Consider the following 57,671-nt stretch of genomic DNA (forward strand, 5'->3'; position numbering starts at 1 on the left):
CACTGGATAACTTTCTTCAAAGCAATTAAAGTATCAAATGTATCAGTAGCATTGGTAACAATGAGTACAGGAGCTTTTTTTGCTTCGTTAATAGAGCCTTTCTTTTTTAAGAGAAAAATAAAGCTTATAGAAATCGTTTTGGGCTTACTCGTAATTGCTGGTCTGTATATTATATTCAATTTTGAAAGTCAATATACTTTGGGAATCGTTTATGCTTTGATATCGGCTTTTTTATCTGCATTATTTTCGGTATTAAATGGATTATTTATCCAAAAACATGATGCAAATACGATTTCCTTTTATCAGTTATTATTTGGTGTTTTAGGAGTAACCTTATACATGTTATTTACACAACAATTTTCAATAGAATTTTTCCAAATTAAAACAACAGATTGGATATATTTATTTGTGTTAAGTAGTGTTTGTACAGCGTATGCTTTTATAGCTTCGGTAAAAGTAATGAAGTATTTAACTCCTTATACAGTAATGCTTACCATTAATTTAGAACCCATATATGCTATTGTTTTAGCACTCATAATTTTTGGTGAAAAAGAACAAATGAATCCAGAGTTTTACTATGGTGCTTTCATTGTTTTGTTTGTGGTGTTGCTTAACGGAGTTTTAAAAAATGCCTCTTCGATAAAAAAGAAAATGATTAAAAAATAGTATTTTAAGAAAAACGATCAAGGTAAACTGTACAATTTTTTAGTATGTTTGCCTTTACAAACGACTAACTAGAAAATTAGAAAATCAAATTATATACAATAATGGAATATTTAGATTTTGAAATGCCAATTAAAGAACTACAAGATCAGTTGGCAAAATGTCAGATTATTGGAGAAGAAAGTGAAGTAGATGTAACGGAAACATGTAAAAAAATCGAAAAAAAATTAGCAAAAGCAAAGAAAGATATATATAAAAATTTAACTGCATGGCAACGTGTACAGTTATCTCGTCATCCAAATCGTCCGTATACACTAGATTATATAAAGGCGCTTTGTGGTGATACTTTTATGGAGTTACATGGAGACCGAAGTGTAAAAGATGATAAAGCTATGATAGGCGGCTTAGGAAAAATAGGAGATCAGTCTTTTATGTTTATCGGCCAGCAAAAAGGGTACAACACAAAAACACGTCAATACCGTAACTTTGGTATGGCAAACCCAGAAGGATACCGTAAAGCATTACGTTTAATGCGTATGGCTGAAAAATTCGGAATTCCGGTTGTAACTTTTGTAGATACTCCAGGGGCTTACCCAGGGTTAGAAGCAGAAGAACGTGGGCAAGGAGAAGCTATTGCTCGCAATATTTTCGAAATGACTTGCTTAAAAACCCCTATTATTACTATAATTATTGGTGAAGGAGCTTCAGGTGGAGCTTTAGGGATTGGAGTAGGAGACAGAGTATATATGTTAGAAAATTCATGGTATTCAGTTATTTCCCCTGAAAACTGTTCAACAATTTTATGGAGAAGCTGGGAGCAAAAAGAAAAAGCTGCAGAAGCATTAAAGTTAACAGCTAAAGATGGAATGAAATTGAATATAGTTGATGATATCATTAAAGAACCGTTAGGAGGAGCTCATTCTGATAGACCAGCTACTTTCGAAGCAGTTAAAGAACAAATTTTAAAAGCCTACAATGAGTTAAATGAGTTAAAAGAAGCTGATTTAATAGCTCAACGTATGGAAAAATATGAAAATATAGGAGTATTTAAAGAATAGTATTTAACATGCTTCTTATACAATTTAAAACTCGCCTATGGTGGGTTTTTTTTTATTTAATACTTTTCAAGTACCTTCGTACTACTTCATAAAAAGAGATAGTAATATCATAATTCAATGAGTAAAGAAGAGTTAGCTATAAAAACCACCTATTTTAGTATTCTTAGCAATACTAGTTTAGCAATTATAAAGGGATTAGCAGGTGTTTTTGGGAACTCATACGCATTAATAGCAGATGCAATTGAATCTACTACTGATATATTTTCTTCTATTTTGGTGTTATTAGGATTAAAATATGCGAAAAGACCTGCCGATAAGAATCACCCATACGGACACGGAAAAATAGAACCTTTAATTACCTTTGTTGTAGTAGCCTTTTTGGTAACTTCGGCTACAATTATTGCCTATGAAAGTATACAGAACATCCAAACTCCACATAAAACTCCTAAACCATGGACGTTACTCGTTTTAGGAGCAATTATCATTTGGAAAGAAATATCCTTTCAAATTGTAATTAGAAAAAGTAAAGAGACTAACAGTTCTTCCTTAAAAGCAGATGCATGGCACCATAGAAGTGATGCAATCACTTCTGTAATGGCGTTTATAGGAATTTCAATAGCACTTATTTTTAAAGAAGGTTATGAAACAGCTGACGATTGGGCAGCTTTATTAGCCTCTTTCTTTATTTTATACAATAGTTACCTGATTTTTAGACCAGCCTTAGGTGAGATAATGGATGAGCATGTGTATGACGATTTAATAGAAGATATAAGAGAAAAATCGTTGGAAGTAGAAGGTGTTTTAGGAACAGAAAAGTGCTTTGTTCGTAAAGCAGGAATGAGGTATCATGTAGATTTACACGCTATTGTAGATGGCTCCATTACAGTAAAAGAAGGACATTATATTGCCCATAAATTGAAAGATTATTTAAGAAAACAATTTCCAGATTTAGGTCATGTTTTAATTCATGTAGAGCCTAATGCGTAGTAATCATTAAAATTAAGAAGCATGCAAACAGTATTAGGAGTTAATGGACAAATAGCTGGAGAATTAACGAGAGAATTGTATAAAAACTATACAAAGAGTATTAGGTTAGTTAGTAGAAACCCTAAGAAAATACATGAGACTGATGAGCTTTTTTCTGCTAATTTATTAGAGGCTAATACAACTGAAAAAGCAGTAGAAGGAAGTGAAATAGCATACCTTAAAGTTGGACTTCCAATGAATTCTCAAATGTGGGAAGATCAATTTGAGATAATGATGAAAAACGTTATTGAAGCTTGTAAAAAACATCATTGTAAATTGGTCTTTTTTGACAATACCTATATGTATGCAAAAACAAGTGAAGCTCAAACAGAAGAAAGTCAATTTGTACCAATAGGAAGAAAATCAGTTGTAAGAGCAAAAATGGCTGAAATGCTATTTAAATAAATTAACAATAAAACTATTGAAGCCGTTATTTGTAGGGCTCCTGAGTTTTATGGACCTAATAAAACACACAGTATTACCAATACGTTGATTTTTGATAATATTCAGCAAAAGAAAAAATTAAAAGTCCGCCTTAAAAGATACTACTAAAAGAACTTTAATTTGGACACCAGATGCTAGTAGAGCCATAGCTTTGATAGGTAATACACTAGAAATATATAATCAAACTTGCATTTACCTTGTAATGATAGTAGACCTACATATAAAGAATTGATTGAAATAGCATCAGAAGTTTTTAAACAAGACTTTACGTACACAGTGGTAAAATTTATTTAATAAGCAAATAAATAAATTACAAAAACTATTGCCTAGGTACAAATATGATAATATATTTATTTCAGATAAGTTTAAAACAAAGTTTCCAGATTTTAAGATTACGACTTTTAAAGAAGGAATAGAGATAATAAGTAAGAGCAAATAGGTATAAATCTTATGTAAAATAAAAAGCTTTAAACATTATGTTTAAAGCTTTTTATTTTGAGGTATTTTATTACCCGTTAGTTTAACTTAAAAGTAATAGGTATATAGTATTCTACATTTGCTGATTTTCCATCATGTTTAGCAGGAATAAAGGTAGGTAAATTAGCTACCATTTTTTTAGCCTCTTGTTCTAATAACTGTCCATTTTGAGGTCCTTTCATTTTAATATTAGTTACATCACCGTTTTTATCTATAATAAAACGAACCCAAACTCGACCTTCTATATTTTGCTCAGCAGCTCCAGCAGGATAGTTAAAGTTTCTTTGAATATGACTAATCATTCTTTCATTAAAACAGTTTAATTTTTGCATATCAGCCACCTTAGTACAAGCTTTAAATTGAGGTATACTTTGCACTTCAGCAAACTTTACAAAATCTGTAATTTCTTTTTCTTTAACAACTTTAGAAGTGTTGGCTACTGAAGTTCTGTTTACTTTAGAAGTATTAGTATTTGAAGCACCAGGAGCTTTAAAAGTAATAGGAACACCGTATTTTACTTTTACATTCTTTCCGTTGTGTTTACCTGGAATAAATTTAGGAAGGTTATTAATAATTCTACTAGCTTCCTTTTCTAAAGATTCTCCTCCTTCAGGACCACGCATTAATATGCTTTCTACATTTCCTTGCTCATTAATTGTAAACTGAACTAAAACCCTTCCTTGAATGCCAGCATCTAACGCTTCTTTAGGGTAGTTAAAGTTTTTAATAATGTGTTTGGTCATATTAGTTTCAAAACATTTTGCTTGTTTTATTAAAGGCACATTATTACATTTTTCAAATAATGGAATCTCTTCAACTAAGTTAAAAGGGATTTTTTCAATTGTAGAAGAGTTGTCTTCGAGCTCTAATTTTCCAACCAACAAAGTATTCTTTTTAATATCAGCTACTTTTTGAGAAGAATTAATTCCTCCTATAGCGGATACAGCTTCTTTGTTTTTACGTACCACGCGTCTTCTGGTTGATACTTCAATAGATAATTGTTTTCCTGCACCATTATCGGTGTCTTCAATTGCACATTTAGTTATGCTGTTAGGATCAGCTACCGTTTCGTCAGGAGTGGTACATACTTCTTGACCTACAACTGCTAAAGAAAGTAACATAGCAGCTACTACTGAGGGGAGTTTTTTCATCATTGTGCTCTATTTTAAGGGTTTGGTAGGTTAATTTAATATTAACTAACGCTGTAAATTTAACAAAAAAAAAGTAAATACAAAATTATTTTGTATTTACTGGTTAAGAGCAAGATAATTTTAACTAGAAAAGATAAGTTTATCTTTTAGGAACTTTAAAAATTATGGGTAAGGCGTATTTTATATTAACGGCTTTCCCTTTATGAGTTCCTGGAATAAATTTAGGAAGAGTAGAAATTAATCTATTAGCTTCTTCTTCTAATATTTCACTATTTTCAGGTCCTTTTTCTTTAATATCAAATACATTACCTTCTTTATCAATTGTAAATTGTACAAGTACTTTTCCTTCAATTTTTTTCGAAATAGCTTCTTTAGGATAATCAAAATTTCTTACAATATGTTGAACCATTTCTTTTTCAAAACATTTTGATTGTTGCAGGATAGGTTTTCTTTTACAATCTTTAAATAAAGGAATTTGTTCTACAAGATGAAAAGGAACCTTTTCAATTGAAGTAAGAATGTCTTCTTCTAAGTTTAGTTTTTCAACAAGAAGTTTTTTATTTTCAAGTTTATTTATGTCATTAGGATTCGTAGAGATTGTGTTAACTTTTCTTAATTTTCTATGTCTACGTCTAGTAGAAATTTCTTTAATTTCTTCAGATTCTAGAGCTTCTTTTACATCGTTAATAGAGCATTTTGTAATGCTGATGGTATTAAGATCTTGAACTTCATCTTTAGGAGTTTCACACTTCTCTTGAGAGTAAGAAAGAGAAATTAAGAAAAATAAGCAAACATTAAAAAAAAGCTTCATGTTAGGTTTTATAAGGGGTTTGGACTGCAAAAATAAAATTATATAACATTAAATTAACTTGTTGAAATGTTAATTTAATATTAAGTTTATAGGAAATGAATAAGTGACATTTACAGGTATTCCTTTTTCTTTACCAGCTGAAAATTGAGGAAGTTTATTTATAATCCTACTAATCTCATTTGTAATAATTTCACTTGGTTTTGAACTAACTACTTGAATATTTTTAGGGTTGCCATAAATATCAATTGTAAATTGAATTAAAATTCTACCATGTATACCTTCTTGAGAAAAAACTTCAGGATAATAATTTTTTGAAAAATGTTTTTGCATGCTGTCTTTAAAACATTTTTTAGCTTTTTGTTTCGTGCTATTTTCACAACTAGGAAATAAAGGAACTTCCTCTACAACTGAAAATAACACTTCTTTTGTTTGTGATTTTAAGGTGTTCTTTAGAGTTAGGTCACTATTAGTTGTTATAATAGTTACATTAGATTTAGCACTAAGATTAGATTGATTTTCTTGAATTTGTTTTCTAACTTTTTTAATTCTATTTCTAGCTGCCAATGTTCTAGTGTTTTTTTGAGGTAATTTTTGTGATTTATCAGTAATATCACATTTGTCAATGCTAATAATATTTAAATCAATTGTGTTTTCTTCAGGAGTAGTGCAAACTTCTTGAGCAAAAATTGTTAAACTAAATAAGCAAGAGAATAATAGGGATAGTGTAGTTTTCATAAATTTTAAGAGGTTGTTTGGTGTTGTAAAAATCATTTTTTTCTACCTGACACCTCTTAAGGAATTATGATAAATCTATTAAATAAAGCTTTTTTAAATGTTATGAATATTAATTAAATATTAAGTAGAATTGATGTATAAAAAAAGCCTCCACAAACTATGAAGGCTTTATTTAAAATATAATATGTTGTAAATTATTATTTTACATTCATTAACTCAACATCAAAGATTAAAGTTGCGTTTGGAGGAATTACACCACCAGCACCTTGTGCACCATATGCTAAGTCAGATGGAATTACTAAACGAGCTTTGTCGCCCACTTTTAATAACTGAATACCTTCATCCCAACCAGGAATTACCTGACCAACACCAATAGCAAAATCGATAGGTTGTTTACGCTTATATGATGAATCAAATACAGTTCCATCTAATAACTGACCTTTATAGTGTACAGAAACCATAGCTCCTTTAGTAGCTTGTTTTCCGTCTCCGTTTTGTAAGATCTTATAACGTAAACCACTTGGAGTTTCATCGTATCCTGCAGCTACTTGATCTAATAATTCTTTTTGTTTAGCTTTTGCTTCAGCTTCACGTTTTTCACGAGCTCCTTCAAAAGTTCTAAAAGCTTCTACAGCATTAAAAGCTTCAGCATCATTACCAACACGAATAATTTCAACATCCATAGTATCGTCTTGAGCAATTGCATCAACAACGTCTTGTCCTTCAACAACACTACCAAAAACAGTGTGTTTACCGTCTAACCAAGGAGTAGCAACGTGTGTAATAAAGAATTGAGAACCGTTTGTTCCAGGTCCTGCGTTTGCCATAGATAATTTTCCAGGAGCATCGTGCTTTAATTCAGGGTGAATTTCGTCATCAAATTTATAACCAGGGTTTCCTGTTCCTGTTCCTTGAGGACATCCTCCTTGAATCATAAAATCAGCAATTACACGGTGGAATTTTAATCCGTTATAATAAGGAGTTCCTTGTGGTTTCGCTGAGTTTTCTAAATTTCCTTCTGCTAAAGCAACAAAGTTACCTACAGTTCCAGGAGTTTTTTCATATTCCAAGTTTACTAAAATATCACCTTTGGGAGTGGTGAACTTTGCATAAATTCCGTTATCCATTTTTCTCTTGTTTATTTATATATGTATGATTCTAGTGTCCAAAATTTAAGGGAAAAAAGAATCTTTTTATTAAAATAGCTAAATCATTGTTTTTCTTAGCAATGACAAAGTTAATTTTTTACAGATAAAGTTGAAAGGTTAAAGCTTAAACCTATGTTAATATTGTTAGAGTTAACATTTCCAAAAGGAGAGTAATATCTACCTCCAGATGCAATTATAGAAACCTGATTTACGATATCATAACTCAATCCAAGAGTAGGACGAATAATGATTCCTTCGTCAGTATCTACACCAGCACCTCCGCCAGCTCCTGCCATAACTTCTATAAATCCACGCATTTTGTTGTTAAAAAAATACGGACTATATATACCACCACCGACTAATCCATGAGCATATCCACCTGAACGACCGTCATATGCAAAACCAGCTTCTCCAGCAATATATAATGAATGATTTAAATCATAGTTAACTTTAAAGCCAATTAATTGTAAGTCAATTTCAGTAGCGTCGTAAATATCATCTGTTTTAGCAACATCAAAATAACTTTGATTTTGAACTTCAAAACGCAACCCTCTTGTAAGATAAGTACTGCTCTCTTCTGAAGATGTTCCGCCGTTTAATCCGAAGTACTTTAAACCAAATCCGAAAGTATAGGCTTCTAAATCACCAGCAATGGCACGATAATATCCACCATGGCCACTAATGGCAATGTTTTTAAATAGTTTTAAGTCAATTCCTGCAGAAGGGTAGATCATTAACCCACCTTCAGGAGCCACACGACCACCAGCAGCACCGATACCTAATTTTCCGAAGATATTAATGTACTTCGATTGATATGGGTGATATCCTGCACCTACAAATAGATCCATAAAACCAGCACGTAAGCCTCTATAAATAGCATCTGTATGTGCGAATAAGAAGGTGTTTTCGTTCAAATATTTTTGATATTCAAAACCTAATACATAAAGTATTTCATTTAACTCATCACCATTATCTTTTTTTGATTTTCCAATAGGTTTAAAGAAATCAAAACGAATTTGTTGTGCATTTTTAACAACTGGTTTGCTCCAAAAACTATCAGGCGAAAGGTTTTTTGCAACAAATTTTTGATGCGATTTGTCATAATCAGTAAAACGTAAAATACTAGGTATTTCTACAAAGAAAGAAACGGAATTACTTTTAATTTCTCCTGATAAAAAGTTAACATGACTGTATTGTATTCCGAAGGAGTAATCGTTCTTTTTGTACTGTAATCCGATATTCGGATTGATAAAACCGCCATCGTTTACCAAGTAACGATATCCACCGCCGCCGCCAAAATGGAAGTTAGCATCAATATATAAATTTTTGTATAGTTGTTTATTTATTCCTAATTCAGCACCTAAGGTAAATAATCCTCCTTGGTCTCCTGTTACTGCAAAATGAAATCCAGCACCTCCGTATAACCAGTTATTAATAGGGATTTGATAGTGCAAACCAGTCAAACCCATGGTTGGTTTTAAATCAGGAAACTTATCCGAAGGCATTTCAACAGGAATAAAATTCAAACGAACTTTATTGTGTAACTCTTTTCCTTGTAAATTAGATAAATCATCTTGACCGTATGCCAGAAAAGAGACAAAAGAGAATAAAAAAGAAGCGATATAGTTTTTTTTAGAACTCACTAGTGAAATGTAATTTTACCGTAGGATATTTACTTTGTGTCATTTGAATTGTAAACGGAGAATCAGCTAAAAATACTAACTGACCTTGTTTATCTTTAGCTAAATAACGTTGTTTTACACGTTTAAATTCTTTGAATTCTTCATTTTTAGGATCTTCTGGTTCTACCCAACAAGCTTTGTGCACTGCAATATTTTCATACGAACATTTAGCTCCATATTCATGTTCTAAACGATACTGAATAACTTCGTACTGAAGTGCTCCCACAGTTCCTACAATTCTACGTCCATTCATTTCCATTGTAAATAACTGTGCAACTCCTTCATCCATTAACTGATCTAAACCTTTGTAAAGTTGTTTAGCTTTCATTGGGTCGGCATTGTTTACATAGCGGAAATGTTCTGGAGAGAAACTAGGAATTCCTTTAAAATTTAATTGTTCTCCTTCTGTTAATGTATCTCCAATTTTGAAGTTTCCTGTGTCGTGTAAACCAACAATATCACCCGGGAAAGACTCTTCAACAATTTCTTTTTTCTCAGCAAAAAAAGCATTCGGACTAGAGAATTTTACTTTTTTACCGTTACGAACGTGTAAGTAAGGAGTGTTTCTTTTAAAAGTTCCTGATACAATCTTTACGAAAGCTAAACGATCACGGTGTTTAGGATCCATATTTGCATGAATCTTAAACACAAATCCTGTTAACTTTTCCTCTTTAGAGTCTACCAAACGTTCCTCAGCTTTTTTTGGCTGTGGATTTGGAGCAATATCAATAAAGCAATCTAATAACTCTTTTACTCCAAAATTATTTAAAGCAGAACCAAAGAAAACAGGCTGTAAATTTCCATTAACATAAGCTTCTTGGTCAAAGTCTGGATATACTTCACTTACTAACTCCAATTCTTCACGAAGTGTATTTGCAGAATTCTCCCCAACAATTTTATCTAGTTCAGGATTTTCGATGTCGTCAAATTCAACACCTTCAGAAATTGTTTGTTTATTGTCCCCAGAAAAAATGTTTAATTTCTTTTCCCAAATATTATAGATTCCCTTGAAATCGTATCCCATTCCGATAGGGAAGCTTAACGGAGTTACTTTTAAACCTAGTTTTTGCTCAACTTCATCTAATAAATCAAAAGCATCTTTACCTTCACGGTCTAATTTATTGATAAAAACAATCATCGGGATTTTACGCATACGACAAACCTCTACTAACTTTTCGGTTTGTTCCTCAACCCCTTTTGCAACATCAATAACTACAATAACACTATCAACTGCAGTTAACGTTCTAAAGGTATCTTCAGCAAAATCCTTGTGACCAGGGGTATCAAGAATATTGATTTTTTTGTCTTTATAAATGAAAGCTAATACAGAGGTAGCAACAGAGATACCACGTTGGCGCTCAATCTCCATAAAATCAGAAGTAGCTCCTTTTTTTATTTTATTATTTTTTACCGCACCAGCTTCTTGAATTGCTCCACCAAAAAGTAATAATTTTTCAGTTAAGGTGGTTTTACCAGCATCTGGGTGTGATATAATTCCGAATGTACGTCTCTTCTGTATTTCTTCTAAAAAACTCATCTATAAATTTTAAGGTTGCAAAGATACATTTTAAAGCGAACTGTTCAAAAGGTTTTAATTGTTGAACTGGTCTCAATTTCGTAAGTTTGCTTTTCGTAAATTTTCTAGATGAAAGAGCAAGTAATTTTAGTTGATCAGCAAGATAATCCGATAGGATTAATGGAAAAAATTGAAGCACATGAAAAAGCTTTACTACACAGGGCATTTTCGGTATTTGTTTTTAATGATAAAAATGAATTGATGTTACAACAACGTGCTGCTGAAAAATATCACTCCCCTTTGTTATGGACAAATACTTGTTGTTCACACCAAAGAGATGGAGAATCGAACATTGAAGCTGGGAAACGTAGATTAAAAGAAGAAATGGGGTTTTCATGTGAATTAGAAGAACTATTTTCTTTCATTTACAAAGCTCCGTTTGATAATGGGTTAACGGAACATGAATACGATCATGTAATGATTGGTACATTTAACGACGAACCTATTGTAAACCCTGAAGAAGTGGCGTCATATAAATGGATGCCTTTAGAAGAGGTGAAAAATGATATAGAAAATCATCCAGAAGAATATACAGCTTGGTTTAAAATAATTTTTAAAGAATCTTACGATAAAATATCTAAGTATATTTAATTATGCCCAAAGTAACAGTTCATAGAAAAGCACATTTTAATGCTGCCCATAGATTATTTAACCCTAAATGGTCTGATGAGAAAAATTACGAAGTTTTTGGTAAGTGTAGTAATCCTAATTACCATGGTCATAATTATGAATTAATTGTTTCATTAACTGGTGAAATAGACCAAGAAACAGGATATGTATATGATTTAGGTAAGTTAAAAGACTTAATTAAGTTAAAAGTAGAAGACGCTTTAGATCATAGAAACTTAAATATTGAAGTAGAGGAGTTTAAGACTGTTAATCCTACAGTAGAAAATATATCAGTGGTAATTTATAATAAGTTACGTGTAAGTATTCCTGAAAAACTAGACTTAGAAGTTACATTATACGAAACTCCAAGAAACTACGTAACTTATAGAGGTGCATAATCTATGATAAACCAATTACTACGATTTACTCCAATTTTAAAACAAAAAATTTGGGGAGGGAAAAAACTCAACCAACTACTTCATAAAAATTCAGATGGATCCAATATAGGAGAGAGTTGGGAAATTTCTGATGTTGATGGAGATGAATCAATCGTTAGTAATGGTAATCTTAAAGGAAGAACATTAAGAAGTCTTTTAAAAGAGTATAAGCACGACTTAGTCGGAAATTATGTTTATAAAACTTTTGGAGAACAATTTCCTCTACTAATAAAGTTTATAGATGCTAAAGAGGTTTTAAGTATTCAAGTACACCCAGATGATGATTTAGCAGGACTTCAAGAGTCTTTTGGGAAGACAGAGATGTGGTATGTAATGCAAGCTGATAATGAAGCTAACATTATTATAGGATTCAAAGAAAACTCAAATAAAGAAGAATATATACATCACCTCAATAATAAGACTCTCTTAAGTATTTTAAATGTAGATAAAGTATCCAAAGGAGATGTTTATTTTGTGCCACCAGGAAGAGTACACGCTATTGGTGCTGGTTTACTGATTGCTGAAATTCAACAAACTTCAGATATTACTTATCGTATTTATGATTGGGATAGGAAAGATATTGATGGTAATTACAGAGAGTTACATACAGAAAAAGCACTAGAAGCTATTGATTTCTCAGCAAAGAATTCTTACAAAACAACTTATAAGAAACAAAAGAATGTAGCAAATCAAGTAGTTACATGTCCGTATTTTACAACGAATATACTTCCAGTAAAAGGAAAGAAAGAAATTTATTTATCTAAAAAAGATAGCTTTATAATTTACATGTGTGTAGAAGGAGAAGTGACATTTTTTTACGAAAATCAACAAGAAATAGTAGGAAAGGGAGAAACTATTTTGATACCAGCATGCATTGATAAAGTAGAAATTGTATCAGAAAACTCTTCAGAATTACTAGAAACCTATATTCAATAAAAAATAAGCTTAAGGTAGTACTACCCTAAGCTTATAACAAACCAGACTAACTTAATAATGGATTGATTTTAGAATCATCCAAATCATTAAGAAGCTTCTTTCACAGTATAGCTAAATACAGCTTTACAGATAATATCTTGTTTCTTTTCTTCTTTTTTTGATACTGTTATGTTTAAAACAACTTCAGTAGTACTCAATTTTTTTACGTTGTTTTTAATGATAAGTTTATCATTTAAATAAGCATTTTCTAGAAGATCAAAATCAATGCTTTTAAAACTCAAATTAGAAGAGTTTTTGTGTAAACTAAGTGAAGATTGAAGGTTAGACTCAATCTTGTCAAATAAGATAGAAGTCTTTAATACTTTGTTTTTGCTAACTTGTTTTTTGCTAACAACAAACTGATTTTTTATGTCTTGTGTACTATTTAATGATTTCATGATAATTATGGATTAAGTATTAGTAATTCAGGATCTCTGTAAAATGGGTTCTGTACTGAGTACATTACAGTTGAGGCTACGTGTTTTCTAATTGAATTTCGGTACTTAAAAGTGTTCATAATGATTAAAATTTAAAATATTAATAAATAAAAAAAGGTGCTTTTTGTAAAAAGCACCTTTGTAAGTTTATAGTAAAAATTGATTATTTAAAATCGATGTTTAAGCTTATTGTTTTGGGTGCTTTTGGTTACATATACGAATTGTTTACGCATGTGGGCTGTATACGAAATCGAATTGACCGTGTTAAAAATAAACGTATATGTGCGTAAAAGCGCCTTCATGATGTTCCAAAAGTAGTGAAACTTTTTAAAGATTACACAAAACAGCGAATTATTTACTGTTAAAATTTTGTAAATCTACTAGTTGTAAAGGTTCAGATAGCGTAGTTTAAATATGTATCTTTGATGTATAATTTTATTAGTTATGAATAACATTAAAGTAATATCTTTTGATGCTGATGACACACTTTGGGTAAACGAAACCTATTTTCGTGATGCCGAAGATGATTTCGCAAAACTGTTGTCAGATTATGAAACTGAAAACAAAATCCATCAAGAATTATTTAAAAAAGAAATAGAAAACCTTAAAATTTACGGGTATGGTGTAAAAGGTTTTATGCTATCAATGGTTGAGTGTGCTTTAGAAATTTCTAACTATAAAATAGCTCCGAAAACTATGGAAGGAATTCTTGAAATAGGAAAAGAGATGCTAGAAAAGCCTATAGAATTACTAGATGGAGTAGAAGAAGTATTAGAAGAATTACACGGGAAGTATAAGTTAATTGTAGCTACCAAAGGTGATTTGTTAGATCAAGAACGCAAGTTGGCTAAATCAGGAATTTTAAAATATTTTCACCATACAGAAGTAATGAGTGAAAAGAAAAAAGCCGATTATAAAAAATTAGTAAAACGATTAGATATTAATCCGTCAGAGTTTTTAATGATAGGAAATTCATTAAAATCAGACGTATTACCTTTAATAGAAATTGGAGCAACAGCAATCCATGTTCCGTTTCATACAACATGGGCACACGAAGAAGTGAGTGAAGAACAAAAATCAGATGATTACAAAACAGTATCTAGTATTACAGATGTTTTAAAGTTTTTATAGATGAAGTATTTAGATATAGAAAACTGGAACAGAAAAGAGCTTTTTGAACATTTTAGAACTATGGCAGATCCAACTTTTGGATTGGTAGCCGATCTAGAAGTATCTAAAACGTATCAATCAGCTAAAGAAAAAGGAGAATCATTTTTTGTTAGATACTTACATGCCTGTATGAAAGCTATAAATTCAGTTGAGAATTTAAAATATAGGATAGAAGATGGTAAAATTGTTATTTATGATGTAATCAATGCATCAACAACAATTGCAAGAGCAGATACAACATTTGCTTTTTCTTATTTTGATTATTCAGAAGATTTCAAAACTTTTAATCAAAATTATATAGAAGAAAAAGAACGAATACAAAACACAGCAGATTTATTACCTCCAAGATATTCACTAGGTTGTATACATTCTTCGGCAATTCCTTGGGTTAGTTTTACAGGACATAAAGAGCCTTTCTCTGGTAATAAGGATAATAGCGTTCCTCAGTTGGCGTTTGGAAAGATTAAAGAAGAAAATGGTAGAAAGCTACTACCAGTAGCGATTAACGTAAATCATGCTTTAGTAGATGGATACCATGTTGGACAGTTTTTTGAAAAATTTCAGAAAGAATTAGATAAAATCGATTAATTTCGCATCAAAATTTATAATTATGGCAAGCGTAAAAAATTTAAAAAAAGATATTAACTATACATTAGGAGACATTATAAGTATATGTCAAATCGCTACAGAGTTAAACCCTGAAGTTAAAAAAGCTGAAGCTGATGCTGTTGTTGATGAGGTTATTGTAACTTTTGATGATTTAATAGCAAAAGTAAATGCAAAGAATGTTGAAAATAAAAAGGCTCATTACAAATCAGTAAGTGCTGAATTAGAGACTAGAGCAAACGCTTTAATAGAGAAAGTAAACAACTTATAAGAGGTTATTATAAGTGATGAATTTTGAAAGCGAGACAAGGGTCTCGCTTTTTTTTTTGAGAAATTTTAACACCTCTAAAGAATATAATTTCGTAAATTACGTTCAGATATAAATCAACTTTAACCCCAATAATAATATGGCAAGAGCTATGTATGAGTACACGAAAACTGTGCTTCAAAAGGTTAGTTTTAACGCAGATTTGTTTTGTAAAGAGCTAGAAAAAGCTTTAGGGAGATTACTTCCTTATGAAATAGATGAGCTAACCATTTGGCTAAAACAATTTACAGCTAATAAACCTGATTTATACGTTTGTTTAGCTTTAGTAGATAAAAAGTAAAAAGGGAGGCAAAATTGCCTCCCTTTTTATTTTTTTGATTCTTTGTTTTCACCTTTAAGCTTTCTTATAAGTTTGCGGTGGAATTCGTATTCGGCAACTTCAAGACGAAGTATTTTCTTGTAAGGTAGAATTTTAATAAGTTTAGAATAAAACTCATTTTTTGTTTCGTATTGTTCTTTAGAAACCGCGTTGATTCTTTCGATTATTTGTTTAGATTCACTTTCAGATAAATTATCGATACCGCCATCGGCCATAATTCTTTTTTTAATACTGCGTCGTTCTTCTCTGTGCAGTTGCATCATTTCTTTGTCGTACACATTGTATAAAGGCCAAAATTTTTCGGCTTCTTTTTCCGTTAAATCTAACTTTTCAGTAAGAAAAGCTACTTTGAATGCATGAATTTTTTCTGAATCTCCTTTTTTTGTTTGAGCTTGAGTAACCAAGCTGCTTAAGAGTAAAAAAAAGAATAAAAGTATATTTTTTCTCATCTTATTCTATATCGTTTAAGGGTGTTGTAGTATCAAGTATATAATTTTCTAGGCTTTCATCGCTAATAGAAGCAAATAGATCTTCTTCAATATCAGAAGTATTTATAGCTGCAGCTAATTCTTCTGTATAGGTTTCTCCATATCCATTTTCATACCAAGACTCAATATCAGTAATGGTAATATCATCAAAAGTTGTTTTTTGAGTATTGAAATAATTAATTCCAATAAAAAGCAAAATAGAAGCTGCTGCTGCTATTGGTATGTATTGTAAAAATCGTTCTTTAAGCGAAATAATTTTTACTTCTTTATTTTTTTCAGAAGTTAATCTTTCAAAAATAGAATTGTCTAAACTTTGAAAATATTTGGTAGGAGTTGCATATGCTTTTTCTTTTGGTAAACTATCTACAAAGTTGATAGAAGAAAGGTTTTTTTCTACTTCTTGAAAATAATTTTCAGGAGTAGAAAAACCAGTATTCTTACCTACTTTTTGGTTTAAAAAATCTATTGTATGTTTTAACTCTTTGTTCATTACTTTAGTAAGACTATGTTTTAGTTAAAAGGTTTAATTATAGTTTTTTATATATTTCTCAATTTTTTTGACAGCTATATGATATGATGCTTTTAAAGCGCCTACCGAGGTTTCTAAAACATCAGAAATCTCTTCATATTTCATTTCTTCAAAATACTTCATATTAAAGACTAACTGTTGTTTTTGAGGTAACGTTGCGATTGCTTTTTGTAAAATTAGTTGTACTTCGTCACCAGTGAATAACAAATCACTGTCTAGGCTTGAAACTAACTGTTGTTGATAGTTATTAATATCAATGTTTTTTTCTTTCGCCTTTTTATTGATGAAAGTTATAGCTTCATTGGTTGCAATTCGATACATCCAAGAGTATAGTTTACTATCTCTTTTAAAATTATCAATATTTTTAAAAACTTTTATGAAAGTATTTTGTAAAACATCATCAGCATCATCGTGAGAAATCACAATCTTTCGGATATGCCAATACAATCGCTCTTTATATTGCGATAGTAGGTGCTTAAAAGCAGTCTCTTTTGTTTTAGACTGCTGCAATTGATCTATAAGAGTAATTTCGTCAATCAACTAAAGTAGTTTAGCTGTTAGACTTTAAAGATAGTAAAAGGTTTAAAAAGGTAACTAATTCGCTTAATCTTTTCTTTTAGTACAACCAAATAAACGTTTCTCTTTAATGGTTTCAGACACACCTTTAGGAAGCATTTCTTCCCATCCATCTTCTCCGTTTTTAATCATTTGTAGTACTTTTCTAGAAAAAATATGTAAGATTTCAGGGTCAAAATCTTTAATGTCGATAAGTCTACCATTATTTTTAAAGAACTTGTACAGCTCTTTCATTCTCGGATGTACCTTTAAATTTTCACTGGTTATAAACTCTCCTGTTTCCTCATCCTTGTATGGATACATATAGACCTTAAGGTCGCGATAAAATAGTTTACCAAAAGCTTCAAGGATACCACCACTTAAATCACGATAATATTTTTCATCAAAAATTTGAATAAGGTTATATACTCCCATGGCTAACCCCATACGTTCTTTAGTAAATTCACTAAAGTATTCTACTAATTTAAAATATTCTTGATAGTTTGTAATCATTACATTCAAACCTAAAGAACATAGTAACTCGGCCCTGTCTAGGAAATCACGTTCGTTAATTTCTCCTTCAGCACGAAGGTTACTTAGTGTAATTTCAAAAATTATTTTTGTTTTTTTAGGGTCTACTTTTTTCTCTTCGAAGAATAATTGTTTAGAGCGTTCAAACATATCCATGTTAACTTTAGTAACAGGACGGTAACTACCACGTAGAGCTAAAATATTCTTCTTGTAAAGTACTTGAGCAGGTAGCATATTGTTTCCGTCAGGACCAAACATTACTGCATTAGTCATACCGTTTTTAACAAGTTGTAAACTCATTAAACGATTGTCTACGTACATAAATCGAGGTCCAGAGAAATTAATCATGTCAATTTCTAAGCGATCCTTATCAATATTGTCATAAAAAGATTTTAATAAATCTTTTGGATTGTCATTTAAATAGTAAGCCCCGTAAATTAAATTTACACCTAAAACTCCTAATGTTTCCTGTTGTTGACGAGCGTCAGTTTCTTTGAAACGAAGGTGTAAAACAATTTCATTATAATCCTCTAAAGGGTCCAATTGGAAACGAATTCCAACCCAACCATGACCTTTAAACTTTTTGGAGAAGTTAATGGTTGCTACAGTATTGGCATAACTAAAAAAAAGTTTATCAGGATGTTTTTGTCGGGTAAGACGTTCCTCAATTAAGTCCATTTCATGTTTTAACATCTTCTTTAATCGAGGTTCCGTAACATAACGGTTGTCTTTTTCTATACCATAAATGGCATCAGAGAAATCTTTATCATACGCACTCATTGCTTTTGCGATGGTTCCTGAAGCACCACCAGCTCTAAAAAAGTTACGAACAGTTTCTTGACCAGCACCAATTTCAGCGAAAGTTCCATATATATGAGCGTTTAAATTAATTTTTAACGCTTTCATTGTCGTAGTTGGTACCGTATTTATTTTTTGATCTCCTTTTAACGTAATTGCCATTTTTTAGTTTTTAGTTACGTGTTACAAATGTACTGAAATTAGGAAAGAACAGACAATTTTTGTCGTACTTTTGTAGTAGAAATGAAGGAAAAAAAACAATTAAAAATTACTTTTTTAGGAACAGGAACTTCTACGGGAGTTCCGATGATTGCAAGTAAACATCCAGTAGCTTTATCTAGAAATCCGAGAGATAAAAGGTTACGTTCTTCTATCTTAGTATCTTGGGACGAGTTCAATTATGTAATTGACTGCGGTCCTGATTTTCGTCAGCAAATGATAAGAGAAGAAGTAGCATCTATTAACGGAATTTTATTTACTCACGAACATGCAGATCACATTGCGGGGTTGGATGAAATTCGTCCGTATTGTTTCCAAATGGGAGCTGTTCCAATTTATTTATTAGAACGAGTTTTAAATGTTTTAAAAAAGCGTTATGATTATGTTTTTGCGACAGAAAACCGATATCCAAGTGCACCAAGTGTGGCTCCAACTGTTATTTCACATAAAAAAAGTTTTGAGTTAGACGGAGTAAAGGTAACTCCAATTGAAGTAATGCATGGTAACTTACCAATTCTTGGATACCGTTTTAATAACGTAGCATATATAACCGATATTAAAACTATTTCTGAAGAAGAGAAAGAAAAACTAAATGATTTAGATGTTTTAATTGTTACAGGTTTGCGAAGAGAGCCTCATAAGACACATTTTAACTTAGAAGAATCGTTAAGTTTTATAGAAGAGATTAAACCCAAGAAAGCATATCTAACCCATATTAGTGAGCTTTTAGGATTACATGATGAGGTTGAGAAAGAGTTGCCTGAAAATGTGTTCTTGGCTTACGACGGATTAAAAGTTTAGTATTAAAAATATCAATACTACAATTAATATAAATTACTTAAAGTAATTGATGTTTTTAAAATAGCTTCTTATTTTTACTTTAAATTTTACAGCATGAAAATTATTATATCACCAGCAAAATCGTTAGACTTTGAAAGCAAAGCTACTACTGATGTATATACACAACCTAGGTTTTTAGAGCAATCTGAAAAACTGAATAAGAAGTTAAGAACATTGTCAAGAAAAAAATTAAGCGAGTTAATGAAGATTTCTGATGATTTGGCAAGTTTAAATTATGATAGAAATCAAGATTGGCAACCTCCTTTTTCTTTAGATAATGCAAAACAAGCAGTGTTTGCATTTACAGGTGAAGTGTATAGAGGTATTGATGCTAATTCAATTTCAGAAGATAAGATTCCTGTTTTACAAAACAAGTTGAGAATTTTATCAGGGCTGTATGGTTTATTAAAGCCTTTAGATTTAATTCAACCATATCGTTTAGAAATGGGGACTAAGTTAAAAGTAGGAAGAAGAGAAAACTTATATAAGTTTTGGGATACTACATTAGCAGAGTCACTTAATGAAGAGTTAGAAGATGGTGAGTTGTTAATCAACTTGGCAAGTACAGAGTATTTTAAAGCACTTCCTAAGAAAACATTAAAAGTGCCTATGATAACTCCAGTATTTAAAGATTTTAAAAATGGACAGTATAAAACGATTATGACTTTTGCTAAAAAAGCGAGGGGATTAATGGTACGTTACATTATAGACAATAATGTAGAAACTTTAGAAGAGTTAAAAGGTTTTGATATTGAAGGGTATGGTTTTTCTGAAGAAATGTCTACCGAAACTGAATTAGTATTTACAAGATAAATGAAACGAAAAAAAGTTGCTATTCTTTTTCTTTTAAGTTGTTTACTAGTTGTTACTTCTATTTATGTTTCAAACAAAGTAATAATTAAAAACGCAGAAGAAAAACTATTTAATACTACAGAAACAATACCTAAAAATAAAGTAGGATTGTTATTAGGTACGGTAAAGTATTTATCTGATGGTAGGGTGAATTTGTACTATCAATTTAGATTGAATGCTGCTGTGGAGTTATACAAAGCTAAAAAAATTGATTTTATTTTAGTAAGTGGCGATAATGGCTCCGAAGGATATGATGAACCAACCGATTTTAAAAATGATTTGATTAAAGCGGGAATTCCTGAAGATAAAATCTATTTAGATTATGCTGGTTTTAGAACGTTAGATTCGGTAGTAAGAATTAAAGAAATTTTCGGGCAGACTTCAGTTACTATCATATCTCAGCAGTTTCATAATGAAAGAGCTTTATACTTAGCATATCATTTTGAGATTGATGCGATAGCCTTTAATGCTAAAGGAGTTTCAGGAAAAAAAGCAATAAAAGTCCAGCTAAGAGAATACTTAGCTAGAGTAAAAGTTTTTGTTGATATATTTTTTAATATAAAACCTAAATTTTTAGGAGAACCAATAGAGATAAAATAGTAGATATTAACAGTCCGCTAATCGTACAGTTACGGCTAAACCTCCTTCAGAAGTTTCTTTATAATTTCTATTCATATCTTTAGCTGTTTCCCACATGGTATCAACTACTTTGTCTAAAGGAACTTTAGATTCTTTTGGGTTTGTTTCTAAAGCTAATTCAGCAGCGTTAATAGCTTTAATGGCTCCCATAGCATTACGTTCAATACAAGGCACTTGTACTAATCCGCCAATAGGATCGCATGTAAGTCCTAAATGATGTTCCATGGCAATTTCAGCAGCAACTAAGCATTGAGACGGGGTTCCGCCTAACAATTCTGTTAATGCAGCAGCGGCCATTGCAGAGGAAACACCAATTTCAGCCTGACAACCACCCATAGCTGCAGAAATTGTAGCATTCTTCTTAAAGATACTTCCTATTTCCCCAGCAACAAGTAAGAACTTTTTAACATGTTCAAAAGTAGCATTGTGGTTTTCTATTACTAAGTAATACATGATTACAGCAGGAATAACTCCAGCACTTCCATTAGTAGGAGCGGTAACAACTCTACCTAAAGCAGCATTTACTTCGTTAACAGATAATGCTAAACAGCTTACCCATTTTAAAATTTCACGAAACTTAACTTCGGTGCCTCTAATAGCAGTAATCCATTCTTGTTGATTAGTGTATTGAGCATCTTTAATAAGTTTTTGGTGTGTTTCAAATGCACGTCGCTTTACATTTAATCCACCAGGTAAAGTTCCTTGAGTATGGCAACCTATGTACATACACTCTAACATTGTACTCCATACACGATGTAACTCTTTATCTATTTCTTCAGCAGAATTAATTACAAGTTCGTTTTGGTAAACTATGTCAGAAATGTTTAACCTTTCCTTTTCACAATAAGCTTCAAGCTCAGTAGCTCTGTTGATTGGAAATGGAAAGTTTTGTTTATTAATTTCAATATCTTCAGCAAGATTATCATCTTCTTGTACAATAAAACCTCCACCGATAGAATAGTATGTTTCTGTAGAAATTTCTACACCGTTAGCATATCCTCTAAAAGTCATTCCATTGGCATGAAAAGGTAAAAACTCCTTATTGAATGTTACTGAGCCATTGGCAAAAGCAATATTTCTTTCATTGTTAAAAAACAAAAGCTCTTTGGTTTGTATATCACTAATAATAACATCGATTGTTTCAATAGGAATGTATTCCGGATCAGCACCACTTAAACCTAATAAAACAGCTAAATCTGTCGCATGCCCTTTGCCTGTTAATGAAAGAGAGCCATACAAGTCTACTTTTATTTCTTCAATTAAAAGAAACTCATTTGTTTCTTTTAATTTGTGTATCCATTGTTGTGCTGCTCTCCAAGGACCAAGGGTATGGGAGCTTGAAGGTCCCACCCCAATTTTAAGCATATCAAAAACGCTAATAAATTGCGACATAAATATAAGTTGTTTGTTGGTGGCTAAAATAAAAAAATCCTGTATTTAAAACTTAAATACAGGACTTATATTTCTTAAAAGAATGTTATTACATTCCGTAAATAGACTCTTTGTCAAATTTCTTAACTAACATGTAGTACACTACCGCACGGTACTTGTTTCTTTCTGACCTACCGATTCTTTCCATTACTTCATCAATGGCCTTATCTAAAGCAGGACTATCATCTAATCCTAGTTTTTTAATTAAGAAGTTTTTCTTTACAGTTTCTAATTCTTTAGGGTCACTACCAGATACTGTTTCAGCATCGTTTTTATAGATAGAAGGCCCTAAACCTTTAGTTACAGCAGTTAATAAATCGGTGTTTGAACGAATGTCTCTATCGTCCATGAACTTCTTATAAAGTGCTACTTTTTCGTCAAATTTACTCATGATTTTTTGTTTAAAATTAGATGTTAAATTCTCTTGAATTTTTTAATTCTTTCAAATATAGGAAAATAATTGGTTCTTTCAAGCATCTTAGAGTTAATAAGCTTTTAACGTATATTTTGTTAATTAAATTGTTGAAAACAATTAGTTTTTTTGTTAAAAGGGTATTGTTCTTGTTGTAACTTTAAAGTAAATTCAAATCTTTAGCTTATGTCATTATCAAAATTTGAATCTATGTTGAAAACCAATGAAGTATATTTTTTTGATGCAGTCGAGTTTGAAACAATCGTAGAGCATTATTTAAATGTAGGGAAACAATCATTGGCAAAAAAAGCGGTACAACTTGGATTGGAACAGCATCCTTCTTCGATTCAATTAAAATTAATGAAAGTAGAAATTTTAATTTTTGAAGATAAATTGGCAGAAGCAATTAAGATGCTTTCTAACATAGAAGCGGTAGAGCCTCATAACGATGAGGTATTTATCCAAAAAGCAATCATCTTATCTAAAAAGAAGCAACACACAGAAGCTATAGCAATTTTAAAGGAGTCTATACAGTATATTGAAGATCCTGCTGATATCTGGTCTATGATTGGGATGGAGTATCTTTATTTAGATGATTTTGAAAATGCACGTTTAAACTTTGCTAAATGTATTGAGGTAGATTATGAAGATTATTCTTCATTATATAACATTGTATATTGCTTTGATATGGAAGAAAACCACGAAGAAGCAATACGGTTTTTAAATGTATACTTAGATAAAAATCCTTATTGTGAAGTTGCGTGGCATCAATTAGGAAAGCAATATTTTGAACTAGGAATGTTTAAGGAAGCATTAACAGCTTTTGACTATGCAGTACTTATTGATGATAGTTTTATAGGTGGATATTTAGAAAAAGCAAAAACCCTAGAAGAGCTAAAACGTTATGAAGAAGCTATAGAGAATTATTCGGTCACACTAGAACTAGATGATCCTACAGCTTATGCTTATATAAGAATAGGAGAGTGTTACGAAAAGCTTAATAATGTACAGATAGCAATACATTTCTATAAAAAAGCAGTACATGAAGATCCACTGTTAGATCGCGGATGGGTTTTATTAACGAATGCTTGTTATAACCAAGAGAGTTACCAAAAAGCGCTACACTACATTAATAAAGCGATTCAAATAGATGAAGGAAATGTGTTGTATTGGAGACGATATGGAGATATTAATTTAAAGCTAGGTTTTTATGAAGAAGCAGTCAAAGCTTTCAATACTTGTTTGGATCTTGGTGATAGAGAAATAGAAATTTATGTAGCATTAGCAGATATTCTGTTATTTCTAGGTGAGTTTAATGAAGCTTTGAGTACTTTAATAAAAGCTAAAAAGACTTATAAGGAGTTTGCTGAGATAGAATACAGACTGTGCGGTTTGTTTATGATTTTAGGAAAGAAAGAGTATAGTTTAACTCACTTGCAAAATGCTTTAGAAATCGATTTTGAGTATCATACCATTATAAAAGAGTTATACCCTACTGTTTTTGATAATGAAAAAGTGCAAGAAGTTGTTTCTAAATACAATAAAGCAGTACAATAAATAAAAGTTATTTATTAAAAAAGATAAGAGCTAGTTTTTTAACTGGCTCTTTTTTATTTTAGAAGTGAAAGATTATAGCAGGTTCAATTTGTTGAATAAAAGCAACCAAACAAAATGAAACGTTAAATTTCGATTAAAAAGTAAAAATGAAATCATTGTTTTTTGTTTAAAAATGACTAAAATTGAGTAAATTTGATATTCGTTTTATGAGAAAAATTAAAAAAATAGCAGTGATGACTTCTGGAGGGGATGCTCCAGGAATGAATGCCGCGATACGATCTGTTGTGAGGACTTGTGCTTATTATCGTACAGATTGTATGGGAATTTACAGAGGGTATCAAGGATTGATAGAAGGAGATTTAATCCCTTTAACCGCTAGGAGTGTAAATAATATTATTCATAAAGGAGGAACGATATTAAAATCGGCTCGGTCAAAAGATTTTAGAACTAAAGAAGGAAGGCAAAAAGCCTATGAAAGTCTAAAAAAGAACAATGTAGATGCTTTGGTGGTAATTGGTGGAGATGGTTCTTTTACAGGAGGAGTGATTTTTAATAAAGAGTTCAATTTCCCTATAATAGGGATTCCTGGAACCATAGATAATGATATTTCAGGAACAAGTCATACACTTGGTTACGATACAGCTTTGAATACAGCAGTAGAAGCAATTGATAAAATTAGAGATACTGCATCTTCTCATAATAGACTTTTCTTTGTTGAGGTTATGGGGCGTGATGCAGGATTTATAGCATTAAACGCTGGTGTTGGAGCAGGAGCAGAAGAGATTTTAATTCCTGAAGAAGACTTAGGGTTAGAAAGGATGTTGGAATCCTTGAAGAAGAGTAGAAGATCAGGAAAATCGTCAAGTATCGTAGTCGTTTCGGAAGGAGATAAAACTGGTAAAAATGTATTTGAATTAGCTGATTATGTAGAAGAAAACTTACCTGAATATGAAGTAAGGGTTTCTGTGTTAGGACATATGCAGCGAGGAGGTTCTCCATCATGTTTTGATAGAGTTTTAGCAAGTAGATTAGGAGTAAGTGCTGTAGAACTTTTACTTGATGGAAAGACAAACTTGATGGTAGGATTAAAAGACAATAAAGTAATTGCTACCGATTTAGAAAAAGCAATCAAAGGTCAACATAATATTGATACCGAATTATTACGCGTATCAGATATTATGACCACTTAAACAAGAATATAAAATTTTAAATAATGATAAAAATAGGAATTAACGGATTTGGAAGAATTGGTCGATTAGCATTCCGTTCTGCAATGAAAAGAGACAACGTTCAAGTTGTGGCTATTAACGATTTGTTAGATGTAGATTATTTAGCCTATTTGTTGAAGTATGACTCTGTTCATGGACGATTTGAAGGAGATGTTGAAGTGAAAGATGGAAATTTAGTTGTAAATGGACAAACAATAAGAATTACTGCAGAAAGAAACCCTGAGAACCTTAAATGGAATGAAGCAGGAGCAGAGTATGTAATCGAATCTACAGGTTTTTTTACAGATAAAGATAAAGCAGCAATGCATATTACAGGAGGAGCGAAGAAAGTAATTATTTCAGCACCTTCAAAAGATGCTAATATGTATGTAATGGGAGTAAATCATAAAGAGTTAACAGCTGATGAAACTATTTTTTCAAATGCTTCATGTACTACAAACTGTTTAGGACCATTAACAAAAGTTATCCACGATAATTTTGGGTTAAAAGAAGGTTTGATGACTACGGTTCATGCAGCAACATCAACACAAAACACCGTTGACGGACCTAATAAGAAATGGAGAAGAGGACGTTCGGTAGTAAATAATATTATTCCTACGTCAACAGGGGCGGCAAAAGCAGTAACGAAAGTTATTCCAGAGTTAGAAGGTAAATTAACGGGTATGGCAGTTAGAGTTCCTGTGGCAGATGTTTCTTTAGTAGATTTAACGTTTAGAACAGATAAAGCGACTTCGTTAAAAGAAATTTTAGCAACATTAAAAGAGGCTTCAGAAGGAGAGTTTAAAGGGATTATTGGATATACTGAAGATGAGGTGGTGTCACAAGACTTTGTTTCAGAAACAAGAACTTCTGTAATTGATGCTGATGCTTGTTTAGAGTTAAACGAAAACTTTTTTAAAGTAATTTCTTGGTATGATAATGAGTATGGATATGCTACTAAAATTGTAGATTTATTAGAGTATTCGGCTTCTTTATAAAAGCATAAAATATTTTGTAATATTGTATTCCCGCTTTTGGCGGGAATACTTTTTTAAACACTATTTATGGAAATAGCAATTATAGCACATGATGGAATGAAAGCTGAAATGGTTCAGTTTTTAAATGAACACAAAGAAGTTTTACATCAAAAAAGAATTCAACTGATTTCAACAGGAACAACTGGTGAAAAGGCAGAAAAAGCGGGTTTTGAAGTGATGAAGTTTTTATCAGGACCTATAGGAGGCGATGCGCAAATTGCTGGTAGAGTAGCAGAAGGAAAATGTCAAATGGTATTATTTTTTAGAGACCCTTTAGCAAAGCATCCACACGAACCAGATATTTCTATGTTAATGCGTTTGTGTGATGTACATGATGTTCCGTTAGCTACAAATCCATCAACAGCGGAATTATTAATAAAAGCGATTTAAAAGAAAAAAGAGAAACATATAATTGTTTCTCTTTTTATTAGTGATTTATTGAAATGTTTCGCTATCAAGTTTGAGGATATGAGTTCGTTTTAATGACTTATATCCACTGATAGCGAAGTTAGCTTTTTAAAGGTTAAGAATCAACCTAAATTTAAAGCTATTTAACAGCAATCATACTAATTTCTACATTTACAAACTTTGGGAGGTTAGCAACTTCTACTGTTTCACGAGCAGGAGCTGTAGCATCGTCAAAATACTCACCGTAAACAGCATTAATTTTTGAAAAGTTATGCATATCTGAAATAAAAATAGAAGTTTTGATAACGTTTTCAAAAGTCATACCAGCAGCAGCTAATACTTCTTTCATGTTTTGCATTACTTGTTTGGTTTCTGCTTCAATAGAATCTAAAACTAATTCACCAGTTTCAGGGTTAATCGCTATTTGTCCTGAAGTGTATAAAGTATTTCCACTAAGTACAGCTTGGTTATATGGACCAATTGGAGCAGGAGCTTTGTTTGTTGTGATTATTTTTTTCATTTTATGTAAGTTTCAAGGTTTCAAAAAAGTTACTTAAGCTAACAGCCTAAAAAAGTACTCTATCTGGTGGTTTGTTTTTATCCCACTTTAAGTCGCTTAACACAGAAGATTTTACTCCAATAAAGAAATTGTACGAAGAATTGATTCCGAAAGGAGTCCAGTTAAAATTGAATCGCCAACTATCTAAATCTCTAGAAAAGTTTAATCTTGTATAGGTAAAGGCATTGTCTTTAATATCATATCCTGAAGAGAAACCAACTTTCCATTTAGGAGAAAGTTCAACATCACCACTAAACATTAATGTATTGTTACCTATTTTACTTGTTAATCCGTTATTGGTATAACTCATGGAATAAGCCAAGTTAAGAGTCCAAGGTATTTTAGCTCTGTATAACTCAGTTTCTTTTGTTTCACTTTCGTTGTTTTTATTACTGTCGTTAGGAAAACCATTGGTAGGTCCTATGCCTTCACCAAAAACATCAGGGGTGTCTTGGGCCCCATTTCCATTTTTATTACTTGAGTCATCTTTACCATCTTTATTTTTTTCAAAATCTTTACTAGAAATAGAATAGTTTGCTGTTACTCCTACGTTTGTCAGTCTAAGAAGACTACTGTTAAATTTATTTATTCTTTGTCCTTTACTGTTGACTTGATAAGGATCGAAAGTAGCGTTCATGTTTAAGGCAAGTTTATCTTTAAAAAGACGCGTACCAGCATTGGCTCTTACAGGAGCCCAACGTAAACTATCAGCAGCGATATTGTAACTTGTGCTAAAATTCAAGTTGTTAAGAATGGTGATTTTTTTATCTTCTTCATCACTATCGGGGTCTTTTGGGGCTACTTTAGCTTCTAAAACGTTGTTAACAGAAATTCCAATAGAGTTTGAAACTCCGCTTCCAGGAGTTCCATAAATACCTCCTTCAAAAGGAGAATAGGTTAATAGATCACTTGGGTCTGAACTTTGACGAACTGTTAAGTCGTAATCATCAGCAAAATTAGGACGATATCCGTATGAAATAGACGGTCTAATCGTATGACGAATGGCTTTTAAACGTCCTTTTTTAAAGTTAAATGTACCATAGATGTTTGTAGATAATGAAACTCCAAAATTGTATTCGTTATAACGAGTAAATCCGCTAATGGTATCATTAACAGCAGCTCCTATATTACCATCTTTGTTGATAGCGGTAGGGTCATAACGTTTCTTAATTTGATCAAAATACCAAATATCTTTATAACTCACACTTGGTGATAAAGTAAAGTATTTAAAAGCTTTTAAACTGGTATTCGTACTTAAGTTGTGCTGTATTCCTTTTTTAGCAGTTTGAAACATTTTAGCAGTAAAAAACTCATCATCAGTAGTGTTGATTTGATACTGTCCTTGCATGCTATAATTCAACCCCATTTTTTGAATAGGATTCTTTTTTACGCCATTTTTACCAGCAAAAGGATAAATACGATCCATGTTTAACTGTAAAGAAGGTAAAGTCATGGTAATTGTTTCGGTATTGGTGTTCTGCGAGTGAGTAGCTGTTACACTCAAGTTAAAAGGCGTACCTACAAATTTTGTATAGTAAGAAACAGATGAACTTAATGTGTTATTTAAAAATTGAGAACTATTAAATTCATTTAAAGACTGACGGTAATATTTACTACTTCCTAAGTTAACAGAGGCAGAAAAACGAGAATTTGGGTTCGCTTTAGAATCCTGACTATGACTCCAACGGATATTAAAATTTGTTGACTTGTTATAATCACTCAAACCACGAATTCCTCGTATAATATTTTCATAACGAACGCTAAAGTTTCCGCTAAATTTATAACGAACATAATAATTAGAAGTAGCATTTAAACCCCAACTTCCGTTGGTATACAAGTCAGCTAAAGTTGTTAAATCAAAATAATCGCTAACAGCAAAATAGTAACCTCCGTTCTGTAAGAAAAAACCTTGATTATTACTTTCACCCCAAGAAGGGATAATAAAACCTGAAGTTCTTTTGTTAGTCATTGGAAAATAAGCAAAAGGTAAATAAACCGGGGTAGGTACATCTGCTAATACTAAATTACTTCCTCCTACAATAATTTTTTTACCAGGAACTAATTTTGCTTTGTTTGTTTGTATATAGTAATCAGGAATTTTTTTTTGAGATGTGGTAAAACGTAATCTACGCATATAAATAGTAGAGTCATTTATACGTTTTGTTTTTTCACCATAAGTTATAATTCCTGCTTGATTCGTTTTTACTCCGTAAACTAAGGCTTTTTTTGTCTTGAAGTTAAAGAGAATAGAATCTTGTTCAGATTCTTGTCCGCCTTGTTTAAATTGTGGTCTTTGGTGATAGCCTGTACTATCCTTAATTCCCTTAGCGTACACCATATTGTTTTTGTAGTCTAGGATAATAATTCCAGCTTTTAAATCAATATCAGTATAGGTAACATGAGCTTTATTGTAAAGAGTTACTGTTTTATTTTTTGCATCTTGTATGGTGTAGTCTTCTGCGTTATGAGTAATAATTCCATCAATAACTTCTTTAGGTTTTATAGAATCGGTAGTAATAGTGTCTCTTTTGTTAATGAGAGCATTATTTTTTAACGTGATTAAAGAGTCCTTTGGACTTAAAGAAATAGAATCTTTTTTAAGGTTGATAGAATTAATTTCTTTCTTGCCAAATTCTTGAGCAGAGCTTAATTGAAAATAAAAAAGACAGAAAGCTAAAAGTATGTAGGTTGAATTTGCTCGCAATATTATTAATACTATTTTTGTGTTATATTTAAAAACTTTGGCGTACTATTTGAACGCACTTATTTTAAAATCCAAAAATAGTTAAATTTTATTGATGCAATTCTTAAATTTCCGTAAATATAATATCTCAAAAATATCATTAATAATTATAACCTCTCTAACCGTTTTATTGGGAGAAGCCTCGTCTGTTTTTGCACAAAAAAAATATACGGTTGTGTTAGATGCTGGGCATGGAGGAAAAGATCCTGGGAACTTAGGAAATGGATTTAGAGAAAAACACATTGCTTTAAGAGTAGCTTTAGATGTAGGTAAAGAATTGTCAACCTCAAAAGATATTAATGTTCTTTACACTAGAAAAAAAGATGTTTTTATAGAATTACACAATCGAGCAAAAATAGCAAACGATAATAAAGCAGATTTGTTTGTATCAATTCACTGTGATGCTTTTAGAAAATCAGAACCTCATGGAGCGAGTACTTTTGTATTAGGATTAAGCGGGAATAAAGAAAATTTAGAAATAGCAAAAAAGGAAAACTCTGTAATCTTATTAGAGGATAACTATAAGCAAAATTACGATTATGACCCTAACTCTCCAGAGTCAGTTATAGGTTTATCTGTACTTCAAGAAGAAAATTTAGAAAATAGTTTAGGAATAGCAGGCTTGGTACAAAATAACTTTGTAGCTCTTAAAAGAAATAACAGAAAGGTAAAACAAGCTAATTTTTTAGTCTTAAGAGAAACTGTAATGCCAAGTGTTTTAATAGAATTAGGCTTCTTAACTAATAAGAATGAAGGAAAGTTTTTAAATTCTAGAAAAGGGCAATTACAAATGGCAAAATCAATAGCTAAAGCAATAGAAAAATACTTTGAAAGGGTGAAACTGAATACAATAAGTGAAACTATTACTGTAAATGCACCATCAATTGATAATGAAGAATCAAAACCTGTTATAAAAAAAGTAAAGCCAGAAGAAAAAGCAGTTACAACGCCAAAGAAACCATCTTCAAAAGTTGAGTTTAAAATTCAAGTAGCAGCTTCTAGAAAAAAGTTACCGATAACAACTTTTAAAGAGTTGAAAAACATAGAGCTTTTATTTATAGATAATTACTATAAATACTACTACGGAAACTCATCAAGTTTATCAGGGATAAAAAAGTTGTTGCCAGAAGTTAGGAGTAAAGGATATAAAGATGCTTGGGTGGTAGCTTTTAAAAATGGAAAGCGAATATCTATCAAAGAAGCATTGAAAAACCGTTAATTTAGAGGTGTTCTATATTTATACTCTCAAAATTATTATTATTTTCGCTCGTATAAATATATTCTATGTCTAAAGAACTAAAAACAGGAATTGTTGCTGTCGTTGTTATTGCGTTATTTATTTGGGGTTATAATTTCTTAAAAGGACAAGACTTACTCAGCGCTAATGCAAGGCACTTTTTTGTAGAGTACAACAATATTAATGGTCTTAATGAAGCTAGTTCTGTAACCATTAATGGGTTGAAAGTAGGGAAGGTAGATGAGATTAGGTTCAATGAAAATCCAGATAAAAAAGGAAGCTTAATTGTTAAAATCTCATTAGATACTGATTTTAATTTCTCTAAAAATAGTATTGCAAAAATTTATTCAGCAAGTTTAATGGGGGGACAAAATTTAGCAATTGTTCCTAAATATGATGGAGAAGTAGCTAAATCTGGCGATTATTTAAAAGGAGAGGTTGAATTAGATATAATATCATCAGTAGGAGAAAAATTAAACCCAATTCAAGGGAAATTAGAAAATGTTTTAGTGGGAGCAGATTCTTTGTTAATAGGAATAAATCAAGTTTTAGACGAAAAATCTCGTAAAAGTTTAAATAGAAGTATTCAAGGTTTGGAAGGAACTATTTATGATGTTCGTAAAACATTAGCTTCTGTAAATACATTATTAGCAGATAATAAAGGAAACTTAAACGCTACTTTAGCAAACACGAAGAAAATAACAGATAATTTTTCAAAAGTTTCAGACGATTTAGCTAAGGCAAATTTAGGAGAGTCAGTAAAAAAGTTAGAAACAACTTTGACGAACGTAAATACGTTATTAGCCGACATGAAATCAGGAAAAGGAACTTTAGGAAAGTTAATGACTGATGAAAAGATGTACACTAACTTAACTAATGCTTCTAAAGAACTAGAAGAATTGTTAAGAGAAATGAAACTAAATCCAAAGCGGTTTGTACACTTCTCATTATTTGGGAAAAAAGCAAAGCCGTATAACGAAGAAAATAATACCAAAAATGTGAGTAACCAATAAACTCATATTTTATAAATCTAACAAACTTAATAATTAAAGAACGATGGAGAAATACATACCAAACATCTTTTTTGCACTCATTTTAATTGCAGGTATCGGGTATTTTGTAATAAATGTTCGTAAGCTGATACGCAACATTAAATTAGGAAAAGATATTGATAGAAGTGATAGAAAGCCAGAACGTTGGAAAAACATGGCGAAAATTGCTTTAGGACAATATAAAATGGTACGTCGCCCTGTTTCAGGTATTTTACACATCGTTGTGTATGTTGGTTTTATTTTAATCAATATCGAAATGTTAGAGATCGTTATTGATGGACTATTCGGTACACACCGTGTTTTTCAACCAATTCTAGGAAATGCTTTATATGGTTTCTTAATTGGTAGTTTTGAAGTATTAGCTTTGTTAGTTTTAATAGCAGTAATAGTTTTTTGGTTCCGAAGAAATATTGAAAAGGTAAAACGTTTTTGGAACAAAGAAATGGAAGGTTGGCCTAAAAATGATGGTAATATCATTTTATACTTTGAAATGGTATTAATGACTTTATTTTTAGTAATGAATGCAACAGATGTTGCTTTTCAAGAAGCAGGAGTAGGAAATGTAGTTTCTCAATTTGTAGCGCCTTGGTTTGATGGGTTTTCTAATGAATCGTTACATATTATTGAAAAAACAGCTTGGTGGTTACATATCGTAGGAATTTTAATTTTCTTAAACTATTTATACTACTCTAAACACTTACATATTTTATTAGCCTTTCCTAATACGTTTTTTGCAAACTTAAACCCTAAAGGACAGTTTAATAATTTAGAAGCGGTAACTAAGGAAGTAAAAATGATGATGGACCCAGATGCTGATCCATATGCTATGCCTGAAGAAGGAGAGGATGAAGGTGAACCAGAAAAATTTGGAGCATCAGATGTAACCGATTTAAACTGGGTGCAGTTAATGAATGCTTACACTTGTACAGAGTGTGGACGTTGTACATCATCTTGTCCTGCAAACTTAACAGGTAAAGAATTGTCACCACGTGCTATTATGATGAAAACACGTGACCGTTTAGAAGAAGTAGGAAAGAATATTGATGCAAACGGAGGTACGTTTGTTGATGACGGAAAGCAATTATTAAACGATTATATTACTCCAGAAGAACTATGGGCATGTACAAGTTGTAATGCTTGTGTACAAGAATGTCCTGTAAATATTGATCCATTATCAATCATTATGGATATGCGTCGTTATTTGGTAATGGAAGAATCAGCAGCTCCACAAGAGTTGAATATGATGATGACTAATATTGAAAATAACGGAGCACCTTGGCAGTATAGTCAAATGGATAGATTAAACTGGAAAGACGAAGAGTAGTTTTAACTACTTCATTCCGTAAAATTAAAGAGTAACCTCTGTTTGAGGTTGTAAACAAAAAAATAGTTCAACAATTAAACGATAAAGAATTATGAACGTACCAACAATGGCAGATATGATGGCTCAAGGAAAACAACCAGAAGTGTTGTTTTGGGTAGGAGCTGCAGGAAGTTATGATGATAGAGCAAAAAAAATAACAAGAGCTTTCGTAAAAATATTACAACAAGCAGGAGTTGACTTTGCAGTATTAGGTACCGAAGAAAGTTCAACAGGAGACGCAGCAAAGCGCGCCGGAAATGAGTTTTTATTTCAAATGCAAGCTGTTACTAATATTGAAGTTTTAAATGCTTACGAAGTAAAAACAATTGTTACTTGTGATCCACATTCATTTAATACCTTAAAAAATGAATATCCAGGATTAGGAGGTAAGTATAAAGTATATCACCACACTCAGTATATTAGTAAGTTAATTAAAGAAGGGCGTTTAACTATTGAAGACGAAAATTTAAACGGTAAGCGTTTAACGTATCACGACCCATGTTATTTAGGACGTGCAAATGATGTATATGAAAGTCCACGTGAGTTAATTCGTCGTTTAGGAGTAAAGGTGACTGAAATGAAACGTCATAAGTCAACTGCATTATGTTGTGGAGCAGGAGGAGCACAAATGTTTAAAGAACCTGAAAAAGGAGATAAGGATATTAATGTATTAAGAACAGAAGATGCTTTAGAAACGAATCCACAAATTATAGCTACCGGATGTCCTTACTGTAATACCATGATGACTGATGGTGTAAAATTCAAAGAAAAAGAAGCACAAATAGAAGTAAAAGATATTGCAGAGTTAATTGCAGAGGCTAATAATTTGTAATAGTAAAAAATATAAATTGTGTTATTCCCGCGAAAGCGGGAATCTTATTTTTAAGAATGATTAAAAACTACATAAAAGCAGCACGTTTACGTACATTACCTCTTTCTGTTTCAGGGATTATTGTTGGAGCCTTTTTAGGGGCGAATGAATCTTTTTTGAAGGCATCTTTAGATTTATTTGACACAACTATAAATATAGGAAACAAAAACATATTTGAATCTCCAATCTTCTGGTTAGCCATTTTAACTACTATTGGATTTCAAGTACTTTCTAATTTTGCGAATGATTACGGAGATGGAGTAAAAGGTACGGATAATGAAAGAGAAGGGGAAGCACGTATGGTAGCTTCAGGAACAATTACTCCAAAACAAATGAAGTTAGCAATGATTATTACAGGAGCCATTACAACTATTATAGCATTGCTACTGATTTATGTTTCCTTTGGCAAAGACAACTTTTTATATTCAGTAATTTTCTTCGGATTAGGAATTGCATCTATCATAGCTGCTATAAAATATACAGTAGGTAAATCTGCCTATGGTTACAGTGGATTTGGAGATGTTTTCGTTTTTATCTTTTTCGGATTGTTAGCAGTAGTAGGAACGTACTTTTTATACACTAAAGATCTAAACTTTATCATTTTTTTACCCGCAATAACTGTCGGATTATTAAGTACAGCAGTGTTGAATTTAAATAACATGCGAGATAGAGAGAATGATGCTAAATCAGGAAAAAACACGTTGGTAGTGAAAATGGGATCTGAATCGGCAAAAATGTATCACTACTTTTTAATTATCGCATCATTTCTTTTTGCATTGTTATATGTGGTTATCAAGGATCACTCACCAACTCAATTTCTATTTATTGTAGCTTACATTCCTTTGGCAAAACATCTGTTTTTTGTGTACAAAAATAAAGAAGAAGCGTTGTTAGATGGAGAGCTAAAAAAAGTAGCATTAAGTACCTTTTTATTTTCAATTTTATTTGGATTGGGGCAAATTTTGTAACTTCCCTGAAAAAATATGACGAAAAAAATTTTAAATCTTTTTGTAGCTGTTGTTTTATTAACGGCTTGTAATGACGGAGGCAAAAACCTTGAGTCTTATGGTAATAATAAGGCTTTAGGGAATATGGTAATTGATAAAGATATAGAAGAATCAGTAGAGTTAAAAGGAAATAATGAAGCTCCAGTAGTTGAAAGAAAATTAATTAAAACTGGAAATGTATCTTTTGAGACAAATGATTTATCTGCAACAAGAAACCACATAGAACAAGTATTAAAAAAATACAACGGTTATATCTCTACCGATAATGAATACAAATCTTCACAAAGTATTACGACCAATTTAACTGTTAGAATTCCTTCTAAAAATTTTGATGCTTTTTTGAATGAAATTTCTTCAAAAGTAGCACGATTTGATAATAAAAACATATCTGTAAATGATGTAACAGAGCAGTTTTTAGATGTTGAAGCTCGTTTAAAAGTAAAAAAAGAGTTAGAGCAGCGTTATAGTGAGATATTAAAAAAAGCCTCTTCGGTAAAAGAAATTATAGAGGTAGAAAGAGAATTAAACAAGGTAAGATCAGAAATAGAATCGATGGAAGGTCGCCTAAAATATTTACAAAATCAAGTATCCTATTCAACCTTAACAATCCGATTTTATAAAACAGAAATAAGCAAAGCGTATTCTAAAAGTTTTGGAAGACGTATAGCTGATGCTTTTGGTAATGGAATAGATAACATAAAGTGGTTCTTTATTGGTTTGGTAAATATTTGGCCATTTATATTGTTAATCACCTTACTAGTTATATTTATTAAAAAACGAATTAAACGAAAGAAAGAATAAAGCCTTTGTAATTAAAGGTGACATCTTATCATATTAAAACTAAAAACAAAAAGATGAAAATCACTTTTTATGGTCACGCATGTTTCGGTATTGAAATCGACGGAACCCACGTATTAATAGATCCTTTTATAACAGGAAACCCTTTAGCATCACATATTAATGTAGATGAAGTAAAAGCAGACTATATATTACTTACACATGCACATCAAGATCATGTGTTAGATGTTGAGCGTATCGCAGAAAGAACAGGAGCTACTATAGTTTCTAATTATGAAATCGTAATGTATTACGGAGCAAAGAATTTAAAAGGACATCCTGTAAATCACGGAGGTACTTATAAAAACGATACATTTTCTGCTAAATATGTAAACGCTATTCATACTTCGTCTTTTGCAGATGGAAGCTATGGTGGTCAACCAGGTGGGTTTGTAATCACAGCAGGAGAAAAGTCATTGTATGTTTCAGGTGACACTGCTGTTACTATGGATATGCAGTTAATACCGATGGGAACAAACCTTACAGCGTCAATTTTTCCAATAGGAGATAATTTCACAATGGGAGTAGACGATGCTATTATAGCGAGTGATTTGGTAATTTGTAATAAAGTAATTGGTTGCCATTTTAACACTTTTCCTCCAATAACAATTGATGTTGATGATGCGAAAGAAAAGTTTACGCAAGCTAAAAAAGAATTAGTGATTTTAGAAATAGGAGAAACAATAACTATTTAAGAGGTTATTTTAGATTAGAAGTATGAAAAAAATCAAAATAATTTTAGGAATTATAACTGCTTTAATTCTTGCGTTTTTTTTAACAGGATTGGTTGTTCAAGAGGTAGTATACACGAATGAGATAACAGTTAACAAGCCTGTAAAAGAAGTTTTTGCCGATTTTCAAAATGTAGAATTGATGAAACAATGGATGCCAGAAGTAAAATCGATTGATGTATTAGAAGAAAAGCCAAATAAAGTAGGAAGTACATATAAAATTGTAGTTGAAAACCAAGGAAAATTGGTGACTATGACTGAAGAAGTATTAGCTTTTGAAGAAAATGAAAGACTTACTTTTCATTTCGATGCTGAAAATATGCTAAAAACAGATGATTATGTATTTACTTCTGAAGGAAATATGACTAAGATAGTACAAACAACTACCTGTACAAGTGAGTCGTACGTAATGAGTTGTTTGTTTCCGTATTTTAAAGGAGCATTGAAAAAAATGAGTCAACAATATTTAGACGAATTTAAAAAAGCATCTGAAGCTCATAACTAAAAAAATAAACAGTTGATTAAAGCTACCTATTATAAATATTTATTGAATTTTAAACAAGCTAGTGGAACTTCTCGTGGAATTTTAAGAACTAAAGAAACCTGGTTTTTAGTTTTAGAAAGAGAAGGAAAACAAGGCTTTGGTGAATGTGGTTTATTTCGTGGATTAAGTGCTGATGACAGATCTGATTATGAAGAGAAATTGCAGTGGGTATGTAATAATGTTAATTTGGGTTTAGATCTTTTATTGACAGAATTGGTACATTTCCCGTCGATTCAGTTTGGGTTAGAACAAGCCTTTTTATCATTAGAAAGTGAAAATCCGTTTGAATTATTTCCATCAGATTTTTCTAAAGGAAAAGAGCAAATTTCAATAAACGGATTGATTTGGATGGGTGACAAACCCTTTATGCAACAACAAATAAAGGATAAGTTAAAGCAAGGATTTACAACAATAAAAATGAAGATTGGAGCTATTGATTTCGATACAGAAATAGCATTGTTGCATTCTATCAGAAAAGAGTTTTCAGCCAAAGAAATAGAGTTAAGAGTAGATGCAAATGGAGCATTTTTACCTGAAAATGCTTTAGGAAAATTACAAAGATTAGCCGAGTTTGAGTTACATTCAATAGAGCAGCCTATCAAACAAGGTCAGTGGCAAGAAATGGCGAGATTGTGTGAGGAAACTCCGTTTCCAATTGCGTTAGATGAAGAACTAATTGGCGTGTTTTCTTCCGAAGAAAAAGAAAATTGTATTAGTACAATTCAACCACAATACATCATTTTAAAACCCAGTTTGGTTGGAGGTTTTCAAGGAAGCAATGAATGGATTGAAATAGCAGCCAATCATAATGCAGGAAACTGGATTACTTCGGCATTAGAAAGTAATATTGGCTTAAACGCAATAGCACAATGGACCTACACGTTGAACAACCCGTTACCGCAAGGATTAGGAACTGGAAGTTTGTTTACAAATAACATTGAGAGCCCGCTAGAAGTTACAAAGGGAAGCTTAGGTTATAACAAGAATAAACATTGGGACTTTAATATTTAAAAATGGATTTTATACAGCAAGCATATAAAGGCGAAAATAGTTGGTGGAGGTGGTTACTTACAATTGTAATAGTAATGTCTCCCTTTTTATTAAACTTCGCAATCTATTTTTTATTACCAGAAGTATATAAAGGCTTGATTGAAGATACAGCCAATTTTCAAGGAAACAAAAATATTTTCCTAATTGAAAATTTAATGCCATTTGCAGTGCTTTTAGTTTTGCTAATAGTATTTGTTAAGTTCGTGCATTTACGACCATTTACTTCTGTAGTAACAAGTAGGAGTAAAGTAGATTGGAGCCGCTTTTTTTATGGGTTTGTTTCTTGGTTTTTAATGACGGTATTTTTTCTTTTTATAGGTTATTTGTTAGCACCAGAAGAATTTGTGTGGAATTTTAAACCAGTCCCGTTTTTTCTATTATTAACGATTTGTATCATTTTAATTCCGATTCAAACATCGTTAGAGGAGTTGTTGTTTAGAGGTTATTTAATGCAAGGAATAGGAATTTTAACTAAGACCAGATGGGTTCCGCTAATCGTAACTTCAACGTTGTTTGGTTTAATGCATATTTTAAACCCTGAAGTATCTAAGTTAGGTTACGGAATTATGGGCTTTTATATTGGTACAGGCTTTTTATTCGGAATTATCACTTTGTTAGATGAAGGAGCAGAGTTAGCTTTAGGAATTCACGCAGCAAATAATATTGCAGCGGCTGTTTTAGTAGCTTCAAATTGGGCAGTTTTTCAAACTGACGCCTTATTTATTGATCATTCTGAGCCGAATTTAATATATCAAATGATTATTCCTGTGTTTTTTATTTATCCGTTATATATAATGTTTTTGCAAAAAAAATATGGCTGGAAAAACTGGAAAGAAAAATTGTTTGGTAAGATTGAAAAACCAGTAATTACTAAAGAAATTTTATAGTATACTATCCTGAATATTGTGAAAAAAAACAGCTTTCATAAAAATTTTCAGTTAAATGAAAAGTCTTTTTCTTCAGAAGAAGAACTCTTGAGTTTTTCTAAAACAATTAATAATTCTGTCTTTTCATTTTTGTCAGATTGGTTTAATGCTGAAGATTTTGTAGTAGTGCAAACTTCAGGATCTACAGGAAAACCGAAACCAATTCCGTTGAAAAAAGAGTTTATGAAAAACTCAGCAGAGGCAACGGGAACTTTTTTCGAATTGAAAAAAAACACTACTGCTTTATTGTGTCTTTCTACCGATTATATTGCAGGAAAAATGATGCTGGTCCGAGCTTTAACGTTAGGGTGGAAGCTTGATGTTGTAGAAGCAATTTCTAATCCATTGGAAGGAATAGATAAAATGTATGATTTTTCTGCAATGGTACCAATGCAGTTGCAAAACTCGTTAAAAGATTTGTATAAGGTTAAAAAACTAATCGTAGGTGGTGGAGTGGTATCTAATGACTTGATAGGAGAAATTCAGAACTTACCTACTCAGGTTTTTGCTACCTATGGAATGACTGAAACTATTACACATATTGCTATTAAGAAGTTAAATAATCTCATCCCTATCGATGGTAATAAATCTAACTATAAAACACTACCTGACGTAGATCTTTCACAAGACAATCGAAATTGCTTGATCATTGAAGCTCCTAAAGTATCAGAGGAAAGAATCGTTACAAATGATGTAGTGGATTTAATTTCTGAAACAGAATTTGAATGGTTAGGGCGCTACGATAATGTTATTAATTCAGGTGGAATTAAGCTACATCCAGAAAAAATAGAAGAAAAACTGTCTAAAATTATCTCGAATCGTTTTTTTGTTATTGGTGTTCCAGATAAGGTGTTAGGAGAAAAATTAGTGCTTGTCATAGAAGGGAAAGAATACAATGTTATCTTGAACGAAGCAAAGAATCTTACCAAATATGAAACTCCAAAAGATATTTACTTCGTAGATCAATTTGTAGAAACAGAGACCAAAAAAATCCAACGTAAGAAAACATTGGATTTGGTAAGGTTGTTATAATTTATAGGTTAGTATAAAACAGTCCATTTACCCATTACTTTTTTGTTAGGATAGTTCTTTGCTAGCCAATCTAATCTTTCTGGAAGTTGCTTTTTATAAAGTATTAAAACAGTAGGTTTTTCTACGATTCCATGTAAACTTTCTAACTCAGTAGCATCTTTAAGATTGATTAAGTGATTTTTCCAGTTTGTATCTGTTTCAAACTGAGTTTCTCTATTTAAAGATTCATGCCCATCGTATAAGGAAATAATCGATTTATTCAATCCAAAAGCAATGGATGATTTTCTAATGTTGTAGACTAAAATATCTCTAGAATTAAGATTTTCATTAATAATAAAGTCTGTTACAGGCTTCGAAGCATTGACTTTTAATTCGTTCTTAGCTAAGATTGTTGAAGCACTTATCAACAAAAACACCGTAACAACAAATGAGGTAAGTACTGGTTTAAATTTAACTTCTTCTTTAGATTTATAAAGGAAGAATACTATAATTACAACAACACAACTAGCAATCGTTAAATAATACGGAAAATTCATTCCAGTATTAATAAATGGAGCTACAATAAAAGTTAATAGAATTAAACCAGAAAATCCAAGAATAAAAGCATTAATAGTTTTGATTTTTTCTGTGTTAATTCGTGAAAACAAATCAGCTATTAAGATAGCAAGTAAACCATATAATGGTAAAATGTATAAAATTCGTTTTGAAGAAGAAATTGAAAAGAAAATCAAAGGAATTACAAACGCCATTAACATAGCGAAATGAATTGTTTTTGTTTTCAATAATTCTTTTTGATCTTTCAGTAAATAAATAAATGCTAAAAACCATGGTAAACCAACCAATGGAGCAAAAGCTAAGAAGTACCAAAAAGGTTCTGTTCTTCCGAAGGCATTTTTTGAGAACCTATCTGCGGTCTGTTTTCCTAAGAAATAATCTAAAAAAGCAGGATTGCTATAACCTAGGTGTGCAAACCAAGATCCTGCAATAACTAAAAATAACGTCCACGCCGCAATATGATGGATAGAAAATTTTCTTTTTGACTTTTCTGTACGATTATAAAATAAAATGAAAATTACAGGGACAATAAATATTACAGGCCCTTTTGTTAAAAAACCTAACGCTAAACTTAGAGTAAAAGCATAAAGCCATTTTATCACTCCAGATTGGCGATATTTTACCCAACTATAAATACTTAGTAAAGCAAAGGTTGCTAAAAAAGCATCGGTTGTTAAGTTTCGTGATGACATTAAGACCAACGGAAAACTAAAATAGATAATAGCAGACCAAAGTGCCGTTTTTTTATTGTTGAATAAAGAAAAACTTAAACGGTAGACCAATACAAGTTGAAGTAAAACAGCTAATTGTAAAAAGAAACGAGCTCCAAAAGCATTTATACCAAATATTTTGTAGCCTAAAGCTGTAATTTGATAGGTGAATGGAGGCTTGTGATAGTGATGAACATCTAACAAGTTAGGATGCATATAATCACCAGAAACATGCATAGCTCTACCAATTTCGGCATATCTAGCGTCGCTACTTTCAATAACTCCGTACGAGCCTACATTAATAAGTAAGCTAATAGCAGCTATTACGAAAAATATATTAAAAGTCAGTTTATTTTTCATTTTGAAAAAAAGAGTAAGTTTATGAGTTAGTTTTTAATATTTTATCTTGTTTCAGTAAGATAAAAACGTTTCTGATATAAATAACAAAACCGAATAACTGCCCTATAAATAGCACAGGGTCTTTTCTTATAATTGCATAACTTAAAATCATAAGTGATCCTACAAGGCTTAATAACCAAAAACCTAAAGGTAATGAAGATTCTTTTTTACGCTCAGAATAAATCCATTGATAGATAAAACGCAGTGTAAAAATAATTTGACCTATACTTCCCCAGATTAATAAGTTAATAGGAATCTCTTCATTGCGGAACAATCGCTCAACATCAATTTGGTTATTCTTAAAGGAATATAGGGCAATTAAAAAAGGGAAAATAAGTAAAAAACCACGTAGAAGTTTAGGTAATTTTATCCATGACCCTTGCAGTTGCATGTTTCTTATGTAGATAAAATACGTCAATGACTGTCCGAGCATAATAGCAAAATCGTCTCGTAACCATCCGTAAACAAAAAGCAAAAAGGAAGCAATTAAACTTAATTGCCAAAACAATTCAGGTGTTAGTACTCTTTTTACTTTTTCAGACTGAATCCATTGTAACAAAAGCCTTGCTGAAAATAAAATTTGGGCAGCAAAACCAATAACATATACAAAATATTTATATGAAAGCCAGTCGCTCATTAGCTAATTTTAGACTTTTCAATAGTATAGTTTATATAACTTTTTCGTATCCATCTGTAAGCAAAAGTATCTCGTAATGCTTTTAAAGATCTGTTGAAAATATTGAATTTTGAAGTACCTGCAATGCGCTCAAAATGTTGCACTTTTAGTTGTTTTATTTTTCCGTTCTGTAATAAAATTAAGGCAGGAATAAAACGGTGCATTCCTTTAAAGAAAGGAATTTTCTTAGCAACATCAGTACGCAGTACTTTTAATGGACAACCAGTGTCAATAACACCATCGTTAATTAAACTACGCCTAATACTATTAGCAATTAATGATTGTATTTTCTTGCTTAAAGTATCTTTTCTTTTTCCTCTATACCCAATAACAGCTTGATAATTATCAATATCTTCTAATAAAATATCAAAGTCATAAGGAGTGGTTTGTAAGTCAGCGTCTATATACCCAATTAATTCGGTGTCAATATGGTCAATACCAGCTTTAATAGCTGCACTTAATCCGCAGTTTTCTTTAAATTTTAAGTATTCGAAATCAGGATTATTATCACAGATTTCAGAAATTTTATTAAAACTATTGTCAGTAGAACCATCATCGACAAACAAAACCTTGCTTTTAGTTTTACTTTTAGAAAAGTAATCAGTAAACGTACTGTTTATTCTATCTAAGTTATCAATTTCATTAAAAACCGGAATGATGATAGTCATTCTGTAATCCATAGACTAGTTTGTTTTAGTATGACCGTGCAAAAGTACAAAAAATAAAAAAATCCAATGAGTTTATCATTGGATTTTAAATTCTTTAAGGGAAGTATCTTACTCTTCCATAGAATGATATACATTGTTTACGTCATCATCCTCTTCTAATCTTTCTAAAAGTTTGTTTACTTCTTCCTTTTGCTCATCAGAAATAGCAGTAGTAGTTGTTGGAATACGTTCAAATTCAGAAGAAAGAATTTCAATATTATTTTCTTCTAAATATTTTTGAATAGCGCCAAATTGTTCAAAAGGAGCATACAACATTACCGAACTATCTTCTTCGTCGGCAAAAACCTCTTCAACTTCAAAGTCGATCATTTCCATTTCAAACTCTTCTAAATCCATTCCTAAGGAATCTTCTTTTACTTTAAAGTTAACCACGTGGTCAAACATAAAAGCAACTGATCCAGAAGTTCCTAAATTTCCGTTACACTTGTTAAAAGCAGCACGTACATTAGCTACTGTACGGTTATTATTATCAGTAGCAGTTTCTACTAAAACAGCAATTCCATGAGGAGCATATCCTTCAAACAATACTTCTTTATAGTTTTCAGTACTTTTATCAGATGCTTTTTTAATAGCGCGCTCAACATTATCTTTCGGCATGTTGGCAGCCTTCGCATTTTGAATTACTACACGCAAACGAGAGTTGGTTTCGGGGTTTGGCCCACCTTCTTTAACTGCCATAACGATATCTTTACCAATACGAGTAAAGGTTTTAGCCATGGCTGACCAACGTTTCATCTTTCTTGCTTTCCTAAATTCGAATGCTCTTCCCATGTGTATTCTGTTTTAATTTTGCTTGGCAAATGTAACTAATGCTATAAAATATTGCAATTAAAAATGTTTTTTGAAAATTACATCACCTGTTTGTTCATCATATGCTTTCCAGGTTCCACTTTGTTTATCATTTTTATAATGCCCTTTAACTTTTGCTTTTCCGTTTTCATAAAAGGACTTATAAGAACCATCTTTTAAGCCATCTTCTAAATCAACTTCAAATTTTAGTTTTCCGTTTTTATAATACTCCTTGTACGATTTAGCACTTAAATCAGAAGGATGTATTGGCGGAAGCTTAAAAAATGTTGTGGAATTTTGATTGCTTGTAGAATCTTTGTAGGGAGCTAACTCTAATAGTAGTTTCTCTTTTAATTCTTTATCTTTTTTAGTGTTTATATCAATGTTTTTAGGATCTTCAAAAACAAGAGAAATATTACTTTCAAATAAGTCATCAGAAGCAATTAGCTGCATTCCAATTTGTGAAAAGCAAGTAATATAAGGTTTGTTTTTTTGAAGTTCACGTCGAGTTTTGTTGTCAACTAAACTTAAAAGATCTTTATAGGAATTTGGAGTGTTTACATAAGCAAAGACACTAGATTTTTTCTCAAAATGATAATTAAAATCATCGAATTTTTCAGAGTTTTCTAGGGTGTATCCTATTAAGTGGTTGTTAATAATTTCTTTAATAGTATTTGGACTAGTACTAAAAACTACAAAATCATCAATAATGGTAAAGTAAGGTTTCTCCATTTTAGAAAACATGTTTCCTGCTAACATTTTAAAGAATCCTTTTAAATCAAAAAAGTTAATAGGATAACCTCTGTAATCGATTTGCTTGTATTTCAAAGGGGTGTTTTCTTTAATTTTTGAAAGGACAAGCTGAAGATTTTCTTTAGCGTCATCAATATCGTCAGCTTTAATAATAGCAGCGATATCTTTTTTGTTTTTTGAAAGCTCAGTGTTAAAATGAATTAAAGCTATTTCACTACCAATCCAACTATAAATGTTTTCAGAAACATTAATGTCTAACTTATCCTCAATCATCGCAAGTTGATCAGAATACACCTTAAAATCAGCAGGATTTTCTTGTTGGAGTTTCTCTAGATTACTATTGAATGTTTTAAAGTTATCAAAAGCAAAACTAAGGTATAAAGAGGTGTTCTTTGGAGCTACTTTAGCAACGCTACGCTTACCAGCCCCAGACTTTTGTAATACCTTTAAATAAGTTTGTGAATTAGTGTCAACGTTTGTGTAACCAGTAGCTTGAACGATAACTCCTTCCACAATGGATATGTCTAAACCAGAGTAGAAGAATGCTTCTTTATTTAAAAAATCTAAATTGCTAGAACTGGTAAAACAATTTAAATAATCTTTTAGATATTTATGTTGTAAATAGATATTAAAAAATCCATCAGTATCTGTTTTCTTTTTTATTTCTATAAAATTTATATCTCGTCCAATAACAGGATTCAAGTATTGGTCAATTGATTGTTCAACCAAAAGGTGAGTATAAGAAGCTATAACTTGGTTTTTAATAAAAGAAAGGTGTAAAGTTTCTCTAGTCTTCTTATTATAAAGTTCTATAATTTCGTGCTCTTTGTATACTCGTTTCGTTACCTTATAGTCTTCTCCAGCTAAGTTACTAATAGCTCTTTTTAGAAAAGTTAGTTTAGAGAATTTTTGTAAATCCGCAACGTATAATAACCCATATTTTCTAGGACTAAATACATGTACTGAAATAACCAGATTACGTTCCCCAATAAAGTCGAAAATTTCCTTTTTTGCTTTAAAGGTTTCATCTAAACTATGGAGGCCTTCAGATAGTTTATTGATTTGTTGATTCTTTTGAAGATGCGTCCAAATTTCACTTGAGCTTATTTCATCCCAAGTGTCAATAGGTCTTTCAGTATCAACTATGAAAACAGCATCATCAGGAACTAAGTAAATAGACTTGATATTATCATTTTCAGATAAGGTGAAAATATACACTTGATAGATTACAAAGCCTATAACAAGGGCAATAATGCCCCAAAATACTTTCCTCTTCATGCTGTTTTCTGTGTTTTAAACTTGTAAAACCCCCAAATTAAAAGGTTTTTCAATAGGAGCGTGGTCAGCAGCTTCTATTCCCATAGAAATCCATGTTCTGGTGTCTAGAGGATTAATTACAGCATCAGTCCAAATTCTTGCAGCAGCATAGTAAGGAGATATTTGATTATCGTATCTCGATTTAATTTTATCGAATAATTCTGCTTCTTTTTCAGGAGTTATTTCTTCTCCTTTTTTCTTTAAAGCAGCTGTTTCAATTTGTAGTAATACTTTGGCAGCAGAGGCTCCACTCATCACAGCTAGTTCAGCACTTGGCCATGCAAAAATAAGACGAGGGTCATAGGCTTTACCACACATAGCGTAATTTCCTGCACCGTAAGAGTTACCAATAACTACCGTAAATTTAGGAACTACAGAGTTACTAACAGCGTTCACCATTTTGGCTCCGTCTTTGATAATCCCACTATGTTCAGATTTACTTCCTACCATAAATCCAGTAACATCTTGTAAGAAAACTAACGGGATTTTCTTCTGGTTACAGTTGGCAATAAATCGAGTAGCTTTATCAGCAGAATCGTTATAAATTACCCCACCAAATTGCATTTCGCTAGGTTTGGTTTTTGCTCCTTTCGATTTTACAATTTTACGTTGGTTAGCAACGATACCTACTGCCCATCCATCAATACGAGCATATCCAGTAATAATGGTTTGACCATAGCCTGCTTTGTATTCTTCAAATTCAGAGTTATCAACCAAACGTTTAATGATTTCCATCATATCGTATTGCTCATTACGAGCTTTTGGTAAAATTCCGAAAATATCATCTTCATTTTCTTTTGGAGGAAAAGCTTCTTTACGATTAAATCCAGCTTTGTCATAATCTCCAATTTTATCCATTAAGTTTTTAATGGTATCTAAAGCATCTTTATCATCCTTTGCTTTATAATCGGTAACCCCAGATACTTCACAATGTGTGGTTGCTCCACCCAAGGTTTCGTTATCAATAGTTTCACCAATAGCAGCTTTTACTAAATAACTACCTGCTAAGAAAATACTTCCTGTTTTGTCTACAATAAGTGCTTCATCACTCATAATAGGTAAGTAAGCACCACCAGCAACACAACTTCCCATAACGGCAGCAATTTGGGTAATTCCCATGCTACTCATTACAGCATTGTTTCTAAAAATTCTTCCGAAATGTTCTTTATCAGGAAAAATTTCATCCTGCATTGGTAGATAGACTCCAGCAGAATCTACCAAATAAATAATAGGTAATTTATTTTCAATTGCTATTTCTTGAGCTCTTAAATTTTTCTTTCCTGTAATTGGGAACCAAGCACCCGCTTTTACGGTAGCATCGTTAGCAACAACAATACATTGTTTTCCACTAACATATCCCATTTTTACAACCACACCACCAGAAGGACATCCACCATGTTCTTGATACATGTCTTCACCTGCAAAAGCAGCAATTTCGATAGACTTAGACTTATCATCTAATAAATAATCAATACGTTCACGAGCTGTTAATTTTCCTTTCTCATGATGTTTGTCAATACGTTTTTGTCCACCGCCTAATTTAACTTTGGTTAAGCGTCTACGTAAATCTGATACTAAAAGTTTATTGTGGTCTTCGTTTTTGTTGAAGTTAAGATCCATGGTAAGTTATTTGTTTGCGTGTGCTAAAATAAGAAAAACAACGTACAAAACAAGGTGTTTAGGTGTACGATTGAATGATGTTTTCAACAGTATTTTCTATTTCTTTATTTCTAGATTGTTTTAGTAAAATATAAGGTTCTGCCACTCGTTCATTACAGTTTTGTACTGCGCATGTTTCGCAAGTAACACCTACTGTTTTTTTTGTGAAAGTATCTTCATTAAAAAAATGAAGTTTTCTTTTTAAGTGTGGAGAAAGTAACATACCTATGCTTACACTGCGGTTAATTTTTTCTTTAAAAGGATCGGCAGTAGCTGCAGAAAGAACTAAATACTCCTTTTGAGAATTTTCGTACGATGAAATTTGAATTCCGTAAGCAGATTTTTTTTCTTCTGAAATTTCTAAATCCTGAATTGTTTTAATGGCAATCCATCTTCTGCAATAATGTTCATTGTTACGATTGGCGTGAGGAGACTGTTGTTGTGTAATATGTAGTTCTTTAGAAAGTCTATGTGCCAGAGAACCTTCTTTATGAGTAAAACGTAAAAAGAATAGGTTTTTAATATTAAAATGTCTTGGTAAAATGTTCGTTAAACGTTGATAAAACGTTTCGTCTGAACAATTATAACTTCTAATAATTTTGTGCAATTGTATAGGTTGCCAAGTTTTTAAAGAAAAAAGTTGTGTTAGTTTTTGAATTAAATCATCTTTCGGAATAATTAAAGCACCTGCAAAGTAAGAAGCGACAAAATTATTTAATACTTCATCAAAGCTTTCAAATTTTATCCATGGAAAGGTATACAGTCTGTTTTCTATCTGTAAATAATTATAAGCTATTTCTTTAGCAAAAATAAATGTTTTTTGTGCTTCGTTTATGTCATTGTATATAAGTAACGTTTTATTCTTTGGAATATAAATGTTTCTGAGTTCAGATAGTTTTTGATGCTTAGATAGTTCTTCACTATCAATAGTATAACCATATTCTTCAATTAAAATTTCTTCTAAGTCTTTTGAAGTAATAGGTTTATTTGGGTTTATTTGATATGCTTTAATAAAATCTGTAACCTTTGTTTCAATATCCTCAAAATAGTTGTTGTGTGCTTCTTGGTACGAACGTAATGCAGCAAGAAAAAAGCTTTCTCTTGTTAAATTGTAGTTTTGCGAAATCTTAATAATGGTACTTATAAAAGCATTAACCTTTGCAGGAGCATTGGCAATGATATCAATTAGATTATTTTCTTTAATACCAAATAGGTCAAGAGGAATCTCTTTTAAAATTTTCGATTGTAAAATTTCACCAATAGGGGCTAGGTTTTTATCTAATTTTAGAGATACCAAATGATCATAAGGTACTTCTAGCTTCTCAGAAAGAATAACAATTTTATCAGTTTTTGGATACTTTTTTCCTTTCTCAATTTCGTTTAAATACGATTTTGATAATCCTGTTAGTTTAGCTAATCCAAAGAGTGATAGGTTTTTATCTGTGCGTATTTGTTTCAGTTTTAAACCAAAAACTAATCTGATATATTCTTCTTCCAATGTGTTTTATTAAAATATTCGTAATTCAAAGGTATAAAAATTAGCGAATTAATAAAAATTTATAATTTATATGTTTTTAGCGAACGTTCGCTTTTTTATTTAAGTTCTTTTTTTTAATATTGAACTGTCAATCAATAAGTAAAAAATAAATAGATATGAATCAAGATGTTTTAGCAAAAGAAATTCAATGTGTAGGTTTTGATCAAACCGAGTATAAAAGTGTTTTGACCAATGAAGCCAAAGCGTTTTTAATTCAACTTCAAGAAAAATTTAATCCTCAAAGACTTCAATTATTAGCTGAAAGAGAAATCGAACAAGCTTATTTTGATGCAGGAAACTATCCTTCTTTTCCTTTAGAAACTAAAGAGATAAGAGAGAGCGATTGGGTATGTGCTCCGTTACCTGAAGATTTGTTAGATAGGAGAGTAGAAATTACAGGGCCAGTAGAGCGTAAAATGATTATCAACGCTTTAAATTCTGGAGCAAAAACATTTATGGCAGATTTTGAAGATAGTAATTCACCTACAATTCAAAATATTTTAAATGGTCAGGTAAACTTAAGAGATGCAGTAAATAAAACAATTTCATTTTACAACGCTGCAAAAGATAAAAGCTACGAGTTAAATGAGAAAGTAGCTACCTTGTTAGTAAGACCAAGAGGATTGCATTTAAATGAAAAACATTTGTTGATTGATGGCGTAGAAATGTCAGGCTCTTTGGTTGATTTTGGGTTGTACTTTTTCCATAATATCAAAACTTTGCGAGAGCAAGGAAGTGCAACCTATTTTTATTTACCTAAACTTGAACACTACAAAGAAGCACGTTGGTGGAATGATGTTTTTGTATTTGCACAAGAGTTTATGGAGGTACCACAAAAAACCATTAAAGCAACAGTATTAATAGAAACAATTACGGCAAGTTTTCAGTTGGATGAAATTATTTATGAGTTAAAAGATCATATGGCTGGCTTAAATTGTGGTCGTTGGGATTATATCTTTTCATACATTAAAAAGTTCAGAAATCATACTGATTTTATTGTGCCAAACCGTTCACAAGTAACCATGAGTAGCCCATTTATGAAAGCGTATTCGTTACGAGTTATCCAGTCGTGTCACAAACGAGGTGTACATGCTATGGGAGGAATGGCGGCACAAATTCCTGTAAAGAATAATGAAGCGTTGAATAAAGAAGCTTTTGCAAAGGTAAAGAATGATAAGGAGCAAGAAGTTAAGAATGGTCATGACGGAACTTGGGTGGCGCATCCTGGTTTAGTAGCAGTTGCCATGGATGTTTTTAACACAGTAATGCCGAATGCGAATCAGATAGATAAAAAGCTAGAAGATTTAACAATTACTGAAAAGGATTTAGTTGAATTGCCAGAAGGTACTATTACCGAACAAGGAATACGAGAAAATATCAACGTTGGTATTTTGTATGTAGAGTCGTGGTTAATGGGGCAAGGAGCAGCTGCCTTGTATAATTTAATGGAAGATGCAGCAACAGCTGAAATATCTCGAACACAAGTATGGCAATGGTTACATAAAAACGTGATGCTTGAAGATGGTAGAACGTTTACAGAGGGAATGTATGAGCAATTTAAAAAAGAAGAATTAAAAAAAATAAAAAGCTACGTAGGTGAAGACAGATACAATAACGGAAAGTTTGAATTAGCTATTCAATTATTTGACGAGTTGATTTTAAACAAAGAATTTGTAGAGTTCTTAACCTTACCGGCATATAAATATTTATAGAGAAAAGCAATTTAAATTAAAAACTAGACTTGAATATTCAAATCTCGATTATCGAGAAAAAAGCCCTCAAAAATGCGGCAACATTTAAGAGGGCAAGTTATCAATAAAAATTAATAACCTTATCAATTACAAAATTATGAAAAATTTAGTACACGCTAATTATAGTTCTGCTTTACAAACAGTGAAAGAATTAAAGAAAAAGTTTGGAGCAACTTGGAATTCAGTTTCTCCTGAAAATGCAGCTAGAATGGTAGCGCAGAATCGTTTTAAAACAGGCTTAGATATCGCAAGATACACCGCTGCAATCATGCGAGAAGATATGGCAGCTTACGATGCAGATTCATCTAATTATACACAGTCATTGGGGTGCTGGCACGGATTCGTAGCACAACAAAAAATGATTGCAGTAAAAAAACATCACAAAACAACAAGTAAACGTTATTTATATCTTTCAGGATGGATGGTAGCTGCATTGCGCTCAGAGTTTGGTCCATTACCAGATCAATCGATGCATGAAAAAACAGCAGTTCCTGCGTTAATTGAGGAGATTTATGATTTTCTACGTCAAGCAGATGCTATTGAATTAAACGATTTATTTAGAAGATTAGAAAACGGAGAAGATGTACAGAGTGAAATTGATAATTTCGAAACACATATAGTTCCAATTATTGCTGATATTGATGCTGGTTTTGGAAATGAAGAGGCTACGTATTTGTTAGCTAAAAAAATGATTCAAGCGGGTGCTTGTGCTATTCAGATAGAAAATCAAGTTTCAGATGCTAAGCAATGTGGGCATCAAGATGGAAAAGTAACCGTGCCACACGAAGACTTTATAGCAAAATTAAATGCAATTCGATACGCCTTTTTAGAGTTAGGCGTAGAAGATGGAGTTATTGTAGCAAGAACCGATTCGGAAGGAGCAGGATTAACTCAAAAATTACCAGTAAGTCAAGAGCCAGGAGATTTAGCTTCTCAATATTTAGCATTTGTAGAAGCTGAAGAAATTACAATTGATGAAGCAAAAGAAGACGATGTATTACTAAAACGTGATGGAAAGCTAGTGCGTCCTGTACGTTTGGCTAATGGTTTGTATAAGTTTAGAGAAGGAACGAATATTGATAGGGTAGTGCTAGATTGTATTACAAGCTTACAAAATGGAGCCGATTTGTTATGGATTGAAACGCCTACGCCTCATGTGGGGCAAATAGCCAATATGGTAAATAGAGTGAGAGCAGTAATACCAAATGCGAAATTGGTATACAACAATTCACCATCGTTTAATTGGACGTTAAACTTCCGTAATCAAGTGTATGATGAAATGGTTGCAGAAGGAGAAAACATGACGGGATACGACAGAAACAATTTAATGAATGCAGCTTACGACGGAACAGAATTGTGTCATAGAGCGGATGAGAAAATCCGTACTTTCCAAATAGATGGGGCAAGAGAAGCAGGTATTTTCCATCATTTAATCACCTTACCAACATACCATACAACAGCGCTACATATGAATGATTTAACAGAAGGTTATTTTGGAGAAGATGGAATGTTAGCGTATGTAAGAGGAGTACAACGACAAGAAATTAGGAAAGGAGTTTCGTGTGTAAAGCATCAACGAATGGCTGGTTCTGATTTAGGAGACGATCATAAAACTTTTTTTGCTGGAGATAAAGCGTTAAAAGCTAGTGGAGAAAAGAATACATCTAATCAATTTGAAGTAGAGGCAAAAGATAAAGGGATAGAAGAAGAAAGTGCCGTAGCAGTATAAAAAATCTTAGTTGTTTGTAAACTTCCTGTTATGTTTGGTTTGTTTCAATTGTTTGTTTGCATAGCAGGAATTTTACTTACTAATTTGATAGTATGAGTTTATAATTAGCAGTTGTAAATTTTATTTTGATGTAGTTAGCTCTCTTTTTAAAAGAGAGCTTTTTCGTTTTGATAATAATGTTTCAATAAGAGCTTTAATATTTTTGATTATCAATAGATTTCGTAATAGGAGTAATTAGGTCACCAGTATGTTTGGTAGATTTTGTTTCATTAAGCATAATTAAACAATCTTCCGAAGAACTAACCCTGTGATTTACACCTTTAGGAACTACAAATAAATCACCTTTTTTCATCGTAAAACTAGGTTGATTTTCTATTTCCATTAAAAGACTTCCATCGATAATATAAAAAAGCTCATCTTCGTTTTCATGATTATGCCACGGAATATCTTCCCCTTTAATTTTAGCGATTTAACGTATTCATTGTTAACCTCAGAAATTATTTTAGGAGAAAAGTAATCTTTTAGCTTTTCAGCTTTCTGTTGGATGTTAATTGTTTTAATTGTATCCATATCGTAGGTTATCAAGACTTTGTTTTTAATTCCATTTTAATATTACAACGTTCGTATGGGCAGTCTTCTTCCACAGGAATTTCTAAAAAGCCAAATTTTCTATAAATGTAAATAGCGTTTTCAAGTTTTGTGTTTGAGTATAAAACCAATTTATCAAACTGTTTGTCTTTTGCAAAATTAATACAATGTTGCATGAGTTTTTGTCCTATTTTGTAACCCCTGTGTTTTGGTGAAACAGCCATTTTTGTTAATTCATAAACATTAGCTTCACTCATAGGCATTAAAGCAACAGTACCTACAATTTCATTATTTAATTTAGCAAAGAAAATGTGTCCTCCCTTGTCAATAATATACTTATGAGGGTTGCCTAAAACTTCTTTGTCATAAGGTTCTATGTAGAAAAATGTTTGTAACCATTCAATATTCAAATTATAGAAACTTGAAGCGTATTCTTCTTTGTAATCAATTATTTTCATCAGTTTTTTTTGTCTCTATAAATATATGAAGATAATTTAAAAGATAATTAATTACCGTGTTTTTATATTCCATGGTATGTATTAATTGTTTTATATATATTTGTAAAGAAATTTAACAACGAACATAATGAAAAAAGACAAAATTATTTTTTATGTAGCTACAGGTTTATTAACCATATTAATGTTCTTCTCATCAGGAATGTACTTTTTTAATTATGAAGAAGTAGCAAAAATGTTTGGCGCATTTGGGTACCCAACTTACATTATTTACCCGTATGCTGTAGTTAAATTACTAGGATTAGTAGCACTTTGGTTTTTACGAGGAAAGTTTTTAAATGAGTGGGCATATGCAGGATATTTCTTTACTTTGGCCTTTTTTGCTCATTTTATGATTGGAGATGGTGAGCAAATGGGAGCCATAATTGCCATGATTCTATTAATAGTTTCATATATTTATAGTAAAAAAATATAATGAGCAATAATCCGACTTCAAAAGTAACTTTAACTAATCGTAATTATTTGGCAGAAGCAAAAATGAGAAATCATTTTGCGATAATTGATGAACCTCTAGACAAAGGAGGAGATGATAATGCACCCACACCTGTAGAGTATTTGTTAACTGCAATAGGTGGTTGTGTTTCTATCACTTTGCGTATGTATGCAGAACGTAAAGGTTGGGATTTAGGAAAAATCACGGTTAATGTGAGTCAAAAAGAACAGCTAACTCCCGAAGGAATAAAAAAGTCATTGATTGAAGAAATTTCTTTTGAAAAAGAAGTTACAGAAGAACAACGTACCAAGTTGTTAGAAATAGCAGGTAAATGTCCTGTAGCAAAAATGGTAAAAGGAGAGACAGAAATAAATTCAAAAATAACAACATAAATGAAGAAAATTATTGCATTTGCAGGTAGTAACAGCAAAAAATCCATAAACAAACAATTAGTAATATACGCTTCAGGTTTTTTAAAGGAAGTTGAGGTTTCTGTATTAGACTTAAATGATTATCCATTGCCTATTTATGGAGTTGATAAGGAAGCGGAAAGCGGTATTCCAGAAAATGCCGCAATATTTCTAGAAAAAATTAAAGAAGCAGATGGAATAGCTGTATCGTTAGCAGAACATAATGGTAATTTTACGGTAGCTTTTAAGAATATTATAGACTGGATGTCGCGTATAGAACAAAAAATATGGCATAATAAACCAATGCTATTATTATCAACTTCTCCTGGAGGTAGAGGAGGGGCGTCGTCAATGGCAATAGCTAAAAATGGATTTCCTCATATGGGAGCAAATGTTATAGCAGATTTTTCTTTACCGAAATTTCATGATAACTTTAATGACGGAAGGATTGTAAATGAGGTATTTAATGAAAATTTGATAAGAGCAGTGAAGACTTTCGAGAAAGAGGTATAATTCTTAAAACATAAAGTCATGTCAGGAGCTAAAGAAATTATTAAAAAGTACAGTAATGATGATATTACTGTAGTTTGGCAACCCAATAAGTGTATCCATTCTAAAAAATGTTGGAAAGGATTAATATAAGTGTTCAATCCGCAGAGTAAACCTTGGGTCAATATGGACGGAGCTTCTACAGATAAAATAAAAAAACAAGTAGAAGAATGCCCGTTAGGAGCACTATCCTATATGTCTAAAAAGGAAGGAAGTCAAGCAGCTGCACATACTGAAACAAAAGTAGAAGCCTTAGAAGATGGTCCGTTATTAATTTACGGAACATTACATGTTACAAATCCAGACGGAAAGGTTGAAAAGAAAAGTAAAACAACAGCCTTTTGTAGGTGCGGTGCCTCTCAAAATACAAATCCAGACGGAAAGGTTGAAAAGAAAAGTAAAACAACAGCCTTTTGTAGGTGCGGTGCCTCTCAAAATAAACCCTATTGTGATGGAGCTCATGTAAAAGTTGAGTTTAAAGGATAATATTCCCTAAAGAAAAAGGGTAGTTAAAAAATATTCCATTTAATTATTTGAAATAGATTTATTTTCCTTGGTAAATAATTAAGGGTTGTTGTATTTTTGCAAAAAAGAAAGGAGATTAAAATGAAGATAGTTTTATACGGAAGAAAAGGACATGCGCATACTGTAGCTTATAAGAACTTTTTAAATTCTGCAGAAGTACCTTTTGTATACAAAGATGTATCTACAGATGAAGAAGCTAGAGAGCATAGTAAAGAATTGTATCAAGGGCAAGTAAAGTATCCAACTTTATTTATTGATGATGAAGTGTACTTAACACCGACATCAGATACGTTTAACAAATTAATGCAAGATTTAAAATTAAGAGGGTAGTTAGCAGTAGCTAGCACATTTGTTATTAATTAACAGCTAAGAGCAAACAGCCAATAACCAAAGCTATGGGCGATATTTCAAAAGACATCAATTCCAAATTTCCAAATGATAGAATTAAAGCGTTTATCAATATAAAATACACTGCGAATTGGGTAAGTAGTAAAGAGAATGAGTTTTTTAAACAATACAGTATCTCTTCGCAACAATTTAATATCCTACGTATTTTAAGAGGAGCTAAAGAAGCAATTAAAGTGCAAACAATCAAGGATAGAATGATTGAACGCGCGCCAAACGCTACAAGATTAATGGATAAACTTTATGAGAAGGGTTTAATTAATCGCGTACGTTGCGAACATGATAGAAGAGTAGTTTACATAAGTATAACTAAGAAAGGAGAGGAGTTGTTGGAAGAAATTGATAAAAACTTAGATTTAGATTTTATTGATAACCTAACAGAGGAGGAAGCAACACAGCTTAGTAATTTGTTAGATAAAATAAGACAGTAACCACCGTTTTTTACTCCTTTTTTATGGCTATAATTGAGGTTGTAATTTAAAAGTTGTATCTTTAAAAGTGAGTTTAAAAGATTACAATTATGTACACATACGAC

General features: G+C 31.6%; 63 protein-coding genes (2 of these 63 only partly in view). 39 read left to right on the top strand and 24 right to left on the bottom strand.

From position 1 onward, the window contains the following. From Q0663_RS05535 to Q0663_RS12660, 4 genes are all read left to right on the top strand, one after another. Positions 1-666: the 3' portion of an EamA family transporter gene (locus Q0663_RS05535; protein WP_299007685.1), read on the top strand. It extends 234 nt beyond the left edge of the window; only the last 666 of its 900 coding nucleotides appear in the window; its start codon lies beyond the left edge, outside the window; it ends in the stop codon at positions 664-666. Between the two features lie 101 nt (positions 667-767). Continuing rightward, positions 768-1,721, top strand: coding sequence for an acetyl-CoA carboxylase carboxyltransferase subunit alpha (locus Q0663_RS05540; protein ID WP_299007687.1), 954 nt, complete (start codon positions 768-770; stop codon positions 1,719-1,721). A 117-nt stretch (positions 1,722-1,838) separates the two neighbouring features. Continuing rightward, on the top strand, positions 1,839-2,708 hold the full coding sequence (locus Q0663_RS05545; protein ID WP_299007689.1) for a cation diffusion facilitator family transporter: 870 nt from the start codon (positions 1,839-1,841) through the stop codon (positions 2,706-2,708). Between the two features lie 21 nt (positions 2,709-2,729). Next, positions 2,730-3,152 (top strand): NAD(P)H-binding protein, encoded by a 423-nt coding sequence (locus Q0663_RS12660; protein ID WP_367171431.1) that lies wholly within the window; start codon positions 2,730-2,732, stop codon positions 3,150-3,152. A 554-nt stretch (positions 3,153-3,706) separates the two neighbouring features. Here the strand turns inward: Q0663_RS12660 and Q0663_RS05555 are convergent. From Q0663_RS05555 to Q0663_RS05580, 6 genes are all read right to left on the bottom strand, one after another. Further along, on the bottom strand, positions 3,707-4,822 hold the full coding sequence (locus Q0663_RS05555) for an energy transducer TonB (protein WP_299007691.1): 1,116 nt from the start codon (positions 4,820-4,822) through the stop codon (positions 3,707-3,709). Positions 4,823-4,958: 136 nt separating this feature from the next. Beyond that, positions 4,959-5,630, bottom strand: a complete 672-nt coding sequence (locus Q0663_RS05560; RefSeq protein ID WP_299007693.1) for an energy transducer TonB — start codon at positions 5,628-5,630, stop codon at positions 4,959-4,961. A 69-nt stretch (positions 5,631-5,699) separates the two neighbouring features. Next, entirely contained in the window at positions 5,700-6,365 is a 666-nt protein-coding gene (locus Q0663_RS05565; protein WP_299007694.1) for an energy transducer TonB, read from the bottom strand. A gap of 197 nt (positions 6,366-6,562) precedes the next feature. Further along, complete coding sequence (locus Q0663_RS05570; RefSeq protein ID WP_299007696.1) at positions 6,563-7,492, bottom strand: peptidylprolyl isomerase; 930 nt, start codon at positions 7,490-7,492, stop codon at positions 6,563-6,565. A gap of 110 nt (positions 7,493-7,602) precedes the next feature. Next, positions 7,603-9,156 (bottom strand): hypothetical protein, encoded by a 1,554-nt coding sequence (locus Q0663_RS05575; protein ID WP_299007698.1) that lies wholly within the window; start codon positions 9,154-9,156, stop codon positions 7,603-7,605. Then, positions 9,146-10,732: a peptide chain release factor 3 gene (locus Q0663_RS05580; RefSeq protein WP_299007701.1), complete on the bottom strand. Its 1,587-nt coding sequence runs from the start codon at positions 10,730-10,732 to the stop codon at positions 9,146-9,148. Before Q0663_RS05580 ends, Q0663_RS05575 begins: the two co-directional genes overlap by 11 nt. A gap of 108 nt (positions 10,733-10,840) precedes the next feature. Here Q0663_RS05580 and idi point away from each other — a divergent pair, with 108 nt between their 5' ends. Genes idi through Q0663_RS05595 form a run of 3 tightly spaced genes read left to right on the top strand, consistent with a single transcriptional unit; the run spans position 10,841 to position 12,753 of the window. After that, complete coding sequence (gene idi / locus Q0663_RS05585; RefSeq protein ID WP_299007702.1) at positions 10,841-11,362, top strand: isopentenyl-diphosphate Delta-isomerase; 522 nt, start codon at positions 10,841-10,843, stop codon at positions 11,360-11,362. A gap of 2 nt (positions 11,363-11,364) precedes the next feature. Then, positions 11,365-11,778: a 6-carboxytetrahydropterin synthase gene (locus tag Q0663_RS05590; protein WP_299007704.1), complete on the top strand. Its 414-nt coding sequence runs from the start codon at positions 11,365-11,367 to the stop codon at positions 11,776-11,778. A 3-nt stretch (positions 11,779-11,781) separates the two neighbouring features. Then, positions 11,782-12,753, top strand: coding sequence for a type I phosphomannose isomerase catalytic subunit (locus Q0663_RS05595; protein WP_299007705.1), 972 nt, complete (start codon positions 11,782-11,784; stop codon positions 12,751-12,753). A gap of 86 nt (positions 12,754-12,839) precedes the next feature. Here the strand turns inward: Q0663_RS05595 and Q0663_RS05600 are convergent, their stop codons facing one another. Next, a complete protein-coding gene (locus Q0663_RS05600; protein WP_299007706.1) occupies positions 12,840-13,190 on the bottom strand; it encodes a hypothetical protein in 351 nt (116 codons plus the stop codon). 483 nt (positions 13,191-13,673) lie between these two features. On the opposite strand from Q0663_RS05600, the gene Q0663_RS05605 reads away from it, so the two are divergent. The 4 genes from Q0663_RS05605 to Q0663_RS05620 all read left to right on the top strand — a co-directional run bounded on the left by Q0663_RS05605 (position 13,674) and on the right by Q0663_RS05620 (position 15,613). Next, positions 13,674-14,360: an HAD family hydrolase gene (locus Q0663_RS05605; RefSeq protein ID WP_299007708.1), complete on the top strand. Its 687-nt coding sequence runs from the start codon at positions 13,674-13,676 to the stop codon at positions 14,358-14,360. Continuing rightward, entirely contained in the window at positions 14,361-14,987 is a 627-nt protein-coding gene (locus Q0663_RS05610; RefSeq protein ID WP_299007710.1) for a chloramphenicol acetyltransferase, read from the top strand. It begins immediately after the preceding gene. A 22-nt stretch (positions 14,988-15,009) separates the two neighbouring features. Next, the gene (locus Q0663_RS05615; protein ID WP_299007713.1) at positions 15,010-15,276 is read left to right on the top strand and encodes a hypothetical protein; all 267 of its coding nucleotides are present in this window, start codon (positions 15,010-15,012) and stop codon (positions 15,274-15,276) included. 136 nt (positions 15,277-15,412) lie between these two features. Next, complete coding sequence (locus tag Q0663_RS05620) at positions 15,413-15,613, top strand: hypothetical protein (protein ID WP_299007716.1); 201 nt, start codon at positions 15,413-15,415, stop codon at positions 15,611-15,613. Positions 15,614-15,639: 26 nt separating this feature from the next. Here the strand turns inward: Q0663_RS05620 and Q0663_RS05625 are convergent, their stop codons facing one another. From Q0663_RS05625 to Q0663_RS05640, 4 genes are all read right to left on the bottom strand, one after another. Further along, positions 15,640-16,101 (bottom strand): sensor of ECF-type sigma factor, encoded by a 462-nt coding sequence (locus tag Q0663_RS05625; RefSeq protein WP_299007719.1) that lies wholly within the window; start codon positions 16,099-16,101, stop codon positions 15,640-15,642. A gap of 1 nt (position 16,102) precedes the next feature. Continuing rightward, on the bottom strand, positions 16,103-16,630 hold the full coding sequence (locus Q0663_RS05630; protein ID WP_299007721.1) for a hypothetical protein: 528 nt from the start codon (positions 16,628-16,630) through the stop codon (positions 16,103-16,105). A 33-nt stretch (positions 16,631-16,663) separates the two neighbouring features. Beyond that, a complete protein-coding gene (locus tag Q0663_RS05635) occupies positions 16,664-17,209 on the bottom strand; it encodes an RNA polymerase sigma factor (RefSeq protein WP_299007724.1) in 546 nt (181 codons plus the stop codon). A 63-nt stretch (positions 17,210-17,272) separates the two neighbouring features. After that, a complete protein-coding gene (locus Q0663_RS05640; RefSeq protein ID WP_299007727.1) occupies positions 17,273-18,715 on the bottom strand; it encodes a TonB-dependent receptor in 1,443 nt (480 codons plus the stop codon). Between the two features lie 81 nt (positions 18,716-18,796). Here Q0663_RS05640 and Q0663_RS05645 point away from each other — a divergent pair, with 81 nt between their 5' ends. From Q0663_RS05645 to Q0663_RS05655, 3 genes are all read left to right on the top strand, one after another. Beyond that, the gene (locus Q0663_RS05645; protein ID WP_299007730.1) at positions 18,797-19,573 is read left to right on the top strand and encodes an MBL fold metallo-hydrolase; all 777 of its coding nucleotides are present in this window, start codon (positions 18,797-18,799) and stop codon (positions 19,571-19,573) included. A 93-nt stretch (positions 19,574-19,666) separates the two neighbouring features. Next, on the top strand, positions 19,667-20,425 hold the full coding sequence (gene yaaA, locus Q0663_RS05650) for a peroxide stress protein YaaA (RefSeq protein ID WP_299007733.1): 759 nt from the start codon (positions 19,667-19,669) through the stop codon (positions 20,423-20,425). Then, positions 20,426-21,064, top strand: coding sequence for an ElyC/SanA/YdcF family protein (locus Q0663_RS05655; RefSeq protein WP_299007738.1), 639 nt, complete (start codon positions 20,426-20,428; stop codon positions 21,062-21,064). Positions 21,065-21,070: 6 nt separating this feature from the next. Here Q0663_RS05655 and Q0663_RS05660 read toward each other — a convergent pair whose 3' ends face one another. Together Q0663_RS05660 and Q0663_RS05665 are read right to left on the bottom strand one after the other, a co-directional pair. Continuing rightward, complete coding sequence (locus Q0663_RS05660; RefSeq protein WP_299007741.1) at positions 21,071-22,495, bottom strand: L-serine ammonia-lyase; 1,425 nt, start codon at positions 22,493-22,495, stop codon at positions 21,071-21,073. Between the two features lie 88 nt (positions 22,496-22,583). Beyond that, positions 22,584-22,925: a DUF2853 family protein gene (locus Q0663_RS05665; protein WP_299007743.1), complete on the bottom strand. Its 342-nt coding sequence runs from the start codon at positions 22,923-22,925 to the stop codon at positions 22,584-22,586. Between the two features lie 207 nt (positions 22,926-23,132). Between Q0663_RS05665 and Q0663_RS05670 the strand changes: the two genes are divergently transcribed. The 4 genes from Q0663_RS05670 to Q0663_RS05685 all read left to right on the top strand — a co-directional run bounded on the left by Q0663_RS05670 (position 23,133) and on the right by Q0663_RS05685 (position 27,138). Further along, positions 23,133-24,503, top strand: a complete 1,371-nt coding sequence (locus tag Q0663_RS05670; protein ID WP_299007746.1) for a tetratricopeptide repeat protein — start codon at positions 23,133-23,135, stop codon at positions 24,501-24,503. 206 nt (positions 24,504-24,709) lie between these two features. Further along, positions 24,710-25,693 (top strand): 6-phosphofructokinase, encoded by a 984-nt coding sequence (gene pfkA, locus Q0663_RS05675; protein ID WP_125067863.1) that lies wholly within the window; start codon positions 24,710-24,712, stop codon positions 25,691-25,693. Positions 25,694-25,716: 23 nt separating this feature from the next. Next, a complete protein-coding gene (gap, locus tag Q0663_RS05680) occupies positions 25,717-26,709 on the top strand; it encodes a type I glyceraldehyde-3-phosphate dehydrogenase (RefSeq protein WP_274633480.1) in 993 nt (330 codons plus the stop codon). 66 nt (positions 26,710-26,775) lie between these two features. Then, positions 26,776-27,138, top strand: coding sequence for a methylglyoxal synthase (locus tag Q0663_RS05685; protein ID WP_274633481.1), 363 nt, complete (start codon positions 26,776-26,778; stop codon positions 27,136-27,138). A 157-nt stretch (positions 27,139-27,295) separates the two neighbouring features. On the opposite strand, the gene Q0663_RS05690 is transcribed toward Q0663_RS05685, so the two are convergent. After that, positions 27,296-27,676 carry a RidA family protein gene (locus tag Q0663_RS05690; protein ID WP_299007753.1) on the bottom strand — a complete coding sequence of 127 codons (381 nt, stop codon included), beginning with the start codon at positions 27,674-27,676 and terminating at the stop codon, positions 27,296-27,298. A gap of 46 nt (positions 27,677-27,722) precedes the next feature. Continuing rightward, a complete protein-coding gene (locus Q0663_RS05695) occupies positions 27,723-30,419 on the bottom strand; it encodes a putative LPS assembly protein LptD (RefSeq protein ID WP_299007756.1) in 2,697 nt (898 codons plus the stop codon). A 169-nt stretch (positions 30,420-30,588) separates the two neighbouring features. On the opposite strand from Q0663_RS05695, the gene Q0663_RS05700 reads away from it, so the two are divergent. The 11 genes from Q0663_RS05700 to Q0663_RS05750 all read left to right on the top strand — a co-directional run bounded on the left by Q0663_RS05700 (position 30,589) and on the right by Q0663_RS05750 (position 41,108). Next, a complete protein-coding gene (locus Q0663_RS05700; RefSeq protein WP_299007758.1) occupies positions 30,589-31,677 on the top strand; it encodes an N-acetylmuramoyl-L-alanine amidase in 1,089 nt (362 codons plus the stop codon). Between the two features lie 65 nt (positions 31,678-31,742). Beyond that, entirely contained in the window at positions 31,743-32,708 is a 966-nt protein-coding gene (locus Q0663_RS05705) for an MlaD family protein (protein ID WP_299007761.1), read from the top strand. A gap of 43 nt (positions 32,709-32,751) precedes the next feature. Then, positions 32,752-34,071, top strand: coding sequence for a 4Fe-4S dicluster domain-containing protein (locus Q0663_RS05710; RefSeq protein WP_299007764.1), 1,320 nt, complete (start codon positions 32,752-32,754; stop codon positions 34,069-34,071). Between the two features lie 91 nt (positions 34,072-34,162). Continuing rightward, positions 34,163-34,942 (top strand): (Fe-S)-binding protein, encoded by a 780-nt coding sequence (locus tag Q0663_RS05715; protein WP_299007767.1) that lies wholly within the window; start codon positions 34,163-34,165, stop codon positions 34,940-34,942. 56 nt (positions 34,943-34,998) lie between these two features. Then, entirely contained in the window at positions 34,999-35,949 is a 951-nt protein-coding gene (menA, locus tag Q0663_RS05720) for a 1,4-dihydroxy-2-naphthoate octaprenyltransferase (protein ID WP_299007770.1), read from the top strand. A gap of 15 nt (positions 35,950-35,964) precedes the next feature. Then, on the top strand, positions 35,965-36,789 hold the full coding sequence (locus Q0663_RS05725) for a DUF4349 domain-containing protein (RefSeq protein WP_299007773.1): 825 nt from the start codon (positions 35,965-35,967) through the stop codon (positions 36,787-36,789). 53 nt (positions 36,790-36,842) lie between these two features. Further along, the gene (locus Q0663_RS05730) at positions 36,843-37,520 is read left to right on the top strand and encodes a metal-dependent hydrolase (protein ID WP_299007774.1); all 678 of its coding nucleotides are present in this window, start codon (positions 36,843-36,845) and stop codon (positions 37,518-37,520) included. A 22-nt stretch (positions 37,521-37,542) separates the two neighbouring features. Beyond that, positions 37,543-38,061, top strand: a complete 519-nt coding sequence (locus Q0663_RS05735; RefSeq protein ID WP_299007776.1) for an SRPBCC family protein — start codon at positions 37,543-37,545, stop codon at positions 38,059-38,061. A 12-nt stretch (positions 38,062-38,073) separates the two neighbouring features. After that, positions 38,074-39,111: an o-succinylbenzoate synthase gene (locus Q0663_RS05740; protein WP_299007778.1), complete on the top strand. Its 1,038-nt coding sequence runs from the start codon at positions 38,074-38,076 to the stop codon at positions 39,109-39,111. A gap of 2 nt (positions 39,112-39,113) precedes the next feature. Beyond that, complete coding sequence (locus Q0663_RS05745; RefSeq protein ID WP_299007780.1) at positions 39,114-40,037, top strand: CPBP family intramembrane glutamic endopeptidase; 924 nt, start codon at positions 39,114-39,116, stop codon at positions 40,035-40,037. Between the two features lie 18 nt (positions 40,038-40,055). Further along, a complete protein-coding gene (locus Q0663_RS05750; protein WP_299007782.1) occupies positions 40,056-41,108 on the top strand; it encodes an AMP-binding protein in 1,053 nt (350 codons plus the stop codon). An 8-nt stretch (positions 41,109-41,116) separates the two neighbouring features. On the opposite strand, the gene Q0663_RS05755 is transcribed toward Q0663_RS05750, so the two are convergent. From Q0663_RS05755 to Q0663_RS05785, 7 genes are all read right to left on the bottom strand, one after another. After that, on the bottom strand, positions 41,117-42,733 hold the full coding sequence (locus Q0663_RS05755) for a glycosyltransferase family 39 protein (RefSeq protein ID WP_299007785.1): 1,617 nt from the start codon (positions 42,731-42,733) through the stop codon (positions 41,117-41,119). A gap of 19 nt (positions 42,734-42,752) precedes the next feature. Next, a complete protein-coding gene (locus tag Q0663_RS05760) occupies positions 42,753-43,409 on the bottom strand; it encodes a lipid-A-disaccharide synthase N-terminal domain-containing protein (protein WP_299007788.1) in 657 nt (218 codons plus the stop codon). Beyond that, on the bottom strand, positions 43,409-44,128 hold the full coding sequence (locus Q0663_RS05765; RefSeq protein WP_299007791.1) for a glycosyltransferase family 2 protein: 720 nt from the start codon (positions 44,126-44,128) through the stop codon (positions 43,409-43,411). Before Q0663_RS05765 ends, Q0663_RS05760 begins: the two co-directional genes overlap by 1 nt. Positions 44,129-44,224: 96 nt before the next feature. After that, positions 44,225-44,947, bottom strand: a complete 723-nt coding sequence (locus Q0663_RS05770; protein ID WP_099216239.1) for a YebC/PmpR family DNA-binding transcriptional regulator — start codon at positions 44,945-44,947, stop codon at positions 44,225-44,227. 57 nt (positions 44,948-45,004) lie between these two features. Continuing rightward, positions 45,005-46,996, bottom strand: a complete 1,992-nt coding sequence (locus Q0663_RS05775) for a DUF3352 domain-containing protein (RefSeq protein ID WP_299007800.1) — start codon at positions 46,994-46,996, stop codon at positions 45,005-45,007. Between the two features lie 15 nt (positions 46,997-47,011). Then, positions 47,012-48,655 carry an acyl-CoA carboxylase subunit beta gene (locus Q0663_RS05780; protein WP_047789107.1) on the bottom strand — a complete coding sequence of 548 codons (1,644 nt, stop codon included), beginning with the start codon at positions 48,653-48,655 and terminating at the stop codon, positions 47,012-47,014. Between the two features lie 58 nt (positions 48,656-48,713). Next, positions 48,714-50,192, bottom strand: a complete 1,479-nt coding sequence (locus tag Q0663_RS05785; RefSeq protein WP_299007809.1) for a helix-turn-helix domain-containing protein — start codon at positions 50,190-50,192, stop codon at positions 48,714-48,716. 155 nt (positions 50,193-50,347) lie between these two features. Between Q0663_RS05785 and aceB the strand changes: the two genes are divergently transcribed. Further along, positions 50,348-51,943: a malate synthase A gene (gene aceB, locus Q0663_RS05790; protein WP_299007812.1), complete on the top strand. Its 1,596-nt coding sequence runs from the start codon at positions 50,348-50,350 to the stop codon at positions 51,941-51,943. Positions 51,944-52,079: 136 nt separating this feature from the next. Further along, positions 52,080-53,711, top strand: coding sequence for an isocitrate lyase (locus tag Q0663_RS05795; RefSeq protein WP_299007814.1), 1,632 nt, complete (start codon positions 52,080-52,082; stop codon positions 53,709-53,711). Positions 53,712-53,904: 193 nt separating this feature from the next. On the opposite strand, the gene Q0663_RS05800 is transcribed toward Q0663_RS05795, so the two are convergent. Beyond that, complete coding sequence (locus Q0663_RS05800; protein ID WP_367171435.1) at positions 53,905-54,180, bottom strand: cupin domain-containing protein; 276 nt, start codon at positions 54,178-54,180, stop codon at positions 53,905-53,907. A gap of 112 nt (positions 54,181-54,292) precedes the next feature. Continuing rightward, positions 54,293-54,757 (bottom strand): GNAT family N-acetyltransferase, encoded by a 465-nt coding sequence (locus tag Q0663_RS05805; protein WP_299007817.1) that lies wholly within the window; start codon positions 54,755-54,757, stop codon positions 54,293-54,295. Positions 54,758-54,884: 127 nt separating this feature from the next. Between Q0663_RS05805 and Q0663_RS05810 the strand changes: the two genes are divergently transcribed. The 8 genes from Q0663_RS05810 to Q0663_RS05840 all read left to right on the top strand — a co-directional run. Next, positions 54,885-55,229, top strand: coding sequence for a DoxX family protein (locus tag Q0663_RS05810; RefSeq protein ID WP_299007820.1), 345 nt, complete (start codon positions 54,885-54,887; stop codon positions 55,227-55,229). After that, positions 55,229-55,639: an OsmC family protein gene (locus tag Q0663_RS05815; RefSeq protein WP_299007823.1), complete on the top strand. Its 411-nt coding sequence runs from the start codon at positions 55,229-55,231 to the stop codon at positions 55,637-55,639. Before Q0663_RS05810 ends, Q0663_RS05815 begins: the two co-directional genes overlap by 1 nt. Further along, positions 55,640-56,170, top strand: a complete 531-nt coding sequence (locus tag Q0663_RS05820) for an NADPH-dependent FMN reductase (RefSeq protein WP_299007826.1) — start codon at positions 55,640-55,642, stop codon at positions 56,168-56,170. It begins immediately after the preceding gene. Between the two features lie 18 nt (positions 56,171-56,188). Further along, positions 56,189-56,299, top strand: coding sequence for a (4Fe-4S)-binding protein (locus Q0663_RS12665; protein ID WP_366140421.1), 111 nt, complete (start codon positions 56,189-56,191; stop codon positions 56,297-56,299). Continuing rightward, positions 56,300-56,692, top strand: a complete 393-nt coding sequence (locus Q0663_RS05825) for a CDGSH iron-sulfur domain-containing protein (protein WP_367171432.1) — start codon at positions 56,300-56,302, stop codon at positions 56,690-56,692. Positions 56,693-56,812: 120 nt separating this feature from the next. Beyond that, entirely contained in the window at positions 56,813-57,061 is a 249-nt protein-coding gene (locus tag Q0663_RS05830; protein ID WP_299007829.1) for a glutaredoxin domain-containing protein, read from the top strand. A gap of 65 nt (positions 57,062-57,126) precedes the next feature. Further along, positions 57,127-57,567, top strand: a complete 441-nt coding sequence (locus Q0663_RS05835) for a MarR family winged helix-turn-helix transcriptional regulator (protein ID WP_299007832.1) — start codon at positions 57,127-57,129, stop codon at positions 57,565-57,567. A gap of 89 nt (positions 57,568-57,656) precedes the next feature. Further along, positions 57,657-57,671, top strand: partial view of a phosphoribosylpyrophosphate synthetase gene (locus Q0663_RS05840; RefSeq protein WP_299007835.1) — the beginning only. It continues 288 nt past the right edge of the window; only the first 15 of its 303 coding nucleotides appear in the window; the start codon lies at positions 57,657-57,659; its stop codon lies off the right edge, out of view.

Source organism: uncultured Tenacibaculum sp. (genome assembly GCF_947504135.1).
Taxonomy (GTDB): domain Bacteria; phylum Bacteroidota; class Bacteroidia; order Flavobacteriales; family Flavobacteriaceae; genus Polaribacter.

Coding starts and splice junctions, on each gene's coding strand:
- Q0663_RS05760 (WP_299007788.1), bottom strand. CDS start 43,409: ATGAGCGACTGGCTTTCATATAAATATTTTGTATATGTTATTGGTTTT.
- Q0663_RS05690 (WP_299007753.1), bottom strand. CDS start 27,676: ATGAAAAAAATAATCACAACAAACAAAGCTCCTGCTCCAATTGGTCCA.
- Q0663_RS05545 (WP_299007689.1), top strand. CDS start 1,839: ATGAGTAAAGAAGAGTTAGCTATAAAAACCACCTATTTTAGTATTCTT.
- Q0663_RS05805 (WP_299007817.1), bottom strand. CDS start 54,757: ATGAAAATAATTGATTACAAAGAAGAATACGCTTCAAGTTTCTATAAT.
- Q0663_RS05620 (WP_299007716.1), top strand. CDS start 15,413: ATGGCAAGAGCTATGTATGAGTACACGAAAACTGTGCTTCAAAAGGTT.
- Q0663_RS05665 (WP_299007743.1), bottom strand. CDS start 22,925: ATGAGTAAATTTGACGAAAAAGTAGCACTTTATAAGAAGTTCATGGAC.
- Q0663_RS05730 (WP_299007774.1), top strand. CDS start 36,843: ATGAAAATCACTTTTTATGGTCACGCATGTTTCGGTATTGAAATCGAC.
- Q0663_RS05795 (WP_299007814.1), top strand. CDS start 52,080: ATGAAAAATTTAGTACACGCTAATTATAGTTCTGCTTTACAAACAGTG.
- Q0663_RS05715 (WP_299007767.1), top strand. CDS start 34,163: ATGAACGTACCAACAATGGCAGATATGATGGCTCAAGGAAAACAACCA.
- idi (WP_299007702.1), top strand. CDS start 10,841: ATGAAAGAGCAAGTAATTTTAGTTGATCAGCAAGATAATCCGATAGGA.
- Q0663_RS05755 (WP_299007785.1), bottom strand. CDS start 42,733: ATGAAAAATAAACTGACTTTTAATATATTTTTCGTAATAGCTGCTATT.
- Q0663_RS05595 (WP_299007705.1), top strand. CDS start 11,782: ATGATAAACCAATTACTACGATTTACTCCAATTTTAAAACAAAAAATT.
- Q0663_RS05540 (WP_299007687.1), top strand. CDS start 768: ATGGAATATTTAGATTTTGAAATGCCAATTAAAGAACTACAAGATCAG.
- Q0663_RS05570 (WP_299007696.1), bottom strand. CDS start 7,492: ATGGATAACGGAATTTATGCAAAGTTCACCACTCCCAAAGGTGATATT.
- gap (WP_274633480.1), top strand. CDS start 25,717: ATGATAAAAATAGGAATTAACGGATTTGGAAGAATTGGTCGATTAGCA.
- Q0663_RS05670 (WP_299007746.1), top strand. CDS start 23,133: ATGTCATTATCAAAATTTGAATCTATGTTGAAAACCAATGAAGTATAT.
- Q0663_RS05630 (WP_299007721.1), bottom strand. CDS start 16,630: ATGAACAAAGAGTTAAAACATACAATAGATTTTTTAAACCAAAAAGTA.
- Q0663_RS05645 (WP_299007730.1), top strand. CDS start 18,797: ATGAAGGAAAAAAAACAATTAAAAATTACTTTTTTAGGAACAGGAACT.
- Q0663_RS05745 (WP_299007780.1), top strand. CDS start 39,114: ATGGATTTTATACAGCAAGCATATAAAGGCGAAAATAGTTGGTGGAGG.
- Q0663_RS05725 (WP_299007773.1), top strand. CDS start 35,965: ATGACGAAAAAAATTTTAAATCTTTTTGTAGCTGTTGTTTTATTAACG.
- Q0663_RS05565 (WP_299007694.1), bottom strand. CDS start 6,365: ATGAAAACTACACTATCCCTATTATTCTCTTGCTTATTTAGTTTAACA.
- Q0663_RS05685 (WP_274633481.1), top strand. CDS start 26,776: ATGGAAATAGCAATTATAGCACATGATGGAATGAAAGCTGAAATGGTT.
- yaaA (WP_299007733.1), top strand. CDS start 19,667: ATGAAAATTATTATATCACCAGCAAAATCGTTAGACTTTGAAAGCAAA.
- Q0663_RS05770 (WP_099216239.1), bottom strand. CDS start 44,947: ATGGGAAGAGCATTCGAATTTAGGAAAGCAAGAAAGATGAAACGTTGG.
- menA (WP_299007770.1), top strand. CDS start 34,999: ATGATTAAAAACTACATAAAAGCAGCACGTTTACGTACATTACCTCTT.
- Q0663_RS05615 (WP_299007713.1), top strand. CDS start 15,010: ATGGCAAGCGTAAAAAATTTAAAAAAAGATATTAACTATACATTAGGA.
- Q0663_RS05835 (WP_299007832.1), top strand. CDS start 57,127: ATGGGCGATATTTCAAAAGACATCAATTCCAAATTTCCAAATGATAGA.
- pfkA (WP_125067863.1), top strand. CDS start 24,710: ATGAGAAAAATTAAAAAAATAGCAGTGATGACTTCTGGAGGGGATGCT.
- Q0663_RS05705 (WP_299007761.1), top strand. CDS start 31,743: ATGTCTAAAGAACTAAAAACAGGAATTGTTGCTGTCGTTGTTATTGCG.
- Q0663_RS05830 (WP_299007829.1), top strand. CDS start 56,813: ATGAAGATAGTTTTATACGGAAGAAAAGGACATGCGCATACTGTAGCT.
- Q0663_RS05765 (WP_299007791.1), bottom strand. CDS start 44,128: ATGGATTACAGAATGACTATCATCATTCCGGTTTTTAATGAAATTGAT.
- Q0663_RS05815 (WP_299007823.1), top strand. CDS start 55,229: ATGAGCAATAATCCGACTTCAAAAGTAACTTTAACTAATCGTAATTAT.
- Q0663_RS05780 (WP_047789107.1), bottom strand. CDS start 48,655: ATGGATCTTAACTTCAACAAAAACGAAGACCACAATAAACTTTTAGTA.
- Q0663_RS05820 (WP_299007826.1), top strand. CDS start 55,640: ATGAAGAAAATTATTGCATTTGCAGGTAGTAACAGCAAAAAATCCATA.
- Q0663_RS05555 (WP_299007691.1), bottom strand. CDS start 4,822: ATGATGAAAAAACTCCCCTCAGTAGTAGCTGCTATGTTACTTTCTTTA.
- Q0663_RS05640 (WP_299007727.1), bottom strand. CDS start 18,715: ATGGCAATTACGTTAAAAGGAGATCAAAAAATAAATACGGTACCAACT.
- Q0663_RS05625 (WP_299007719.1), bottom strand. CDS start 16,101: ATGAGAAAAAATATACTTTTATTCTTTTTTTTACTCTTAAGCAGCTTG.
- Q0663_RS05560 (WP_299007693.1), bottom strand. CDS start 5,630: ATGAAGCTTTTTTTTAATGTTTGCTTATTTTTCTTAATTTCTCTTTCT.
- Q0663_RS05610 (WP_299007710.1), top strand. CDS start 14,361: ATGAAGTATTTAGATATAGAAAACTGGAACAGAAAAGAGCTTTTTGAA.
- Q0663_RS05810 (WP_299007820.1), top strand. CDS start 54,885: ATGAAAAAAGACAAAATTATTTTTTATGTAGCTACAGGTTTATTAACC.
- Q0663_RS05605 (WP_299007708.1), top strand. CDS start 13,674: ATGAATAACATTAAAGTAATATCTTTTGATGCTGATGACACACTTTGG.
- Q0663_RS12660 (WP_367171431.1), top strand. CDS start 2,730: ATGCAAACAGTATTAGGAGTTAATGGACAAATAGCTGGAGAATTAACG.
- Q0663_RS05600 (WP_299007706.1), bottom strand. CDS start 13,190: ATGAAATCATTAAATAGTACACAAGACATAAAAAATCAGTTTGTTGTT.
- Q0663_RS05735 (WP_299007776.1), top strand. CDS start 37,543: ATGAAAAAAATCAAAATAATTTTAGGAATTATAACTGCTTTAATTCTT.
- Q0663_RS05710 (WP_299007764.1), top strand. CDS start 32,752: ATGGAGAAATACATACCAAACATCTTTTTTGCACTCATTTTAATTGCA.
- Q0663_RS05775 (WP_299007800.1), bottom strand. CDS start 46,996: ATGAAGAGGAAAGTATTTTGGGGCATTATTGCCCTTGTTATAGGCTTT.
- Q0663_RS12665 (WP_366140421.1), top strand. CDS start 56,189: ATGTCAGGAGCTAAAGAAATTATTAAAAAGTACAGTAATGATGATATT.
- Q0663_RS05590 (WP_299007704.1), top strand. CDS start 11,365: ATGCCCAAAGTAACAGTTCATAGAAAAGCACATTTTAATGCTGCCCAT.
- Q0663_RS05660 (WP_299007741.1), bottom strand. CDS start 22,495: ATGTCGCAATTTATTAGCGTTTTTGATATGCTTAAAATTGGGGTGGGA.
- Q0663_RS05580 (WP_299007701.1), bottom strand. CDS start 10,732: ATGAGTTTTTTAGAAGAAATACAGAAGAGACGTACATTCGGAATTATA.
- aceB (WP_299007812.1), top strand. CDS start 50,348: ATGAATCAAGATGTTTTAGCAAAAGAAATTCAATGTGTAGGTTTTGAT.
- Q0663_RS05655 (WP_299007738.1), top strand. CDS start 20,426: ATGAAACGAAAAAAAGTTGCTATTCTTTTTCTTTTAAGTTGTTTACTA.